The organism is Rhodoferax ferrireducens, assembly GCF_049302455.1.
Taxonomy (GTDB): Bacteria; Pseudomonadota; Gammaproteobacteria; order Burkholderiales; family Burkholderiaceae_C; genus Rhodoferax; species Rhodoferax ferrireducens_B.
The window spans coordinates 1-45,398 of sequence record NZ_JBAQMD010000100.1 but is presented as its reverse complement, the minus strand read 5'-3'; the positions used below and the strand labels follow the sequence as shown (position 1 = coordinate 45,398).

At 60.4% G+C, this 45,398-nt stretch carries 49 protein-coding genes and 1 pseudogene; 23 read left to right on the top strand and 27 right to left on the bottom strand.

From position 1 onward, the window contains the following. The 12 genes and pseudogenes from WA157_RS17015 to WA157_RS16960 form a co-directional block, all read left to right on the top strand. Positions 1 to 395 (top strand): annotated as a pseudogene (locus tag WA157_RS17015) (energy transducer TonB); the annotation flags it as partial. 319 nt (positions 396 to 714) lie between these two features. Next, positions 715 to 1,644 (top strand): branched-chain amino acid ABC transporter permease, encoded by a 930-nt coding sequence (locus tag WA157_RS17010; protein WP_422622087.1) that lies wholly within the window; start codon positions 715 to 717, stop codon positions 1,642 to 1,644. A gap of 15 nt (positions 1,645 to 1,659) precedes the next feature. Further along, a complete protein-coding gene (locus WA157_RS17005) occupies positions 1,660 to 2,751 on the top strand; it encodes an ABC transporter permease subunit (protein WP_422622086.1) in 1,092 nt (363 codons plus the stop codon). Then, complete coding sequence (locus WA157_RS17000; protein ID WP_422622085.1) at positions 2,748 to 3,518, top strand: ABC transporter ATP-binding protein; 771 nt, start codon at positions 2,748 to 2,750, stop codon at positions 3,516 to 3,518. Before WA157_RS17005 ends, WA157_RS17000 begins: the two co-directional genes overlap by 4 nt. A gap of 45 nt (positions 3,519 to 3,563) precedes the next feature. Beyond that, a complete protein-coding gene (locus WA157_RS16995; RefSeq protein WP_422622084.1) occupies positions 3,564 to 4,280 on the top strand; it encodes an ABC transporter ATP-binding protein in 717 nt (238 codons plus the stop codon). 244 nt (positions 4,281 to 4,524) lie between these two features. Then, positions 4,525 to 5,148 carry a Crp/Fnr family transcriptional regulator gene (locus tag WA157_RS16990; protein WP_422622083.1) on the top strand — a complete coding sequence of 208 codons (624 nt, stop codon included), beginning with the start codon at positions 4,525 to 4,527 and terminating at the stop codon, positions 5,146 to 5,148. A gap of 35 nt (positions 5,149 to 5,183) precedes the next feature. Continuing rightward, a complete protein-coding gene (locus WA157_RS16985; protein ID WP_422622082.1) occupies positions 5,184 to 6,227 on the top strand; it encodes an SPOR domain-containing protein in 1,044 nt (347 codons plus the stop codon). 161 nt (positions 6,228 to 6,388) lie between these two features. Further along, a complete protein-coding gene (locus WA157_RS16980) occupies positions 6,389 to 7,918 on the top strand; it encodes an ABC transporter ATP-binding protein (protein WP_422622081.1) in 1,530 nt (509 codons plus the stop codon). Continuing rightward, positions 7,911 to 8,966: an ABC transporter permease gene (locus tag WA157_RS16975; protein ID WP_422622080.1), complete on the top strand. Its 1,056-nt coding sequence runs from the start codon at positions 7,911 to 7,913 to the stop codon at positions 8,964 to 8,966. The genes WA157_RS16980 and WA157_RS16975 overlap by 8 nt, the downstream gene beginning before the upstream one ends. Further along, on the top strand, positions 8,966 to 9,886 hold the full coding sequence (locus WA157_RS16970) for an ABC transporter permease (RefSeq protein WP_422622091.1): 921 nt from the start codon (positions 8,966 to 8,968) through the stop codon (positions 9,884 to 9,886). Before WA157_RS16975 ends, WA157_RS16970 begins: the two co-directional genes overlap by 1 nt. A gap of 61 nt (positions 9,887 to 9,947) precedes the next feature. Beyond that, on the top strand, positions 9,948 to 11,111 hold the full coding sequence (locus tag WA157_RS16965; RefSeq protein ID WP_422622079.1) for a BMP family ABC transporter substrate-binding protein: 1,164 nt from the start codon (positions 9,948 to 9,950) through the stop codon (positions 11,109 to 11,111). Positions 11,112 to 11,359: 248 nt separating this feature from the next. Continuing rightward, the gene (locus WA157_RS16960) at positions 11,360 to 11,668 is read left to right on the top strand and encodes a high-potential iron-sulfur protein (protein ID WP_422622078.1); all 309 of its coding nucleotides are present in this window, start codon (positions 11,360 to 11,362) and stop codon (positions 11,666 to 11,668) included. A gap of 55 nt (positions 11,669 to 11,723) precedes the next feature. Here the strand turns inward: WA157_RS16960 and aroC are convergent, their stop codons facing one another. After that, positions 11,724 to 12,818: a chorismate synthase gene (gene aroC / locus WA157_RS16955; protein WP_422622077.1), complete on the bottom strand. Its 1,095-nt coding sequence runs from the start codon at positions 12,816 to 12,818 to the stop codon at positions 11,724 to 11,726. 91 nt (positions 12,819 to 12,909) lie between these two features. Between aroC and WA157_RS16950 the strand changes: the two genes are divergently transcribed. Both WA157_RS16950 and WA157_RS16945 read left to right on the top strand, forming a co-directional pair. After that, positions 12,910 to 14,211, top strand: coding sequence for an O-acetylhomoserine aminocarboxypropyltransferase (locus WA157_RS16950; RefSeq protein WP_422622076.1), 1,302 nt, complete (start codon positions 12,910 to 12,912; stop codon positions 14,209 to 14,211). Next, positions 14,211 to 15,017: an alpha/beta fold hydrolase gene (locus WA157_RS16945; RefSeq protein ID WP_422622090.1), complete on the top strand. Its 807-nt coding sequence runs from the start codon at positions 14,211 to 14,213 to the stop codon at positions 15,015 to 15,017. Before WA157_RS16950 ends, WA157_RS16945 begins: the two co-directional genes overlap by 1 nt. A gap of 135 nt (positions 15,018 to 15,152) precedes the next feature. On the opposite strand, the gene adk is transcribed toward WA157_RS16945, so the two are convergent. The 6 genes from adk to WA157_RS16915 form a co-directional block, all read right to left on the bottom strand. After that, the gene (gene adk / locus WA157_RS16940; protein ID WP_011465430.1) at positions 15,153 to 15,809 is read right to left on the bottom strand and encodes an adenylate kinase; all 657 of its coding nucleotides are present in this window, start codon (positions 15,807 to 15,809) and stop codon (positions 15,153 to 15,155) included. A 117-nt stretch (positions 15,810 to 15,926) separates the two neighbouring features. Continuing rightward, positions 15,927 to 16,700, bottom strand: a complete 774-nt coding sequence (gene kdsB, locus WA157_RS16935; protein ID WP_422622075.1) for a 3-deoxy-manno-octulosonate cytidylyltransferase — start codon at positions 16,698 to 16,700, stop codon at positions 15,927 to 15,929. Then, positions 16,697 to 16,879, bottom strand: coding sequence for a Trm112 family protein (locus WA157_RS16930; protein ID WP_422622074.1), 183 nt, complete (start codon positions 16,877 to 16,879; stop codon positions 16,697 to 16,699). Before WA157_RS16930 ends, kdsB begins: the two co-directional genes overlap by 4 nt. Beyond that, a complete protein-coding gene (gene lpxK / locus WA157_RS16925; RefSeq protein ID WP_422622073.1) occupies positions 16,860 to 17,927 on the bottom strand; it encodes a tetraacyldisaccharide 4'-kinase in 1,068 nt (355 codons plus the stop codon). The genes WA157_RS16930 and lpxK overlap by 20 nt, the downstream gene beginning before the upstream one ends. A 454-nt stretch (positions 17,928 to 18,381) precedes the next feature. After that, on the bottom strand, positions 18,382 to 18,810 hold the full coding sequence (locus tag WA157_RS16920) for an ExbD/TolR family protein (RefSeq protein ID WP_422622072.1): 429 nt from the start codon (positions 18,808 to 18,810) through the stop codon (positions 18,382 to 18,384). Next, positions 18,807 to 19,439, bottom strand: coding sequence for a MotA/TolQ/ExbB proton channel family protein (locus WA157_RS16915; protein ID WP_422622071.1), 633 nt, complete (start codon positions 19,437 to 19,439; stop codon positions 18,807 to 18,809). The genes WA157_RS16920 and WA157_RS16915 overlap by 4 nt, the downstream gene beginning before the upstream one ends. Positions 19,440 to 19,784: 345 nt before the next feature. Between WA157_RS16915 and xseA the strand changes: the two genes are divergently transcribed. From xseA to greB, 3 genes are read left to right on the top strand one after another with little or no spacing between them, the layout of a single operon-like run. After that, positions 19,785 to 21,131: an exodeoxyribonuclease VII large subunit gene (gene xseA / locus WA157_RS16910; RefSeq protein ID WP_422622089.1), complete on the top strand. Its 1,347-nt coding sequence runs from the start codon at positions 19,785 to 19,787 to the stop codon at positions 21,129 to 21,131. A gap of 50 nt (positions 21,132 to 21,181) precedes the next feature. Further along, positions 21,182 to 21,763 (top strand): superoxide dismutase, encoded by a 582-nt coding sequence (locus tag WA157_RS16905; RefSeq protein WP_422622070.1) that lies wholly within the window; start codon positions 21,182 to 21,184, stop codon positions 21,761 to 21,763. 47 nt (positions 21,764 to 21,810) lie between these two features. Continuing rightward, positions 21,811 to 22,374: a transcription elongation factor GreB gene (greB, locus tag WA157_RS16900; RefSeq protein WP_422622069.1), complete on the top strand. Its 564-nt coding sequence runs from the start codon at positions 21,811 to 21,813 to the stop codon at positions 22,372 to 22,374. 14 nt (positions 22,375 to 22,388) lie between these two features. Here the strand turns inward: greB and WA157_RS16895 are convergent, their stop codons facing one another. The 3 genes from WA157_RS16895 to gmk all read right to left on the bottom strand — a co-directional run bounded on the left by WA157_RS16895 (position 22,389) and on the right by gmk (position 25,611). After that, positions 22,389 to 24,608 (bottom strand): RelA/SpoT family protein, encoded by a 2,220-nt coding sequence (locus WA157_RS16895; protein ID WP_422622088.1) that lies wholly within the window; start codon positions 24,606 to 24,608, stop codon positions 22,389 to 22,391. Between the two features lie 148 nt (positions 24,609 to 24,756). Further along, on the bottom strand, positions 24,757 to 24,960 hold the full coding sequence (gene rpoZ, locus WA157_RS16890; protein ID WP_011465420.1) for a DNA-directed RNA polymerase subunit omega: 204 nt from the start codon (positions 24,958 to 24,960) through the stop codon (positions 24,757 to 24,759). A gap of 30 nt (positions 24,961 to 24,990) precedes the next feature. Next, the gene (gmk, locus tag WA157_RS16885; protein WP_011465419.1) at positions 24,991 to 25,611 is read right to left on the bottom strand and encodes a guanylate kinase; all 621 of its coding nucleotides are present in this window, start codon (positions 25,609 to 25,611) and stop codon (positions 24,991 to 24,993) included. Between the two features lie 495 nt (positions 25,612 to 26,106). On the opposite strand from gmk, the gene WA157_RS16880 reads away from it, so the two are divergent. Next, on the top strand, positions 26,107 to 26,556 hold the full coding sequence (locus WA157_RS16880) for a carboxymuconolactone decarboxylase family protein (RefSeq protein ID WP_422622068.1): 450 nt from the start codon (positions 26,107 to 26,109) through the stop codon (positions 26,554 to 26,556). 66 nt (positions 26,557 to 26,622) lie between these two features. After that, positions 26,623 to 27,186, top strand: a complete 564-nt coding sequence (locus tag WA157_RS16875; protein WP_422622067.1) for an RNA polymerase sigma factor — start codon at positions 26,623 to 26,625, stop codon at positions 27,184 to 27,186. 34 nt (positions 27,187 to 27,220) lie between these two features. Here the strand turns inward: WA157_RS16875 and WA157_RS16870 are convergent, their stop codons facing one another. From WA157_RS16870 to WA157_RS16845, 6 genes are all read right to left on the bottom strand, one after another. Next, the gene (locus WA157_RS16870; protein WP_422622066.1) at positions 27,221 to 27,652 is read right to left on the bottom strand and encodes a GNAT family N-acetyltransferase; all 432 of its coding nucleotides are present in this window, start codon (positions 27,650 to 27,652) and stop codon (positions 27,221 to 27,223) included. Between the two features lie 19 nt (positions 27,653 to 27,671). Next, positions 27,672 to 27,926 (bottom strand): YciI family protein, encoded by a 255-nt coding sequence (locus WA157_RS16865; protein ID WP_422622065.1) that lies wholly within the window; start codon positions 27,924 to 27,926, stop codon positions 27,672 to 27,674. Positions 27,927 to 27,995: 69 nt separating this feature from the next. Further along, a complete protein-coding gene (locus tag WA157_RS16860) occupies positions 27,996 to 28,118 on the bottom strand; it encodes a hypothetical protein (RefSeq protein ID WP_422622064.1) in 123 nt (40 codons plus the stop codon). A 137-nt stretch (positions 28,119 to 28,255) separates the two neighbouring features. Then, entirely contained in the window at positions 28,256 to 28,837 is a 582-nt protein-coding gene (locus WA157_RS16855) for a TIGR00730 family Rossman fold protein (RefSeq protein WP_422622063.1), read from the bottom strand. Positions 28,838 to 28,908: 71 nt separating this feature from the next. After that, the gene (locus WA157_RS16850; RefSeq protein ID WP_422622062.1) at positions 28,909 to 29,655 is read right to left on the bottom strand and encodes an SDR family oxidoreductase; all 747 of its coding nucleotides are present in this window, start codon (positions 29,653 to 29,655) and stop codon (positions 28,909 to 28,911) included. A 191-nt stretch (positions 29,656 to 29,846) separates the two neighbouring features. Next, the gene (locus WA157_RS16845; protein WP_422622061.1) at positions 29,847 to 30,440 is read right to left on the bottom strand and encodes a TetR/AcrR family transcriptional regulator; all 594 of its coding nucleotides are present in this window, start codon (positions 30,438 to 30,440) and stop codon (positions 29,847 to 29,849) included. Positions 30,441 to 30,565: 125 nt separating this feature from the next. Between WA157_RS16845 and fabF the strand changes: the two genes are divergently transcribed. Further along, complete coding sequence (fabF, locus tag WA157_RS16840; protein WP_422622060.1) at positions 30,566 to 31,864, top strand: beta-ketoacyl-ACP synthase II; 1,299 nt, start codon at positions 30,566 to 30,568, stop codon at positions 31,862 to 31,864. Positions 31,865 to 31,950: 86 nt separating this feature from the next. Here fabF and WA157_RS16835 read toward each other — a convergent pair whose 3' ends face one another. The 9 genes from WA157_RS16835 to WA157_RS16795 form a co-directional block, all read right to left on the bottom strand. Beyond that, positions 31,951 to 32,292: an L-rhamnose mutarotase gene (locus WA157_RS16835; RefSeq protein WP_422622059.1), complete on the bottom strand. Its 342-nt coding sequence runs from the start codon at positions 32,290 to 32,292 to the stop codon at positions 31,951 to 31,953. An 88-nt stretch (positions 32,293 to 32,380) separates the two neighbouring features. After that, positions 32,381 to 33,157 carry an SDR family oxidoreductase gene (locus WA157_RS16830; RefSeq protein WP_422622058.1) on the bottom strand — a complete coding sequence of 259 codons (777 nt, stop codon included), beginning with the start codon at positions 33,155 to 33,157 and terminating at the stop codon, positions 32,381 to 32,383. Between the two features lie 19 nt (positions 33,158 to 33,176). Further along, positions 33,177 to 34,067, bottom strand: a complete 891-nt coding sequence (locus WA157_RS16825; protein WP_422622057.1) for an amidohydrolase family protein — start codon at positions 34,065 to 34,067, stop codon at positions 33,177 to 33,179. After that, complete coding sequence (locus WA157_RS16820; protein ID WP_422622056.1) at positions 34,064 to 35,347, bottom strand: L-fuconate dehydratase; 1,284 nt, start codon at positions 35,345 to 35,347, stop codon at positions 34,064 to 34,066. The genes WA157_RS16825 and WA157_RS16820 overlap by 4 nt, the downstream gene beginning before the upstream one ends. Position 35,348: 1 nt before the next feature. After that, positions 35,349 to 36,203: a fumarylacetoacetate hydrolase family protein gene (locus WA157_RS16815; RefSeq protein WP_422622055.1), complete on the bottom strand. Its 855-nt coding sequence runs from the start codon at positions 36,201 to 36,203 to the stop codon at positions 35,349 to 35,351. An 82-nt stretch (positions 36,204 to 36,285) separates the two neighbouring features. Further along, positions 36,286 to 37,230, bottom strand: coding sequence for an ABC transporter substrate-binding protein (locus tag WA157_RS16810; protein ID WP_422622054.1), 945 nt, complete (start codon positions 37,228 to 37,230; stop codon positions 36,286 to 36,288). Between the two features lie 98 nt (positions 37,231 to 37,328). Next, positions 37,329 to 38,330, bottom strand: a complete 1,002-nt coding sequence (locus tag WA157_RS16805; RefSeq protein WP_422622053.1) for an ABC transporter permease — start codon at positions 38,328 to 38,330, stop codon at positions 37,329 to 37,331. Between the two features lie 24 nt (positions 38,331 to 38,354). Further along, positions 38,355 to 39,869 carry a sugar ABC transporter ATP-binding protein gene (locus WA157_RS16800; protein ID WP_422622052.1) on the bottom strand — a complete coding sequence of 505 codons (1,515 nt, stop codon included), beginning with the start codon at positions 39,867 to 39,869 and terminating at the stop codon, positions 38,355 to 38,357. 37 nt (positions 39,870 to 39,906) lie between these two features. After that, positions 39,907 to 40,668, bottom strand: coding sequence for an SDR family oxidoreductase (locus tag WA157_RS16795; protein WP_422622051.1), 762 nt, complete (start codon positions 40,666 to 40,668; stop codon positions 39,907 to 39,909). Between the two features lie 156 nt (positions 40,669 to 40,824). Between WA157_RS16795 and WA157_RS16790 the strand changes: the two genes are divergently transcribed. From WA157_RS16790 to WA157_RS16780, 3 genes are all read left to right on the top strand, one after another. Then, positions 40,825 to 41,661: an IclR family transcriptional regulator gene (locus tag WA157_RS16790; protein WP_422622050.1), complete on the top strand. Its 837-nt coding sequence runs from the start codon at positions 40,825 to 40,827 to the stop codon at positions 41,659 to 41,661. A 723-nt stretch (positions 41,662 to 42,384) separates the two neighbouring features. Further along, positions 42,385 to 43,380, top strand: coding sequence for a cytochrome-c peroxidase (locus tag WA157_RS16785; protein WP_422622049.1), 996 nt, complete (start codon positions 42,385 to 42,387; stop codon positions 43,378 to 43,380). Positions 43,381 to 43,466: 86 nt separating this feature from the next. Next, positions 43,467 to 44,003: a cytochrome b gene (locus tag WA157_RS16780; protein WP_422622048.1), complete on the top strand. Its 537-nt coding sequence runs from the start codon at positions 43,467 to 43,469 to the stop codon at positions 44,001 to 44,003. Positions 44,004 to 44,190: 187 nt separating this feature from the next. On the opposite strand, the gene WA157_RS16775 is transcribed toward WA157_RS16780, so the two are convergent. Beyond that, positions 44,191 to 44,550, bottom strand: a complete 360-nt coding sequence (locus tag WA157_RS16775) for a RidA family protein (protein WP_422622047.1) — start codon at positions 44,548 to 44,550, stop codon at positions 44,191 to 44,193. Then, the coding region (locus tag WA157_RS16770) for a (2Fe-2S)-binding protein (protein WP_422622046.1) at positions 44,547 to 45,398 on the bottom strand (852 nt) is incomplete at its 5' end. The genes WA157_RS16770 and WA157_RS16775, both read right to left, overlap by 4 nt.

Below are 45,398 nucleotides of genomic sequence, written 5' to 3'. Positions count from 1 at the left end.
CCTCTATGCCGCCATCGGATATAGCGCCCGAGGTATCAAGTACGGCGCCCGTCGTGGCGTCGGTCGCGCCTGCGCCCACAGCACCGGCGGTGGTCGCAGCGCTGCCGCCGGCGCCATCCCCATTGGGGCCACCCGGCCCGAAGCGCACCAGCATAGGCCTGGTTTGTCCGACGCAGGTGCCGCCAGAGATGCCGCGCAAGGCACTGCAAGAGGGCATTGAGGGCGTGGTCAAAGCGCAAATTCATGTCAAGGACGGCACCATTTTGGACGTCACGATTTTGTCCGGCCCGCGTGTGTTTCATGCCGCTGTCAAAGCCGCCATGTTGCAGTACAGATGTATCACCGATGAGGGCGAGGTCACTGCCACGCAGGAGTTCACCTTCAGGTTGGAGTAGGGGTCTGCTCGGCATCATGGCTATTGGCGCTTTGTGACTCCCTGCACGGATGGCTTCGCGCGCAATGCCTTTATTAGTCGTTCTTATCGATTCACTCTTAGGCTGATCCTTCAGGAAATCAAGGGTAAACCCATACCAATGACCTCCTTAGCAGGGGTTTTTCGGTGACTACAATTGCGTCCACCAAACTGCCAGCGTCTCAATGTTGGCAGGTTTATTGCTTGAAGACTTAGCAAAGCTTACAAGGCGGTAGCGCTTGTCAACCAAGTGGCTGACGAAAGTGGCTAATTCACGCGACGGTCAAAAATCGGAGAAGTTTATGGATACCTTGATACAGCAGATCATCAATGGTCTGGTGTTGGGCAGCATGTATGCCTTGGTGGCGCTGGGCTACACCATGGTCTACGGCATCATTGGCCTGATCAACTTTGCGCACGGCGAGGTGCTGATGGTTGGCGCCCTCACCAGCTGGACCATTATTGGCTGGATGCAGGAGGCCATGCCCGGCACGCCGGGATGGCTGATTCTGTTGATATCCCTGATCATCGCCTGTGTGGTGGCGGCGACGCTCAATTTTGTGATTGAAAAGGTGGCGTATCGGCCACTTCGGGACAGTCCCCGGCTGGCGCCCTTGATCACGGCCATTGGCATGTCGCTGCTGCTGCAGACCTTGGCCATGATCATCTGGAAGCCCAATTACAAACCTTACCCGACCTTGTTGCCGCGCACACCGTTTGAGATCGGCGGCGCGGTGATTACACCGACCCAAGTCCTGATTCTGGGCATGACGGTGGTGTCGCTGGCCGTGCTCATGTGGTTGGTCAACTACACCAAATTGGGCCGTGCCATGCGGGCCACGGCCGAGAACCCCCGCGTGGCGGCCCTGATGGGCGTCAAGCCCGATGTGGTGATTTCCGCCACCTTTGTGATTGGCGCGGTGCTGGCGGCCATTGCCGGCGTGATGTGGGCCGCCAACTACGGCACCGTGCAGCACACCATGGGCTTTTTGCCAGGCCTGAAAGCCTTTACCGCAGCGGTGTTCGGCGGTATTGGTAATTTGGGCGGCGCTGTGCTGGGTGGCATCTTGCTGGGTTTGATCGAATCCCTGGGCGCCGGCTACATCGGCACGCTGACCGGTGGTGTGCTGGGCAGCCACTATTCCGATATTTTTGCCTTCATTGTGCTGATCTTTGTGCTGACCTTGCGACCCTCGGGCTTGCTCGGTGAGCGCGTGGCAGATCGAGCCTGATCCCCGAGGAACATCATGAAACAACAACAGAAAATCGTTGTCTTCCTGTTGGCAGCCGTCGGCCTGCTGATATTGCCGCTGATTCTGCAGAGCTTTGGCAATGCTTGGGTGCGCATTGCCGACATGGCGTTGCTCTATGTGTTGCTGGCCCTGGGGCTCAATATTGTGGTGGGCTACGCCGGCCTGCTGGATTTGGGTTACGTCGCCTTTTTCGCCATTGGCGCCTACATGTACGGCCTGCTGGCGTCGCCCCACCTGACTGAGACTTTTGCCTGGATTGGCGCGATGTTTCCAGAAGGCTTGCATGCACCGTTATGGATCGTGATCCCGGCGGCCGCCGCTCTGGCGGGATTTTTCGGAATCTTGCTGGGCGCTCCGACTCTGCGCCTGCGCGGCGACTACCTGGCGATTGTGACTTTGGGTTTCGGTGAAATCATTCGGGTGTTCCTGAACAACCTGGACCACCCGGTCAACATCACCAATGGGCCCAAGGGCATGAGCCAGATTGATTCCCTGAGTTTCTTTGGGCTGAACCTGGGCAGAACGCTCGACATCGGCGGCTACGAGGTGAACTCTGTGTCCCTTTACTACTACCTGTTCCTGGTGCTGGTGTTGTTCAGCATACTGATCTCGCATCGGCTGCAGCTCTCGCGCGTGGGGCGGGCCTGGATGGCCATTCGTGAAGATGAAATAGCCGCCAAGGCCATGGGCATCAATACCCGCAACTTGAAATTGCTGGCTTTTGGCATGGGGGCTACTTTTGGTGGTGTGTCAGGCACCATGTTTGCTTCTTTCCAGGGCTTTATTTCGCCTGAGTCCTTCAGCCTGATGGAGTCGATCATGATTGTGGCCATGGTGGTGCTGGGCGGCATCGGGCATTTGCCAGGTGTCATTCTGGGTGCCGTGCTGCTCTCGGCCTTGCCCGAGGTGTTGCGCTACGTCGCCGGGCCCTTGCAGGCCATGACCGGTGGCCGGCTGGATTCATCGATTTTGCGTCAACTCCTGATTGCCCTGGCCATGATCAGCGTCATGCTGGTGCGTCCGCGCGGTTTGTGGCCGGCGCCAGATCACGGTAAGTCCTTGCAGCAGAAGGGAGAAGGCGCATGACAGATACTGTACTCAACGTCGCCAACGTTTCCAAACGATTTGGCGGCCTGCAGGCTCTGAGCGATGTCGGCATTCAAATCAAACGCGGCCAGGTTTATGGCCTGATCGGCCCCAACGGCGCCGGCAAAACCACATTCTTCAATGTGCTCACGGGCCTGTATGCGCCTGACAGCGGCAGCTTTGAGCTCGCTGGCAAGACTTACCAGCCCAATGCCGTCCATCTGGTGGCCAAGGCGGGTATTGCACGCACCTTCCAGAATATTCGCCTGTTCGCCGAGATGACCGCGCTGGAGAACGTCATGGTCGGACGTCACGTCCGCACGCATTCGGGCTTGCTGGGGGCCATTTTCCGCACACCGGGTTTCAAGAGAGAAGAAGCCGCGATTGCCGGACGCGCACGGGAGTTGCTGGACTATGTCGGCATTGGAAAATTGGCCGACTACAAGGCCCGCACGCTGAGTTACGGCGACCAGCGCCGCCTGGAGATTGCCCGCGCGCTGGCGACCGACCCGCAACTGATTGCGCTGGACGAGCCTGCCGCCGGCATGAACGCAACCGAAAAGGTCTTGCTGCGTGAGTTGATCGACAAGATCCGCAATGACAACCGCACCATTTTGCTGATTGAGCATGATGTGAAGCTGGTGATGGGTTTGTGCGACCGTGTCACGGTGCTGGACTACGGCAAACAGATTGCCGAAGGCACGCCGGCCGATGTGCAGCGAAACGAAAAAGTAATTGAGGCCTATCTGGGCACCAGTGGGCATTAGTCAGTTGGGGACAGCGCTAAAAGTCTGTCCCGCAAGGAAATAACGATGGCAAAAACTCTTCTCAAAGTAACTGGTCTCAAAGTGGCTTACGGCGGCATCCAGGCCGTCAAAGGCATTGACTTTGAAGTGCACGAGGGCGAACTTGTGTCACTGATCGGCTCCAACGGCGCTGGCAAAACCACGACCATGAAAGCCATTACCGGCAGTTTGCCGATCAACGATGGCGATATCGAATACCTGGGCAAAAGCATTCGCGGCCAAGGCCCCTGGGACTTGGTGAAACAGGGCCTGGCCATGGTGCCGGAAGGGCGTGGCGTCTTCACCCGCATGACGATTATTGAAAACCTGCAGATGGGCGCCTACATCCGTGACGACAAGCCCGAGATACAGGCTGACGTTGACAAGGTGTTCACCATCTTCCCGCGCCTCAAAGAGCGCCGTGATCAACTGGCGGGCACGTTGTCTGGCGGCGAGCAGCAAATGCTGGCCATGGGCCGCGCCTTGATGAGCCGCCCCAAAGTGCTGCTGATGGACGAGCCTTCCATGGGTCTGGCACCGATCATGGTGGACAAGATTTTTGAAGTGGTGCGTGACGTCTATGCACAAGGCGTGACGGTGTTGCTGGTGGAGCAGAACGCCAGCCGTGCTTTGACCATTGCCGATCGGGGCTACGTCATGGAGTCGGGCCTGATCACCATGTCGGGCGATGCCAAAACCATGCTTCACGACCCGAAAGTACGAGCTGCTTATTTGGGCGAGTAAACCAAAGCGGTCTGGCACAGCGCATTTATTTATAAGAAATCAGGCTGTAGCCCCCGTCCAATAAGTCTTTATCGCTATTATTTAAATAGCATCCTGCTCGTTAAACGGGATCTACCCCACGCGAGGCAGTGCCGGCCCACGGGTTCAGATTCCTCGCCTTGACTTGCGCAGCCGCCATTGTTTCCGTGGGGTTGTTTGATTTCGCTCAAGTTCATGAGGTGTTGCGCGCGGCACAGTGTGGTCCATGCTGTCTATTCATACTATTGCCCGGGCCGTTAAGCGAGAAGTTGCTGCTCGGGGTGCGCTTTTGCTCAGGCGCGCCAATCTCTCGCCGTGGGTCACCTATGTGGAGTCGGGGCGTGTGGCCCTGGGCGTCATGGACGGTGACGTCATGGAGCATCAGTTGGGCGTGGTTGAAGGCCCTTGCTGGCTGGAGGCGACGTCTGCCGTGTTGAACCTGCCGCATGCCGTGGATGCGGTTGCAGAAACTGAAGTTATTTTGCGCCGTGTGCCAGTGGCTGAATTTCTTCGTTCGCTGTCTACGATGTCGATGTCAGCTCAGACGGTTTTGCGCGACGTCGCCAAGGCGCACCGCCAGCAAACCGAATTGGCGATCAGCCGCCTGGCCAAAGATGCCGAGGCGCGCTGTGCCGAGTGGCTATTGCAGCATGCCCAGACGGGCGACCGAGGCGTGTTGGCAGTGCTGTTGCAGCAGCGCAAGCGATCGGTTGCAGCACAGTTAGGCATTGCGCCTGAGACATTTTCCCGTGTGTTGCGCCACATGCGTGAGCGCAGCCTGATCAGCGGTTCGGGCCGCACCTTGAATCTGGTGGACCCGGGGGGGCTTCGGTTGCTGGCTGGCGTCTGAATCCGACCGGCGTTGCAGTCATGCCAGAATAATGCATGACCAGCGCCACCACGTTTGCTTCCCCTGACATCACCGTGCTGGACCGGTCGCCGGAGAATGCCACCGCCGCCCTGTACTGCGCCGCCATTGGACCGATCAACTCTGGCTATTACGTCCCTGTCTTTGCGCGCTTTGAGGCGGTCGGGCGCGCGGGCCCAAGCTGGAACTGGGCGGCCAGCCTGTATACCCTGAATTGGATGATTTTCAGGCACCTGTGGGCCGCGGCAGGCGCCTATGTCACGCTCGTGCTGGGTCTGTTTTTGCTGGTGTTCGGCATGGGCCGCCTGCTGGGGCACGGCTCTGAGGCGGTCGACCTGGTTTTGATGGTGGTGTGCTGCGGGCTCAGCTACGTGCTGCCAGGCGTCTTCGGGAATGCCATTTTTCATGCCAAGAGCCGCCAGAAAATGGCCGCTGCGTTGTCCGCCACCCCGACGCTGGCAGATGCCTGCAAGCGATTGAACCAGCAGGCCAGTTCCCGTCAACGCTTTCTCCGGCTGGCATCGGCTAATTTGGCGCTGGCGGCCATTGCCGCACTGGCCTATGTCGCGTGGCCAACTGCGACCATGAGACCGGTCAGCCCGGCGGCAATCCCCGTCATAAGCAATCTCGCGCCGCCTGTGCCAGCGCCAGTTGTTGCCATCCAATCTATCAATATAGACGCAGTTCCAACGGCAATGCCAACGCCGACTCCGGCTGCATCCCTTGTCCCTGGCGAGCCAGCATCGGTGCCGGCAGGGGGCAAACTGATCGTGCCACTGGCCAAAATCGTCACGGCAGCGGCCAGTGTCACACCCGAGAACCCGACTACTTTGCCAGTGACAGGGCAACGCTACTTCATCAATGTCGGTCTGTTTGCGAAAGACCGCAATGCGCGCAACGCTTACGCGAAATTGCGCGCAGCGGGTCTGCCCGCCTTCAAGCAGACGCTTAAAGGCCGCACCCGCGTGCGCGTTGGACCCTTTGCCACCCAGGTCGGGGCCGATGCAGCGGCCGAACAAATCCATGCACTGCAATTGGCCGCTGTGGTGTTTCAACACTAGCGGGTCAGAACGCTCACCCAGGAAGATGGCTGCTGCGGCGCGTCAGTGGCTTTTTGACGCGCATGGCAGGTTGAGTCGGAATCCGTTGTCAGTGCCTGTGAAGTTCTCGTGGCACGAGGCTAAGGCAAAATGGGGGCTGGAATATTAAGATCACCAGCAGAATGACCCCTCCTCGACTTCATCTTGCAGGTATCACTAAAAGCTATCCCGGTGTCGTCGCCAACAGCGATGTCTCTCTGACCGTCATGCCGGGCGAGACCCATGCGGTGCTGGGTGAAAACGGCGCCGGCAAATCAACCCTGATGAAAATCATCTATGGCGCGGTCAAGGCCGATGCCGGCACGATGATGTTCAATGGCCGCTCAGTGCACATCCGGAATCCGCAAGAGGCGCGCGCCCTGGGCATCAGCATGGTGTTTCAGCATTTCAGCTTGTTTGACACCATCACCGTGGCTGAGAACGTCTGGCTCGGTTTGGGCAAGCACTTGAGCTTGGCGGAGGTCACACACAGCATCACCACCAAGGCGGCTGAATACGGGCTCGACATCGACCCCGCGCGACCGGTGCACACCTTGAGTGTTGGCGAGATGCAGCGGGTTGAAATCATCCGCGCCCTGCTGACCAACCCGCAGTTGTTGATACTCGATGAGCCCACCTCGGTGCTCACGCCGCAAGCCGTGGAGAAGCTGTTTGTGGTGCTGAAAAAGCTCGCCAGTGAGGGCTGCAGCATTTTGTACATCAGTCACAAATTGCACGAAATCCGCGAGTTGTGCAATGTCTGTACTGTGCTGCTGGGCGGCAAAGTCACCGGGGTGTGTGACCCGGCACAGGAGACCAACGCCACTTTGTCGCGCCTGATGATCGGTGCCGAGTTGCCCCAACTCGTCCGGCATGAGCCCAAGCTGGGGGCGCCGCTGCTACGGGTGCAAGACCTGACGCTGGCTCGCGCCGACCAGTTTGGCGTGGACCTGGACGGCATCACGCTGGAGGTGCGCGCGGGCGAGGTGGTGGGTATTGCCGGCGTGTCCGGCAACGGCCAAAAGGAATTGCTCTACGCCTTGTCGGGTGAAGATGTGCGTGCCAGGCCGGGGTCGATGCTGATGGGCGACGTGGATGTGTCGCGCCTGCACCCGGGTGGACGGCGCAAGTTGGGCCTGCATTTTGTGCCTGAAGAGCGACTGGGTCGCGGTGCCGTGCCCGAGTTGGGGCTGGCGCACAACCTGTTGCTCACGCGCCATGAGTCCATTGCCTTCCCGCACCTTGGCGGGGGCTGGATCAGGGTTGCACAACTTGAAGCGCAGGCATCAAGCATCATCAAACGGTTCAACGTCAAGGCCAGTGGCCCACGCGCGGTGGCGCGGTCCTTGTCAGGTGGCAATCTGCAGAAATTCATCGTCGGGCGCGAAATTGATGCGAATCCCAAGCTGTTTGTCGTGTCCCAACCCACTTGGGGCGTCGATGTGGGGGCAGCGGCGCAAATTCGGGCCGAAATACTGGAACTGCGTGATGCCGGCTGCGCCGTGCTGGTGCTGAGCGAAGAGTTGGAGGAACTGTTTGAACTCAGTGACCGCCTGCATGTGATGGCCCTGGGCCGGCTGTCTCCCTCGCTGCCGATTGGGCAGGCCACGGTGGAAAAAGTAGGCGAGTGGATGAGCGGACTCTGGGATATTGGGGAGGCGGCATATGCTTAGGCTCGAAGCCAGACCACAACCTTCCGCGCCGTGGAGTTATGCCTCGCCCGTGCTGGCATTGCTGGTGACCGTCATGATCGGTGTCCTGCTGTTCACGGCTCTCGGCAAGGACCCGGTGAGTGCGCTCAGCGTATTTTTTTGGGAGCCCATCAGAAGTGCTTATGCGCTGGGTGAATTGGCCGTCAAGGCCACACCTTTGTTGCTGATTGCGCTCGGCCTGGCGGTGTGTTTCCGCTCCAATGTCTGGAATATCGGCGCCGAAGGGCAGTATGTGCTGGGCGCCATCGCGGCCAGCGGCGTGGCTTTGCTGGCCAACAAGAGCATGGGCGGCTGGATTGTGCTGCCCATCCTGGTGGCAGGTGTATTGGGGGGTATGTTCTGGGCCGGCATCACCGCCTGGTTGCGTGACCGCTTCAACGCCAACGAGATTCTGGTGAGTCTGATGCTGGTGTATGTGGCAGTGCAGGTGCTGAGCTACCTGGTGTCGGGGCCATGGAAAGACCCGCAGGGCTATAACTTTCCGCAGAGCAAGACCTTCGATCTGGTCACCCGCATCCCGCGCTTGTTTGAGGGCTCGCGCGTCAGCATTGGTGTGTTTCTGGCGCTGCTGGGCGTGGGCGGAACCTGGATATTCTTATTTCGCACCCGCGCTGGTTTTGCGCAGCAGGTTGGGGGGCTGGCCCCGGCCGCGGCCCGTTATGCCGGATTTTCTTCGCGCCGGGCGCTGTGGGTGGCGTTGCTGGTGTCGGGCGGCACGGCCGGCTTGGCCGGTGCGCTGGAGGTAGCGGGTCCCATTGGTCAACTGACGCCTTATGTGCCGGCCGGTTACGGCTTTGCCGCCATCATCGTCGCTTTTGTGGGGCGTCTGCATCCGGTGGGTATGGTGTTCTCGGCCATTTTGATGAGTATGTTTTACATCGGCGGTGAGCTTGCGCAGTCGCGTCTGGGCTTGCCCAAGTCGCTCACGGGCGTGTTTCAGGGTTTGTTGCTGTTCACCTTGCTGGCGTGCGACACGCTGGTGAATTACCGCTTGAAGTGGGGCAAATGATGGAGTCTTATGCACTGCTGATGGCGGCCACGCTGAACGCGGGCACCGTGCTGGCGCTGGCGTCGCTGGGCTTGTTGATCAATGAAAAAGCGGGCATTGTCAATCTGGGCGCGGAGGGCATGATGCTGTGCGCTGCCATTGCCGGTTTTGCGGCGGTCGTCTATTCAGGCAATGACTGGCTGGGATTTGCCGCCGGCATGGGCGCGGGTGCCGTGCTGGCCCTGGTGTTTGGTGGTCTGGTGATCTGGCTCAATGCCAACCAATATGCCACCGGTCTGGCGGTGAGCTTGTTTGGCGCTGGCTTTTCTGCATTTGTGGGTATCGGCTACGTGCAGGAGAAAATCCCGCCGCGCCCCAGCTTTGCCATTCCTTACCTGTCGGATATTCCCTGGTTTGGCCCGGCTTTGTTTCGGCACCATCCCTTGGTGTACCTGACGGCTCTTTTTGCGCTCGGCCTGATCTGGTTTTTGTACCGCACTCGCCCCGGTCTGATTTTGCGCAGTGTTGGGGAAAACCCGGAATCCGCGCACGCACTGGGCTACCCGGTGCGCCGTATCCGTCTCGTGGCGGTGGTGGCCGGGGGCGCATTGTGCGGACTGGCTGGCGCCTACGTTTCGATTGTGTACACCCCGCTGTGGGTGGAAGGCATGGTGGCAGGCAAAGGCTGGATTGCCTTGGCCTTGACCACATTTGCCACCTGGCGCCCCGCACGCGTGCTGCTGGGAGCGTATCTGTTTGGCGGCGTGACCATGTTGCAGTTTCACTTGCAGGGAATCGGGGTGGAGGTTCCCAGCCAGTTTCTGACCATGCTGCCTTATCTGTCAACCATTCTGGTGCTGGCGCTGATCTCGCGCAATCCGCAGTGGATTCGCATCAACATGCCGACTTCGATTGGCAAGCCGTTCTACCCGGATTCCTGATTTTCCCGGTTCATAATCGCATTTTTTACCCGTCACCCACTTCGCCAAAGAAAGAATTGACATGACCGACCTGCAAAAACGCTCACTGTTGAAAATTGCCGCACTCACTGCCATCGCTTCGGCTGCGCTGGTGGGCTGCGGCAAAAAGGAAGAGCCCGCACCCGTTCCGGCGCCGGCACCGGTTGCCTCGGCACCCGCGCCAGCGCCCAAGCCCGAGCCCTTGAAAATTGCCTTTGCCTACGTCGGCCCGGTGGGTGACGGTGGCTGGACCTTTGCGCATGACAACGGCCGCAAGGCGCTGGAAGCCGAGTTCGGCGACAAGATCAAGACCTCGTTTGTGGAGAACGTGCCCGAGTCGGCGGACGCCGAACGCGTGCTGCGCGACATGGCGGGGCAGGGCAACAAGCTGATTTTTGGCACCACCTTTGGCTACATGGAGCCCATGCTCAAAGTGGCGGCGGACAACAAGGGCATCAACTTTGAGCATGCCACCGGCTATAAACAGGCCGACAACATGCGCACTTACGACAGCCGCACCTATGAAGGCGCCTACATGGCCGGTGTGATTGCCGGCAAGATGACCAAGAGCAACACCCTGGGCGTCGTGGCCTCCATCCCAATTCCGGAAGTGATCCGCAACATCAACAGCTTCACACTCGGTGCGCAGAGCAGCAACCCCAAGGTCAAGACCAAAGTGGTGTGGGTGAATGGCTGGTTTGACCCGCCGAAAGAAACCGAAGCCGCCACCAGCCTGATCAATGGCGGCGCCGACGTGCTGTTTCAGAACACCGATTCGCCGGCTGTGCTCAAGACCGCCGAGGCCAAAGGCAAGCGCGCCTTTGGTTGGGATTCCGACATGACCGCGTACGGCCCCAAAGCGCACCTGGCATCGAGCGTCATCAATTGGGGCCCTTATTACATCAAGGCCACGCGTGAAGCTCTGGAAGGCAAGTGGATCGGTGGTGGTCATTCCTGGTGGGGCGTGAAAGAGGGCGCAATTGACATCGTGTCGATCGCTGAAGATGTGCCCGCTGAGACCAAAGCCAAAGTGGAAGAGGTCAAGAAGGGCCTCGCTGACGGCAGTTTCAGCATCTGGAAAGGTCCCATTACCGATAACACCGGCAAGGTGCAGGTTGCCAAGGATACGGTGGCGGACGACAAGTTTCTCGGTGGCCTGAACTTCTTCGTCAAGGGCGTTGAAGGCAAGGTGCCTGGCAGCAAGTAATCTGCTGCGCAGTGTCACAGAAGCCGCCTGCGGGCGGTTTCTGCGTTTTGGTGCCGGTTCGAATGGATGGCTCTGGGCGCACACCGTTTTGAAAGTGAGTTTGACGGGCAGGCCCCGGTCGACTGATTCAAAAGGGTATTGGTGAAAACGCGGGTTGATCGAAAGCGGCGAGTCGATAGAATCACGCGGTCTAAGAAGTTGTCAAGGGGCAACGTCTGGCAAATATTCAATAACTTAGGAAATATCTCATGAGCAACCGTCGCGAATTCATTGTTCAACTCAGTTTGGGTAGCAGCGCCCTGATCGGCGCCAGCGCCATCGCCGCTGATCTTCCCATGGTTGCTGCAACCGATGCCCAAGCCAAGGCGCTGGGCTATGTGGCGGACGCTACCAAGGCGGACAAGGCTAAATTCCCCAAATTTGCTGCCGGGCAAACGTGCGGCAATTGTGCGCTGTACCAAGGTAAGGCGGGCGCTGCATCGGGTCCTTGCCCGCTGTTCGCCGGTAAGCAAGTGGCCGCCAAGGGCTGGTGCAGCGCTTACGTCAAGAAGGCATAACCCACCGGTCGGCGATGCCAACATCGCCCGAGCGCATGGTCAGGCACCGTGCGCGCTAAATGGACGCCTTGATCGGTTTCAGATTGACGGTTACGTCACCGCATTGCGCCCGCTGGCGCAATGCATGGTCCATGACCACCAGCGCCAACATGGCCTCGGCAATTGGGGTGGCTCGAATGCCGACGCAGGGGTCGTGACGGCCTTTGGTGATAACTTCAGTGGGCTGGCCCGCCATGTCAATCGATTCGCGCGGGGTCAGGATCGAACTGGTGGGTTTGATGGCAATCGATACCTCCAGGTCTTGTCCGCTGGTGATGCCGCCCAATACTCCCCCAGCATTATTCGATTTGAAGCCTTGGGGTGAGAGCGAGTCACCGTGCGTGCTGCCGCGTTGTGCCACGCTGGCAAAACCGGCACCAATTTCCACTCCTTTGACGGCATTGATGCCCATCATGGCGTAGGCAATGTCAGCGTCCATTTTGTCAAACAAGGGCTCACCCAGACCCACCGGCACATTCGACGCCGAGACGCGGATGCGGGCGCCGCAGGAATCACCGGTCTTGCGTAGCGCTTCCATGTAGCTTGCCACCACGGACACGTCGGCCATCGGTGCAAAAAATGGATTGTCGGGCACAAAATCCCACGACTCAAAAGTAATCGGTAGTTCGCCGATCTGCGTCATGCAGCCCCGAAACACCGTGCCATAGTGCTCCGCCAGCCATTTCTTGGCCACCGCACCGGCGGCCACCATAGGTGCTGTCAATCGCGCCGAAGAGCGTCCGCCCCCGCGCGGGTCGCGGATACCGTATTTTTGATAATAGGTGTAGTCGGCATGGCCCGGGCGAAAGGTCTGGACAATGTTGCCGTAGTCTTTGCTGCGCTGGTCGGTGTTTTTGATCAGCAAGCAGATCGGTGTGCCGGTGGTTTTGCCCTCATACACACCGGACAAAATTTCGACTGCATCAGGCTCATTGCGCTGCGTCACAAATTTGGAAGTACCGGGGCGGCGCCGATCCAGGTCGGGCTGGATGTCAGTGACGCTCAAGGTCATGCCTGGCGGGCAACCGTCAATCACGCAGCCAATGGCCGGGCCGTGGGATTCACCAAAGTTGGTGACTGCGAATAGTTTTCCAAAAGTGTTGCCGCTCATGGCGGGAGATTATCCCAGACCGTCACCCCTTGTGCGATCGAACTTGACAGGATAATGCGAGCTTACCTTCGCAAGCTTCACAAGGAAAACCATGCCTGGCTATTCAGACCCCGGTTTTGACACGCTGGCACTGCACGCCGGCGCCGCCCCGGACCCCGCCACCGGTGCGCGCGCCGTGCCGATTCATCTCACCACATCATTCGTCTTTGAGTCCAGCGACCACGCCGCCGCCTTGTTCAACCTGGAACGTGCCGGCCACGTCTACTCGCGCATCAGCAACCCGACCAACGCGGTGCTGGAGCAGCGCGTTGCCGCGCTCGAGGGCGGCATCGGTGCCATCACAACCGCCAGTGGTCAGGCTGCGCTGCACCTCAGTATTGCCACGCTCATGGGCGCGGGCTCGCACATTGTGGCCTCCACGGCGCTGTACGGTGGCTCCCAAAACCTGCTGCACTACACGCTACGCCGCTTTGGCATTGAGACGACTTTTGTGAAGCCGGGTGACATCGACGGCTGGCGTGCCGCCGTGCGGCCGAACACCAAACTTTTTTTTGGCGAAACCGTGGGCAACCCTGGGCTGGAGGTGCTGGACATCGCGACCATCTCGGCAATCGCCCACGAGGCGGGCGTGCCGCTGCTGGTGGACTCGACCCTCACCTCGCCCTGGCTCATCAAGCCGTTCGACCATGGCGCCGATCTGGTCTACCACTCGGCCACCAAGTTCCTGAGCGGCCACGGCACGGTGATCGGCGGCATTGTGGTGGATGGCGGCACATTTGACTGGGACAAATCCGGCAAATTCCCGGAGCTGACCGAGCCCTATGCGGGCTTTCACAACATGGTGTTCAGCGAAGAATCGACCGTGGGCGCCTTCCTGTTGCGCGCCCGGCGCGAGGGCCTGCGCGACTTTGGCGCCTGTCTGAGCCCGCATTCTGCGTGGCTGATTCTGCAGGGAATTGAGACCCTGTCGCTGCGCATGGAGCGTCACATGAGCAACACGCGCAAAGTGGTGGAATTCCTGGCCAGCCAGCCGTTTGTTGCGCGTGTCGGGCACCCGCTGCTGGCCTCCCACCCGAGCCACGCACTGGCGCAACGGCTGTTGCCGCGCGGGGCCGGCTCGGTGTTCAGCTTTGACCTCAATGGCAGCCGCGAGCAGGGCAAGAAGTTCGTCGAAAGCCTCAAGGTCTTCAGCCACCTGGCCAACGTGGGCGACTGCCGCAGTCTGGTAATTCACCCCGCCAGCACGACGCACTTTCGCCTGAGCGACGAGGCGCTTGCCGCAGGCGGCATCACGCAGGGCACGATCCGCCTGTCGATAGGCCTGGAAGACCCGGATGACCTGATTGACGACCTCAAGCGGGCGTTGAAAACGGCAGAAAAGGCAGGTGCATGATGGAACTCACAGTCAACGGCCACAGCACCTATTGCTACACCGGTGGGAAGACTTTCGATGCCACCAAGCCCACCGTTATCTTCATCCACGGCGTATTGAATGACCACAGCGTGTGGATTTTGCAGACCCGCTACCTGGCCCATCACGGCTGGAACGTGCTCGCAGTGGACCTGCCGGGCCACTGCCGAAGCGCAGGCGACCCACCGGCCACGGTGGAAGACGCCGCCGACTTTGTCATCGCCCTGATGGATGCGGCGGACCTGGACAAGGCCGCGCTGGTGGGTCACAGCTTTGGCTCCCTGGTCGCGCTGGAAGCCGCCGCTCGCGCACCGGAACGCGTTAGCCAACTGGTGCTGGTGGGCACAGCGTTCCCCATGAAGGTGTCGCCCGCCCTGCTGGAATCCTCGTTGAAGGAGCCTACGCGCGCCCTGGAGATGGTCAACATCTTTTCACGCTCAACCCTGGCGCCGCCGCCATCGGCCCTGGGGCCTGGCACCTGGGTGTATGGCGCGTCCATGGCGCTGGGGCGCCGGGTGCTGGCCAGCAACCCGCGCGTCAACCTGTTTCATACCGGTTTCAAGGCCTGCGACAGCTACAGTCATGGGGAGGCGGCGATGGCGCAGGTGCAGTGCCCGGTGCTTTTTGTGTTGGGCCGCGTCGATCAGATGACGCCACCCAAAGCGGCGCAGGGTCTGATCAAAAAGGCGTTGAACGCCCAAGTGGTTTACCTGCCCGGCGGCCACCACCAGATGAATGAGACGCCCGAGCCGATGCTGGCGGCGTTGAACGGGTTTTTGAAATCGTGAGGCGTCTGGGGGTGTCAATGACTGCAACGCGCAAGGGTGATGTTCAGGGGCGCGCCTGTTTTTCCCTCGCGCGGGCTTGGCCTAAAAAATGACACCCCAAAGGGCGCCAAGCCCTATTTCACCGAAGCTAAGGCTTTAACCAGCGAGCGCCGCAAAGGCCCGCGCTGTGATCTCATCCACACCGCCGGTGCCGCTGATCGCGCGGTATTTGGGTGCGGCAGCCGGTTCGGCCTTGGCCCAGTTGCTGTAGTAATCCACCAGCGGACGGGTTTGCGCGCTGTACACCTCCAGCCGCTTCTTCACGGTCTCTTCCTTGTCGTCATCGCGCTGAATCAAGGGCTCGCCGGTGACGTCGTCCACGCCTGCCACTTTAGGCGGGTTGAACTTGACGTGGTAGGTGCGACCGGAAGCCGCGTGCGAGCGCCGGCCACTCATGCGCTCGATGATGGCGTCAAACGGCACGTCGATTTCCAGCACATAGTCAAGTTTGACACCGGCGGCTTTCATGGCGTCGGCCTGCGGAATGGTGCGCGGAAAGCCGTCAAACAGGAATCCCGCCGCGCAGTCGCTCTGGGCAATGCGTTCTTTCACCAGGTTGATGATCAGGTCGTCGCTGACCAGACCGCCCGCATCCATCACCTTTTTGGCTTCAATGCCCAGCGGCGTGCCGGCCTTGACCGCAGCGCGCAGCATGTCGCCGGTTGAAATTTGCGGGATGCCGTATTTCTGGCAGATGAACGTGGCTTGCGTGCCTTTGCCGGCGCCGGGTGCGCCCAACAGGATGAGTCTCATGGTTTTCCTTTGATTTGCTGAAAATCAGTTAGCGATCCGGCTGGCTTTCAAGTCAACCGGGGTGCCTCGTTTGCGCACAAGAATAGCACGCGTCAAGGTCGCCCTGGCTGACGCCGATCAAGCACCAAACAGGCGGCGCACACGCTCCAGGTCCTCGGGCGTGTCCACGCCCGGGCCGGGTGCGTGGGGCGCGATGTGGACGGCAATCCGGTAGCCGTGCCACAGGGCGCGCAGTTGCTCCAGCGATTCCGTGATTTCGATCGGGGCCTGCGCCAGGGTCGGGAAGCGGCGCAAAAAGCCGACCCGGTAGGCATAGAGGCCAATGTGGCGCAAGGGGGGAGGGCTGGGCAGCGCAGCGCTGTCGTTGGCGGTCAGGGGCTGGTCGCGCCAACAGGGAATCGGGGCGCGGCTGAAATACAGCGCCAGCCCTTGGGCGTCGAGCACCACCTTGACGACGTTGCGGCTGTTGAATTCTGCTTCACTATTTATAGCGTGTACCGCCGTGCTCATGCTGGCTGCAGGCTGATTAAGAAGAAGGCCGGCGACGGCGGCGACCAGTGACGGGTCAATCAGTGGTTCGTCGCCCTGCACGTTGACCACGATTTCGTCGTCGCCCAGCCGGAGCAAATCACAGGCCTCGGCCAGCCGGTCGCTGCCAGAGGGGTGGTCGGTGCGGGTCAGCACGGCCTCGATGCCGTGGGCCTGGCAGGCTTCGACGATCAGCGGGCTGTCGCCTGCCACCACGACACGCACACGTCCGGCGAGGCTGGCACCGGACAGCACCCGCTGCGCCACCCGCACCACCATCGGCGCCCCGCCAATGTCAGCCAGGGGCTTGTTCGGCAGGCGGGTCGACGCCAGCCGCGCCGGAATCAGGACGGTGAAAGTCAAAGACCGAGTTCCTCGTCGCTCAGCGTGCGGGCTTCGCTTTCCAGCAGGATCGGAATGCCGTCGCGCACCGGGTAGGCCAGTCGCGCGCTGCGGGAAGTCAGCTCCTGCTTCTCGCGGTTGTATTCGAGTGGCCCTTTGGTGACCGGGCAAACCAATAATTCAAGTAGTCGTGTGTCCATGGGCTGATGATAGCGTTGGCGAGGGATCTGTCTGAAGCAGGCGGTCGAGGCGGGCGTCGAGTTGCGCCAGAAAGGCGGGCTCTGGCGTGACGAGCAGCGGCACGGCCAGGGCATCAGGTTCTAACGGCCACAATTTAACCGCATCTTTTTCGGTGCAAATCAGGGTGTAGCCCTCGTAGTCATTACGTAGCCAGCTATCAAAATCGTAGTGATCCGGCAGCGCCAGGGTGCGTGCCAGGGTTAAGCCCTGGGCGCGCAGCATGGCAAAAAAATCCTCGGGTTTGGCAATGGCGGCCAGCGCCAGCAGGGGCTTGTTGCACAGGCAGGCCGGGCCGGCCAGATCGCCGAGTGCCTGCTGGCTGCCGTCCGCCTTTATGGCGTAGCGGCTCAGCGTGCGCTGCGCGCAGAAGCCGGCAAAGGCGGGCGGTGTGCCGGTGTGCAGCACCAGGTCCACCGCGCGCGGCCAGGGTTCGCGCAAGGGACCGGCGGGCAGCAAAAAGCCGTTGCCGACGCCGCGCTCGTCAAACACACAAATCTCCAGGTCGCGCTGCAGGCCCAGGTGTTGCAAGCCGTCGTCGCAGACGATGATCTGCGTTTGCGGGTAGCGTGCCAGCAGCGCACGGGCGGCGTCAACCCGGCGGCTGGCGACAAACACAGGCGCGGCCGTGCTGCGCTGGATCAGGGCCGGCTCGTCGCCGACGTCGGCAATCGCGCTGTCAGAACACACCTCGCGGCAGTCGTGGGTCTGGCGGCCATAGCCGCGCGAGATCACCCCCACCTGCAGGCTGCGCGCCTGCAAGTGCCGCACCAGCATCATGACCACCGGGGTCTTGCCCGCGCCGCCCGCCACCACATTGCCGACCACGATCACCGGGACCGGCACCCGCTCTGATTTGAAGATGCCTGCCTGGTACAGACTGCGGCGTAACTTGACCAGCACGCCATACAGCAGCGAGATGGGCCATAACAGCCAGGCCAGCCAGCCGCGGTGTGTCCAGGCACGGGTCAGGTGTTGTTCCCAAGTCGCTGCCTTCGCTTGTTGATTCATGATCTACCGGCCCGGGTATTGGCATTGCTTTTGATTTTTAGGCGTTGTATCCCCCCCCTTCCCCCAACCCCTTCCACCCCCGCCGGGGCGGAAGGGGAGCGAACAGCCACATTTGGCCGCGTCTTTGAAGGTGGGAAATAAACGCGCAATGGCGCGTTGGCCACTAAGCAACTGATTGGCTTCTCGGTGGGTTGGCGCCACTTGGAGACCAGCGTGCAATCAACAACAAATTTCCCACCTTTAGACACGCGGCCACATGAGGCTCCCCTGTTCCGCCCGGCGGGGCGGGAAAGGGGCGGGGGGGTATGGGTGGGGGTAAGAACGTTCAAAACTCCATCCCAGTCAAGACAACCGAAAAATATCTCTTTCACGGTCATTGCGCCCCAGGAATCAGGTTCCGCGTAAGCGCCGCAAGTCCAGGGCGACAACGGTTTTCCTGCAAGCACCTTATCTCTCAGTTGCCCTTGGCATGCGCCGTCGACTGGGTGGCGAAAGTGATTTGGCTCAGGCCCGCGCGTCGGGCCGCTTCCATGACCGTGATCACGTCCTGGTGCCGGGCACTGGCATCGGCATGGATGATCACCACCGAGTCCTTGCCCGCTTTGGCACCTTCGCTCAGGGCGGCGGCGAGGATGTCCACGCTGCGGCCCGTCACGGGCGTCTTGTTGACGGTATACGCTCCTTCGCTGCTGACGCTGACCAGCACTTCCCTGGGGTAATCGCGCTGGGCTTCGGTGTCAGCCACCGGCAGCTTGAGTTGCAGTTCGGTGAACCTGCTGTAGGTGGTGGAGAGCATCAAGAAAATCAGCACCACCAGCAACACGTCAATGAACGGGATCAGGTTGATCTCGGGTTCTTCCTTTTGACGCGGACGAAAATTCATGGCTTGCGCAGCGTGTTGAGGTGGCGCGCCAGCCGCTCCGACGCCAGTTCCAGCGTCAGCAGGTACTCGTCAACGCGGGCCCGGAAGTAGCGCCAGAAAATCAGCGACGGAATGGCCACGATCAGGCCAAACGCGGTGTTGTAGAGCGCAATCGAAATGCCATGCGCCAGTTGCGCCGGGTTGCCCCCGGTTGCGCCGCCGGGCGTCGATTGCGAGCCAAAAATCTCGATCATGCCCACGACCGTGCCAAACAAGCCCATCAGCGGCGCCGCGGAGGCAATGGTGGCGAGCGCGTTCAGGTATCTTTCCAGCCGGTGCGCGACCAGGCGACCGGTGCTCTCCATGGTGGAGCGCAGCTCGTCCTCGCTACAACGCGGGTGGCTGTTGAGCGCGCGCAAGCCGCTGGCCAGCACTTCACCCAAGGCCGAGTTCTGCGCCAGCTGATTCACGACATCGGGCGTCGGCACCACCGTGCGCGTGATGGTCAGTACCTCGTCGAGCAATTGGGGCGGTGCGATTTTGGCCGTCTTGAGACTGACAAAACGCTCAATGACGAGCGCCAGGGCCAGGATAGAGCAGGCAACCAGCGGCCAGATCGGCCAGCCTGCGGCTTGTATGATTGAAAACAAATGGGGTCTCCGCGCAGATGAAATGCCGCGCAATTATGGCGCACGTCCCAAGTCTTGGACTTCATCCGTCTGGGAGACTTATTCCACCGGGTGGGTGTCTGCCCCGGTCACCCACAAAATCTGTGGATAACTTTGTGCAAAACTGGCTGCTGAAGTGCCACTGAGCCGCATGGGCTGGGGCTTGTGACAGATCGATGACAAATTAGGCAGTGAAAAATACAATGAAATCAATAAATTGCACCACGGTATGCGGCGATCAACGGGGCTTTCAAAATGGCAACGAACCATGCCTGCCCTTGTGGAGCATTCCCCTGTCACAGCCCGATGCCAGCCGTCGTTTTCTTCATGTTTGAAACCGACAACCCCGCTATGACGCCTCGTATCTGGCAAATTGGTGCGCTGTGCCGCGCCATCGCTGCTGCGCTCGATACCCGTTTCAACCCGGTCGTCGTGCGCGGCGAACTGTCGGGTTTTTCGCGCGCGTCGAGCGGGCATTGTTATTTTTCTCTCAAGGATGAAAGTGCGCAGATTCGCTGCGCCATGTTTCGCCGCGCTGCCAGCTCGCTCGACTTTTCGCCGCGCGACGGCGAACTGGTCGAGGTGCGCGGTCGCCTGGGGGTCTATGAGCCGCGTGGCGATCTGCAATTGATTGTGGAGAGCATGAGCCGGGCCGGGCAGGGCGCGCTGTTTGAGCAGTTTCTCCAACTCAAAGCCAAGCTCGAGGCTCAGGGGCTGTTCGCTACTGAGCGCAAACGCCAGCTACCCGTTTTGCCGCGTGGCATTGGCGTGGTGACCTCGCTCGGTGCGGCTGCTTTGCACGATGTGGTGACGACCCTGCAGCGGCGCGTGCCGCACATCCCGGTGGTCATTGCGCCAGCCACGGTGCAAGGCAGCAACGCACCCCGCGAGTTGATTCAGGCGCTATCGAATTTATATCGGCTTACGCAGGAAGGACGGGGGCTAGAGCCTGATTTTACTAAAAAGACAAAGAAGAAGGGCGAGTCCGCCGCACCCTGCATCGATGTCATTTTGCTGGTGCGCGGGGGCGGTTCGATGGAGGATTTATGGGCCTTCAACGACGAGCAACTGGCGCACACATTGGCGCAAAGCCCGGTGCCCATTGTTTGCGGCGTCGGCCATGAAACCGACTTCACCATCGCTGATTTTGTCGCCGACCTGCGCGCGCCAACGCCCACCGCCGCGGCCGAGTTGGTGGCGCAGCCGCGTCAGGTCTGGCTGGGTGCGCTTGATGCGGCGGCGCGCCGCCTGCAGGACGTGGTGTTGCGCCGCCTGGATCAACAAAGCCAGCGTCTGGACCTGACAACGTCGCGCCTTGGACGACCGTCGGCGCTGGTCGGGCGTCAAGGCCTGCGCCTGGGCGCTAGCGCGCAACGGCTGCAACTGGCATCAACCCATTTTGTGCAGCAAAGACAGCAAGCCTTGCTGCGGCTGCAGGTGGCTTTGCCCACGGCGGCGCAGCGCGGCCTGCAGCGCCAGGACGAGCGTCTGCAGCGCGCGGCACTGCGGCTGGGCCTGCTCGACCCGCATCTGGTCCTTGAGCGCGGCTACGCCTGGTTGAGCACGCCGGACGGTGTCGGCATCAGCAGCGTGCAGCAGACCTGGCCCGGTCAGGCCGTGCGGGCCACCCTTGCCGATGGCGCGGTTGATTTGACGGTGACCCCCTCGATTTGAGCAAAGTTTCTACAATTGCCGATCTCCAACAACCAACTCATGAGGACATCATGGAACACAAACTGCCCGCCCTGCCGTACGCGATTGACGCGCTGGCCCCCGCCTACTCCCAGGAAACGATGGAGTACCACTACGGCAAGCACCACAACGCCTATGTCGTGAATCTCAACAATCTGCAAAAAGGCACTGATTTTGAGAATATGTCACTTGAAGACATCGTCAAAAAAGCCAGTGGTGGCATTTACAACAATGCCGCGCAAATCTGGAACCACACCTTTTTCTGGAACGGCATGAAGCCTCAGGGTGGCGGTGAGCCCACCGGTGCGCTGGCAGCCGCCATCAACGCCAAATGGGGCAGCTACGCGGCGTTCAAAGAAGCGTTCGTCAAGTCGGCCGTGGGCAACTTTGGCTCCGGCTGGACGTGGCTGGTGAAAAAGGCCGATGGTTCGGTCGATATCGTCAACATGGGTCCCGCGGGCACGCCGCTGACCAGCGCCGACAAGGCGCTGCTGACGGTTGATGTGTGGGAACACGCCTATTACATTGATTACCGCAACCTGCGCCAGAAATACGTTGAAGTCTTCTTTGACAAGCTGGTGAACTGGGGTTTTGCGCAAGCCAATTTCGCCTGAAGTCGGCTTGACCTGAATCACCGGCTGGGCCCGCCGGTGGTGGTGCCATGAACAAAGCTTTCACCAAGGAAACCGATGACGCCGACGAGGACGACGCGCCATCGCCATCGCCTTCACTGCCCGCAGGTGGCAAAAATTACATCACACCGCAAGGGTACGCCCGCTTACGCGACGAATTGCTTGATTTGATCGATAACCAGCGGCCTCAGGTGGTGGAGGCGGTTTATTGGGCCGCCAGCAACGGCGACCGTTCTGAAAACGGCGACTACATCTATGGCAAAAAACGCTTGCGCGAGATTGACCGGCGTATCCGTTTTTTGACCCAGCGGCTTGAAATCGCGCAAGTCACCGACCCGGCGCTGCACCACGGCAGTGAGCAGATTTTCTTTGGTGCCCATGTGACGTACGTTGAGGCCACAGGCACGGCGCGCAGTGTCACCATTTTGGGCATCGATGAGGCCGACAGCGCCCAAGGCCAGGTCAGTTGGGTGTCGCCGATCGCCCGCACCCTGCTGCAAGCCCGCGTTGGCGATGAGTTGCAGCTGCTGACGCCACTCGGCCGGGTGGAGATTGAGGTGATTGGCGTCGACTATCCGGCGCCCGCTGCCTGAGTCGCTGCAACGATCTATTGGGTGACTTTGGACCGTTGCGCTTTGAGCACGGCATGCGTTCTTCTGAGATTGCCCAAGGCAGTTTCAAGCTGTTTGCTGTCACGCACGGCAATCACAAAACGCAAGTCTGTGGCGTCCTGCGCGGCTTCATCTTCCATGTCAATGTGCGTGATGTCGACCTCGGCAGCGGCGAGGGCGGCAGCGACCCGGGCCAACACGCCGCGGCCATTGACAACAGTCACCCGCACCTCGGTTTCAAAGGGGCGTACCGGGTCGTCCGACCACTGCACGTCAATAAAGCGCTCACTGTCATTGAGTTTGAGCTTCTGGGCTACGGCGCAGTCCGCTGCATGCACCAGCAAACCCTCGCCGCGCCCCAGGTAACCCACAATGGCGTCGCCCGGCACCGGTCCGCAGCACGGCGCGAAACGGATGGAGGCGTTTTCGCTGCCATCGAGCACGACGCCGCCTTGTGCCACCGCTTCGTTCGTGGTGTAACGCTCGCGCGTGAGCAACAAGGCGTCCGGCTTTTCGCCTCGGTCGGTCAGCAAGGTCAGCAAACGCTTGGCAACGATGCTGGCAATGCGTTTGCCCAAGCCAAGGTCCAGGAACAGTTCGGACATGCTCTTGTTGCCGGTAAAGCGCAGTAACTTCTCCCACAGCAATCGATTGCTGCCGGTGTCGTCCGGCAATTTTTCAATGCCTTCGGCGCGCAGCGCCTGCGCCAACATCTTTTCGCCCAGGTCCTCAGACTCGGTCTGGGCCAGCGTCTTGAGGTGCTGGCGAATTTTTGAGCGGGCGCGCGCAGTGCGGACAAACCCGAGCCAGGCCGGATTGGGGGCGGCGCCCGGCGCGGTGACAATTTCAATGACGTCGCCATTCTTGATCTCGGTGCGCAAGGGTACTTGTTCGCCATTGATCCGTGCCGCCAGCGTGCGGTCGCCGACATTGCTGTGAATCGCGTAGGCAAAGTCCACCACCGTGGCCCCTTTGGGCAGTGCCATGATCTGGCTTTTGGGCGTAAAAACATAGACCGCATCCGGGAACAGGTCAACCTTGACGTGATCCCAAAACTCGGCGGCATCGCGTGTTTCATCTTCGATGTCAAGCAGCGACTGCAGCCACTTGGAGCCCAGCCAGTCGCCGGTGCCGCTGCCTTGCGGGGTGTTGACTTTGTACAACCAGTGCGCGGCAACCCCCGACTCGGCGACCAGGTGCATGGCCTCGGTGCGTATCTGAAACTCCACATTCACCCCGGACGGGCCGACCAAGGTGGTGTGCAGCGACTGGTAGCCATTGAGCTTGCCAATGGCAATGTGGTCCTTGAACTTGCCGGGTACCGGTTTGTAGAGCTGGTGCAAGGTGCCCAGCGCGGTGTAGCAGTCAATCACGCTGGGCACCAGAATCCGAAAGCCATAGATGTCCGTGACCTGGGCAAATGTGAGGTGCTTCTCCTCCATCTTCTTGTAGATCGAATACAAGGTTTTCTCGCGACCGGCAATGCGCACATCCATGCCACTGTTGGTGAAGGCGGTGTCGACTTCTTCTTGTACTCTTTGGATCAGATCGCGTCGGCGACCGCGCGACTTGGCCACCGCCTTGGACAAAATGGCGTAACGCCAGGGTCGCAAATAGCGAAACGCCAGGTTCTGGAGTTCACGGTAGGTCTGGTTCAGACCCAGGCGATGCGCAATCGGGGCGTAGATGTCGAGCGTCTCGGTGGCAATGCGGGCCCATTTGTCGCGCGGAGCGTCCGACAGCGTGCGCATGTTGTGGGTTCGATCCGCCAACTTGATCAGGATGACGCGCACGTCGCGCGCCATGGCCAGCAGCATTTTGCGAAACGACTCGGCCTGGTTTTCTTCGCGGGTACTGAAATGCAGCTTGTCGAGCTTGGTCAGGCCGTCCACCAGCTCAGCCACGGGCGAGCCAAAGCGCTCGATCAGCTCAATTTTGGTGACGCAGCAATCCTCCAGCGCATCATGCAGCAGCGCCGCCATCAGTGCCTGGGCATCGAGCTTCCAGTCGGCGCATTGGGCGGCGACGGCAATCGGGTGGGTGATGTAGGGTTCACCGCTGTTGCGCAGTTGTCCCAAATGGGCTTGGTCGGCATAGCGGTAGGCCAGGCGCACCTGCGCCAGATCCGATGCTGACAGGTAGTCGAGTTTGGCCGTCAGGCCGGCAAAACTGGCCGCGGCTGCGTTGACTGCCGCCGGGCTGGGCAAGTCGGCCACGGGCCGCGGCCCCGCCGCGGCTGGTTTCTTGCTGGAGTTGGGTTTGACAACGGTACTCACCCCGTGAATATAGCGTGCCGACGGCGTTTTGCCGCGCGCCAATAAAAAAGCACCGCAAACGGTGCTTCTTTGGCATTGGAGAAAACCCTCAGAGCGGCACTTTTTTCAGCATCTCCAGGCCAATTTTGCCTGCGGCGATCTCGCGCAGGGCGGTGACGGCGGGCTTGTTCTTGCAATCCACCTTGGGCGCATGGCCTTGGCTCAGCATGCGTGCACGGTAGGTCGCTGCCAGCACCAGCTGAAAACGATTGGGGATCTGCTCAAGGCAGTCTTCGACAGTAATACGGGCCATGAAATTCTCCGAAAGACCAAGGGGTGTGCACTAGAAAATATGCAGTGCTTTGAACGTTTCAGCCCGAGCGCGACGCTGCGCCGAGAACTTGAGTCGCTGGGAATGAACAATCGCTTTCAGGTCAAAAAGCGCACGATCAAACAATTCGTTGATTATAACGAAGTCAAACTTATGCACTTGTGCCACTTCAATCGCTGCGTTTTTGAGCCGCAGTTCAATGACATCGGCTGAATCTTCACCACGGCGTTCCAGCCGTGCGCGCAACTCGTCCCAACTCGGCGGCAGTATGAAGATGCTGATGGCATTGGCAAACAGCTTCTTGATCTGTAGCGCGCCTTGGTAATCGATTTCAAGCACCACATCGGCCCCTTGGGCCATGCGCTCTTCAATCGCTCTTTTGGAGGTGCCATAGCGGTGCTGGTGCACCGAGGCCCATTCCACAAACGCATCGGCTTTCACCATGGCGTCGAATTCCTGCTCGGAGACGAAAAAGTACTCGCGGCCGTGCTTTTCCTGCCCGCGAGGCGCGCGCGTGGTATGCGAGACTGAGAGTTGAACGTGCGAGTCGAGCTCCAGCAACGCCTTCACCAGACTCGATTTACCAGCCCCACTGGGGGCTGCAACGACAAACAAATTTCCGGGGTAATCCATAAAGTCAGCTTGGCAAGAAAGTTACGAGTCGCGATCTTAGCAGTCGGACTTTGGACTTGACGGTGCGCACGGGTGAGGTCGCTACCGCCAGGGCAAGGGCCTCTGCTCACAAGTCAGTGGCAAAGGCGGCAGAGGCTGGATTTCCCGCTTCGGACGCGCTGGCCACCCGGGGGCTGGCGGCGATCTTTCATATAAAAATGCAAGGCCTGCGCTTCAATACGGTGTTCCATCCTTGTGGGCGGACCGCCATGCGCGACGCAAACGGCTCGGGATAAGTTGAAGGTTTTGTGCGGGGTGTTGCGTCCAGGGCAGCGATGGCGATGGGGAATTCAGTGTTTGGCATGGTGACTCTGGAGGGTATTGCTTCGTTTATAAGCTTGACGGATTCGATGCGCGACGGCGCAGGTGTATCTCTTGCGCCCGCTTACCCGTCTAAGGGGGTGGATGAGAAAAAATCGTCCGAAACTTATCAACCGAAACCTATTGGAGAACATCATGCGTGATTTGAGCCCCCGAGACCTTGAACTGGTGGCGCTTGGCGCTGCGATGGGCAGCAATTGCCCGCCCTGCATGGAGCACCACATTCCGCAATCGCGAAAAGTGGGTCTGAGCGACGCTGAAATTCACGCCGCCATCCTGCATGCGGACAAGATTCGCCAAGTCCCGGCCCGCAAGACGCTCCAGACCGCGCTCGCCATGCTGCCCGCGGTTGCGCTTGAAGCCGGGAGCGCAGAGTCCATGCCAGGATGCGGATGCGTACAGGATGACAATGCACCGAGCGCCGCTGCGTCCAGCATGGCGCAGCCCGCAGGCGGCATGGCCGCGATGATGTCGAAAATGATGGCCAGCTGTGGCACGCTCGCCCCATCGGCTTGTCTTGCTCATCCTTCGGGCGAAAAGGAAGCAGGCAAGCCTGCGGCGAATGCTACAGGCGCATGCTGCTGACAGCGTGTTTGAAGATGCGCCGCCACAGCGTGATGGGGCGGCGCTGCATCGCTTGGGGAACATGACATGAATGGTGAAGTTGTACAACCCGCATTTCGCTCTATTGCTGACGATCTGGCGCAGTCGCTACGGCGCTACCTTGAACGGTATGTCGGAGACCCTGCCGTGGCGCAAGACCTGTCGCAGGAAACCCTGATGCGCATCAACCAGGGGCTGCCATCTTTTGCCGGTCGTTCGTCGATCAAGACATGGGCTTTTTCCATCGCCAACCGGGTCGCTGCCGATTACCTGCGCCATCCTGATCGAAGGCTGCACATCGTTGAGCTGGACGAAGTCGCCGAACCCATTGACCCGGATCGTGCGCTGGACGAAAAAATGATGTTGGGCGAGATGAACGAATGTATTCGCGCCGTGATCGACAGCCTGCCGGACAGTTACCGTGCCGCGCTCATCCTGCACGATCTCGAGGGACTGTCTGCCGAGCAAACGGCCGAGATTTGCGCTTGTTCCCTGGCGACGGCGAAGATCAGGATTCACCGCGCACGGCTTCGCCTGAAGGAGGCGCTGACGAAACGGTGCGAGTTCTATCGAGACCAGGACAATGTGTTTCGGTGTGATCGCAAGGCGTAGCGCCTCTTGATGAAGGCGGACAGGCCCAGCCGGTTCAATCTTCGCTGACCAGTCCGGTTGCCAGGGCCTGCGCCGGGTTGGCGAAGATGGCCATCGCGGTCGTCATTCGCTTGAAGCCCAACTTTCGGTAGAACGGCTCCTTGCCGGGAACCGCATACAGGATGATCTTCTTGTGATCTTTGGAGAGATCCACCAGCGTGGCCACAATCGCTTTGCCCACACCCGTGCCTTGATGGCTCGGGTGCACGGCGACGTCGCAGAGGTAGGCGCAGTCCATGCCATCGGCCAGTACCCGACCGGCGCCGATCAGCCGCCCCTCATCGTAGACAAAACACTTGAACATGCTGGCCGTAAACACGGTCTTCAAGCCTGATGAATTCTTGTTGCCAAGCGGGGCGACTCGGTAGAGGTCTGCGAGTTCTTCCCAGTCGATGCCGTCCTGCGCGTAGCGCCATTCGAGTGTCATGCGCTTCTCCGGATCGATTTCACTTGGCGTTCCATTCGTAGACGGTGACGATCGACGACTTGCTGGTATGCACGGGGTCACTGAAGGCCAACGCCTTGGCTTCATCCAGATTGGCCGCCTTGATAAGGTAAGCGCCCCCTGACTTGTCGGTAAACGGGCCCGCCAGTTCGAGCTGCCCCTGCTGCCTCAAACGCTCCAGAAATGCATAGTGTGCGTCGATGACGGACGGTTGAAATTGCGGTGTGCGAAATGTCATCACTAAATATCGAAACATCAAATTTCCTTTCAATGCCGGAGAGGCCGTTCAATCATGAGATTGTTAGCGGAGGTCATCACGAACAGCTCATGAAAAGGTTTGCATCACGTCTTCATGGTCGATCCCCACATTGCCCATCACGCAGCGCCGAATCAGCTCGGCATCAAGTTGGCGCTGCACGACAACTTCAGGAGAGGTGTGGTTGGGCATGATGGACAGGAGGGAGTGGTAATGGTGTGACGATGTGTTGTACTACTATTTTAATAGCTTCAAGTGACCAGTATACGGGGGCTAGAGGCCGAAAGCTGATAAATAAACGGCGCGGATGTCGGCGGCGACGATGGTTCTCACGTTTCGGCTTTTCCCACCCACTTTTGCACAGTGGGTGCTTGGTAACTGGCGAACCGGTCCAGCAGCGCTTCGGGTGTCTGCTCGACGATCAGGATGGCGCGGTGCGGTGGTTTGACGAACTGCTCCGCGACCGCATGATCCAAAAACGTCGTCAGTGCATCGAAGTAGCCCGCCGCGTTCAGCAAGCCGCAGGGTTTGGCATGAATCCCAAGTTGGGCCCAGGTCCAGATTTCGAAGATTTCTTCCAGCGTGCCGATGCCGCCAGGCATGGCAATGAAGCCGTCAGACAGTTCAGCCATCAGGGTTTTGCGCTTATGCATGGACTGCGTGACGTGGAGTTCGGTCAGGCTCTTGTGCGCAACTTCCTTTCGCACCAGTGCCTCCGGGATGACCCCCACGGCCCTGCCGCCGAGCTGCAGCACGGTGTCGGCAATCAGCCCCATGATGCCCACGCTGGCACCGCCGTAGACCAGCCCCAGGTTGCGGTCAACCAGCGACTGGGCAAGCGCACGCGCGGCGCTGGAATAGGCCTCTTGTCGCCCAGGGTTGGAGCCGCAATAAACGCAAATATTTTTCATGGTGTTGTTCGATCATGGGTGGGGGCTTGCATTTTGGCAAATGGCCTTGGCTGTGAAGAAGCGCCAAAAGTCTACCGCCCACCGGCCACATCGATAGAGGCGCCGGTGGTATAGGAGGCATCTTCAGACAGCAGCCACAGAACGGCCTTGGCAACCTCGTCGGGATAGCCGCCGCGCTTCATCGGCACGTTCTCTTTCACCCGATCCACCCGCTGGGGGTCGCCGCCACTGGCGTGAATGTCGGTGTAGATGATTCCGGGGGACACGGCGTTGACACGGATGCCCTCCGCCGCAACCTCTTTGGCCAAGCCAATGGTCAGGGTGTCAATGGCCGCCTTGGATGCGGCGTAGTCGACATATTCGCCTGGCGCGCCAAGGTGCGATGCGCGTGATGACATGTTGACGATGGCGCCGCCCTTGCCAACGTGCCGGGTCGACATGCGCCGCACCGCTTCGCGTGAACAGATGAAGCTGCCGACCACGTTGGTGGCAAAAATGCGCTGGATGCGGGCGCTGTCCATTTCATCAACGCGCGCTTGCCGCTCCAGAATCCCGGCGTTGTTGACCAGTGCGGTCAGCGGGCCGAAAGAGGCATCGACGTGTCTAAAAAGCCGGATCACATCTTCCTCGACCGCAACGTCGGCCTGAACGGCCATGGCGATGCCGTTTTTTTGGGTGATGGCCGCCACAACCGCCTCGGCCGCAGCCCGATGGTGGAGGTAGCTGATGCAAACCGCGTAGCCCGCCTCGGCGGCAAGGTGGGCAATGGCAGCCCCAATGCCTCGGGAGCCGCCGGTAATGAGGATGATTTTTTTCATGGATCTTGTGGTAAATCGTCAGGCTTGGCGAGACTGCGCCTGTGCGAAGGCTGGAAATCGTGCTGGTTAACGTTGAGCGATGAACGGCTTGGGTAGCAAAGCATAACGGTTAGCTAACTGCTATATTTTTAATAGCTGATTACGAAGGATGGACGGGGGCTACGGGCAAAAATGATGCATAACGCGTTTGATCAGTCAGCCTCTGGCCAAGCGCGCATCGCCACTTTTACGGCACGACGCAGTTCCTCCCTGGTTGCGCCGCCAGCGGCTTGTACGGCTGCGCCCTGTCCCACCATGGTCAGATAGCGTGCCAAATCGGCGACATCAACGCTGGGGGCAAGCTCGCCTTCGGCCTGAGCGCGAGCCAGTCGGTTCTGCAGCATGGTTTGCAGCGACGCTTGGCGCGCCCGCAGTTCGTCTCTGATTGAGGCGCTGGCAACACTGCCCACCAGTCCACCGTGAACAGTCAGGCAGCCATGCGGCAAGCCAGGTTGCGTTTGAATGTCCACCAGCGCCAGGAGCATGCGCTCCACACCGGTGCGCGCATCAGGCCCATCCAAGTGTTTTCGAGTGAGTTCCCCCTGGCGTTGCCAGTAGCGCTCGAGTGCGCTACGGAATAACTCCTCCTTGCTGCCGAAAGCGGCATACAGGCTGGGCTTGTTGAGGCCTGTGGCAGCCATCAAGGTGGCCATGGACGTGCCCTCATACCCGTGTTGCCAGAACACATTGACGACCTTGTCCAGCATCTCGTCAGCATTGAATCCTCTTGGACGTCCCATAGCCATTTCGTTTACTCCTTTTGCGCAAGCCCATTTTCATACCTTTCGGTAGGTAAATGTCTTGACAGCGTGGTTCAGCGCAAATACGCCATATACTTACCAATCGGTACATAAGTAAAGGGGCTACTTTGATGAACAAACAACGCGTGGTCGTGACCGGCATGGGCTTGGTGACACCGCTGGGATGCGGTGTCGAAACGGTGTGGCAACGCCTGTCAGGTGGTGCCAGCGGGCTGCGGCGCTTGTCCGATGAATTCTGTCGCGGACTGGACGCGCAGGTGGGTGCCACGGTTCCGTCAGTGCAAGAAGATGCCGAGGCAGGGCTGGACATCGACCGTGTCGTGTCGGGCAAGGACCAGAAGAAAATGGATCGCTTCATCGTCCTCGCACTCGCCGCTGCCGATCAGGCATTGCAGCAAGCCGCTTGGCAACCACAGTCACCGCACGCTCAGGAGCGAACAGCCACCATCATTGCTTCTGGTATTGGTGGATTCCCGGCCATTGCCGAGGCGGTACGCACGACCGACCTGCGTGGCCCGCGTCGACTGTCGCCCTTCACAGTGCCGTCTTTTTTGATCAACTTGGCTGCCGGTCATGTATCCCTGCGGTATGGATTCAAGGGACCGATTGGCGCACCCGTGACGGCCTGCGCGGCCAGTGTGCAAGCGTTGGGCGATGGTGCGCGCCTGATTCGCAGTGGCGAGGCGGACGTGGTGGTTTGTGGCGGCACCGAGGCGGCCATCAACCTGGTCACGCAAGCCGGCTTCGCCGCCGCCCGAGCGCTCTCCACGGGTTATAACGATTGCCCGACACAGGCTTCTCGGCCCTTTGACCGCAATCGCGACGGTTTCATCGTGGGCGAGGGGGCGGGCGTGTTGGTAATCGAATCCTTGGAGCACGCGTTGGCACGCGGGGCTGTGCCTTTGGCTGAACTGGTCGGCTACGGCACCAGCGCCGACGCCTACCACATCACCTCCGGCCCGGAGGATGGCAACGGGGCCGCCAGGGCGATGCAGATCGCGCTACGGCAGGCCGGCATCAGTCCGAATCAAGTGCAACATGTGAACGCACACGCCACCTCAACGCAGGTCGGTGATGCAGCCGAGTTGGCAGCGTTCCGCACCGTGTTTGGCGTGCCGCAAGAAGGTGCTGGCTCTCCGGCCAAAGGCCCGGCCATCAGCTCAACCAAATCGGCGACCGGGCACTTGCTGGGAGCGGCCGGCGCCGTTGAGGCCATCTTCACGGTGATGGCCTTGCGACACCAGCTGGCCCCACCCACTTTGAACTTGCACGACCCCGATCCGCTCAGCAAGGGGATGGACTTGGTACAACTTTGCTCGCGCCCGGTTGAAATGGAATATGCCCTGTCGAACGGATTCGGATTTGGAGGCGTGAACGCCGGCGTCGTGTTCAGGCGCTGGGTGGACTGAGGTGTGTCGACAATGCGTCTTGGTGTGTACGATGCCTGGCCAACAGTGCTTTGCTGTAGCGGCGGCGTGCCGCTGCGGCGCGGGCATCAGGCCTGACTTGCCAGGTCAAAAATCCGCTGCATGGCGACCCACTTTTCCCCCGCCGGGGTCCAGGGCGTGGGCACCTGGTAGGTCCACATCAGGGTTTCCCAGCGCACGATGGCCGGGTTGCTGGCCGATGCCAGCGCCATGGCCTGGGCATCGTACACGGCGGGGTCGACCTCCATCACCATGAACAGCCGGGTGCCCAGGCGGTAGATTTCCATACCAGTCACACCGTGGCTCAAGAGGTGGTCACGCACCTCGGGCCAGATTTTTTCATGCGCTTTTTCGTAGTCAAAGATGCGCTGGGCATCGTCCACCAAGTCCAGAGCCAGGGCATAGCGCATGTGTTTTTCCGGAGTTTTCAATTGCAGAATTTGGGAGATTTTCAGATTGATTATTTTTACGATGCGTGTCGTCCAAATAGAACAAACACTATGACAGCGCCCTGTCCAGGTGGGTATAGCCACCGTCGACAAAAATCCATTGCCCGGTGGTGTGGGACGAGGCATCAGATAACAGGAAGACACACATGCGCGCTATTTCTTCCGAGGTTGTCATGCGGTGGCCCAAGGGGATTTTTTGGGTGATGCTGGCCAGTTTTTCTTGCGCGTTGTCAAAGCTGTTGATCCAGCGCGCATACAAAGGCGTCATCACCTCCGCCGGAATCACCGCATTCACCCGCACGCCATCACCCAGCAGCGCCGCCGCCCACTCACGGGTCAGCGACAGCTGCGCCCCCTTGGAGGCGCAATAGCCGCTGGTGTTGCCCTGACCGGTGACAGCGGTCTTGGACGACACGTTGACGATGGCGCCCTTGCTGGCCTTGAGGTGCGGCACGCAGTAGTGCGCCATTACGTAGTAGTGAATCAGGTTGCGCTCCAGTGAGCCCACAAAGGCATCACGCCCGGCGTCCAGGCCAATGTTGTCGTTGATACCGGCGTTGTTCACCAGACCATCCACGCGGCCCAAGTCGCGTACCACCTGCTCAACCGCAGCACGGCAGGCCGCATCATCGGACAGCTCGACCTGAATGAACAGGTGCCTGGCGGCAAGCGCCTGCAATTGCTGGGCAAACTCCGCCGGCATCGGGCTTTTGCCCAGGATGACGGGAATCGCCCCCTCTTGCGCCAGCGTCAGCGAGATGGCGGCACCAATGCCGCTGGCACCTCCGGTGACGATGACCACCTTGTCCTTTAAATGCAAATCCATGGGTTTCCTCGGTTGGTGTTTAGTCTGTCACTGTTGGCAATTTGAGGCCGTAACAACGCAAGGCGTTGCCACTCCAAAAGGCTTCCTGCTCAGCGGGCGTCAGCGCTGTTTGCGCCCAGGTCTGGGCCAGTCCATGCACCGCATCGTACGGTGAAGAAAGTTGGCACACCGGCCAGTCCGAGCCATACATCAGGCGCTCGGGGCCGAAAGCGTCCAGCGCCTGATCAAAACAAGCCCAGATGTTTTGGGCATCGGCCAGGGACAGGCCCTGACCGTGACTCCAATGCGTCTCTGTCACCAGCCCCGAGAGTTTGCACATCACATGGGGCAGGGCGGCCAGTTTGCTTAAGCTGTCGACCCACGGGCGGGCCTGTTCGCGCTTGGGGCCCCAGTCACGCAAGGCCGGTTTTCCCACATGGTCCAGCACCAGCCAATACGCGTCGTGCCGGGTGCAAAAATCAATGACACTGGGCAACTGGTGTTCAAACACCAGCACGTCGTAGACCAGTTGGCGCTGTTGCAGCAGTTGCATGCCGTGGTTGACCGCCGCGGCATTGACCCAGGCCGCCACGTCCGCCTCGTCTTGCAGGATATGGCGCAGGCCCTTGAATGCAGCGTGCTCACACCATGGCTCCAAACGGTGTTCCAGGTCCGCTGCGCCCAGGTCGGCCCAGCCCACCACACCCACTACTTCGGGGTGCGTATCGGCCAGATGCAGCAAAAAGTCGGTTTCCTCAGGCAGGGTGCGCGCCTGCACCGCCACCACGCCGTCCACCCCCGCTGCGCGCCTGGCCGCCTCACAATCCGCGGGCAGACAGTCGCGCTGCAACTGCGGCATGCTGTGGCTGATCCACGGAAAGTCCTGCGCGTGGTAATGCCAGTAGTGCTGGTGGGTGTCGATCTTTATCACGCCTTGGCTTTGAATTCGTATTGTTTCAAGGACTCAGGCTTCATCTCGATGGAAAAGCCCGCCGCCTGGGGTGGCATGTAGGCTGCATCACGAATGACACAGGGGTTCAAAAAGTGCTCATGCAGGTGGTCCACAAACTCGATCACACGGCCTTCACGGGTGCCGGCAATGCACAGGTAGTCGATCATGGACAGGTGTTGCACATACTCGCACAAACCGACCCCACCGGCGTGCGGGCAGACCGGCAAGTTGTACTTGGCCGCCATCAGCATCACGGCCAGTATTTCATTCACGCCGCCCAGGCGGCAGGAGTCAATTTGCACCACGTCTATTGCGCCGCGCATGATGAGCTGCTTGAAGATGATGCGGTTCTGGCACATCTCGCCGGTTGCCACTTTGACCGGGTACACACCCTCGCGGATCACGCGGTGGCCTTCAATGTCGTCCGGGCTGGTCGGCTCCTCGATGAACCAGGGCTTGGCAAAGGCCAGTTCGCGCACCCATTGCACCGCTTGATTCACCTCCCACACCTGGTTGGCGTCGATCATCAATTGGCGATCTGGCCCGAGCACCTCGCGGGCGATACGCAGGCGGCGAATGTCGTCGGCCTTGTCGCGGCCCACCTTGAGCTTGATGTGGTTGAAGCCCGCATCGATAGCCTCCTGGCACAGACGGCGCAGTTTGTCGTCGTCGTAGCCCAGCCAGCCGGCGGAAGTGGTGTAGCAGGGGTAACCCTCTCGCTCCAGCGTGGCCCAGCGCTCTCTTTTGCCAACCGCCCGCTCTTGCAGCAGGGCCAAGGCCTCTTCGGGCGTGATGCAGTCGGTGATGTAGCGAAAGTCGATGAGCTTGACGATCTCTTCGGGGCTCATGCGTGACACCAGCTTCCATACCGGTACACCTTCCTGTTTGGCCCACAAGTCCCATACGGCATTGACCACCGCGCCTGTGGCCAGGTGGATGGCACCCTTGTCCGGGCCAATCCAGCGCAACTGGCTGTCCGAGGTGATATAGCGCCAGAAACGCCCCATGTCCTCGGCCACCCAAGACATGTCCAAACCCACCACCAGATGGCGCATGGCCTCGATGGCGGTGCAGCAAATCTCGTTGCCGCGCCCGATGGTGAAGGTCAGACCATGGCCCTCCAGGCCGGGCTGGTCGGTTTCCAGAATCACATAGGCTGCGGAATAGTCCGGGTCCGGGTTCATGGCATCCGAGCCGTCCAGATGCTGGGACGTGGGGAAGCGCACGTCCAAGACGCGCATGTTGATGATTTTGCTCATGTCAGGCTTGTATGGTCGTTTGTGTTTGGTGCCCCAAGCCTTCAATGCCCAGGTGCATGGTTTGTCCGGCGCGCAGATAAACCGGCGGCTTTTGTCCCAGGCCGACACCGGGTGGTGTGCCGGTGGAAATGATGTCGCCGGGCTGCAGGCTCATGAAGCGGCTCAGGTAGCTGATCAGGAAAGCCACACCGTAGACCATGGTGGAGGTGCTGCCGTTCTGATAGCGTTTTCCGTCCACTTCCAGCCATAGTTTCAGGGCTTGCGGGTCGGGCACTTCATCGGCGGTGACCAGCCAGGGGCCAGTGGGACCAAAGGTGTCGCAGCCCTTGCCCTTGTCCCAGGTGCCGCTGCGATCGAGCTGGAATTCGCGCTCCGACACGTCGTTGATCACGCAGTAGCCCGCCACGTGTGACAGGGCATCGGCTTCTTCGATGTAGCGGCCTCCTTGGCCAATGACCACGCCCAGTTCTACTTCCCAGTCGGTTTTGACCGAGTTGCGGGGAATTTCCACCGTATCGTCAGGCCCGACGATGGCGCTGGTCCATTTGTTGAACACCACCGGTTCTGGGGGCACCTGCATGCCGCTCTCGGCCGCATGATCCGAGTAATTCAGGCCAATGCAAATGAATTTGCCCACCTTGCCCACACAGGCACCCAGGCGCAAGTCTTTTTGCGGTGTGCCGGCCACCAGGGGCAGGCTCTCCATGTTCACGCCACGCAATCGCGCCAGACTCTCGGGCAGCAGCGCAGCACCGGCCACATCGGCAATCACACCGGAGAGGTCGCGCACGCGGCCCTGGCTATCCAACACACCGGGCTTTTCCTGACCTGGCAATCCGTAGCGTAAAAGTTTCACAGTCTTATCCTCAAGCTAAAAAAACAAAACGGGGCAAGCCCGCGCTGACATCCGGTCAGCCGCGTGTCTTGCCCCAACAGCATCAATCGTAAAGAACCGCCGCGATCTTGGCATCCTTCATGTTGGTCTTGTCGTAGTAGTAAAAGCCGGTGTCGATGATCTTGGGCAGTTTCTCGCCCTTGAGTGCTTTCACCGCAGCTTCCACCGTCTTGTAGCCAATGCCGACCGGGTTTTGCGTGATCGCGCCGGCAATGGTGCCGTCGTTGATCATGTCTTTTTGGGCCTTGCCGGAGTCAAAACCAATGATGATCACGCCGGTTTTCTTGGCCTCTTTCAGACCCTTGCCCGCGCCAATGGCAGAACCCTCGTTGGTGCCGAAGATGCCCTTGAGCTTGGGGTGTGCTTGCATCAGGGTCTTGGCAATTTCAGCCGACTTGAGGTGGTCGCCAGCGCCGTACTGAATGTCCACCACCTTGATCTTGGGGTACTTGGCCTTGATCTGATTCACAAAACCATCGCGCCGGCCGGTGCCGGTGGTGCTGGTCTGGTCGTGACCAATGACGGCCACTTCACCTTCGCCACCGATTTTTTCAGCCATTTTGTCGGCGGCCAATGCGGCGGCTGCCTTGCTGTCGGTCTGTGCGGTGGTCAGCACAATGTCGCTGTCCACGCCGGAGTCAAACGCAATCACAGGAATCCCGGCGGCCTGGGCTTTTTTCAAGAGAGGAATGGCGGCCTTGCTGTCGAGCGCGGCCAGGCCGATGGCATTGGGCTTCTTGGCCATGGCGGCCGACAGCATGTCGATTTGCTTGTCCACTTGCTGCTCGGTCTCGGGGCCTTCAAACGTGACCTTGACCTTGAAGTCTTTGCCGGCCTGGTCAGCGCCTTGTTTCACCGCTTGCCAGAACTGGTGCTGGAAGCCTTTGGAGATCAGTGGAATGTAGATTTCCTGGGCTGATGCGATGCTGGCAAAACCTGCCAGGGCCAGACTGGCGGTCAAAGCCAGCAGTCTTCTTTTTGCGTTCATGGTTTGTCTCCTGAAAAAAATGACGATGTGAATACGAGTGCGAAATCAAGGAATCACGGGGGGTGAAGGTCAGTGGTTTGGGTGTCAGGCAGGTCTCCTTACTTCTTGTCGCGCCGCAGGTTGTCGGTGTAGACCGCCAGGATGATGATCAGCCCGGTCAGCACCATTTGCCACTCCTGGGCGACCGAAATGATGCGCAGGCCGTTGATCAGCACACTCATGATGAACGCGCCAATGATGGTGCCCATGATGGTGCCGACACCGCCGCTCAGCGACGTGCCGCCAATCACCACCGCCGCAATGGCATCGAGCTCGTAGCCCTGGCCCAAAGCGGGTTGCGCGGAATTCAGGCGTGAAGCAATCAGCAAGCCGGCAATGCCGCAAATGCTGCCCGCAAAGGCGTAGATGACGATCTTCCAGCGGTTCACATTGACACCCGACAAGCGCACCGCTTCTTCATTGCTGCCCAGGGCGAAGGTGTAGCGGCCCAGGGCGGTTTTGTTCAGCACCACGGCGCACACCACCGCCACCAGAAACATGATGAGCACACCATTGGGGATCGGCAGACCCGGAATCAAATCGCCAATCAGCGAACCCAGGGCAATCTGGTCAAAGCCTTCCACGTCGCTGAAGTAAATCGGACGGGTGCCGGTGATGATCAGCGACACACCCTTGAGCAGCATCATCATGCCCAGCGTGGCAATGAACGGCGGCACCCGCAGCTTGGTGATGGCCAGACCAGAGATGCAGCCCGACAGCGCGCCCATGGCCAGGGCGCACACAATGCCCAGCGGCATGGGTAGCCCCAGGTTGACCATGAACACACCCGCCATCACAGCGCAAAACGTCATCAGCACGCCCACCGACAAATCGATCCCGGAGGTGATGATGATGAAGGTGCTGGCAATGGCCAGCACACCAATCACGGTGGTGGACTGCAGGATGCCGATGATGTTGTCCTGCGTCATGAAGGCATCGGGCTTGAGCACCGTGAACACCGCAGTCAGCGCAATCAGGCTGGCAAAGGCCAGCAGTTTTTGTTTGGCTTGTCCGCCGGACAAACGGGCCAGCCAGGAGGGGGAGGAAGTGAATTGGGTCATGGGGTCGCCTTGGGGTCTCAGGGTTCAGTGCACGGTGGCCGCGTCAAGCTCGCGGCGGGTGGCCAGCGCCATCAGGGTTTCCTGGGTGGCGGTGTCGCCCGGCACCTCGCCGGTGATGCGCCCTTCACACATCACCAGCACGCGGTGGCTGAGCAGCAGCACTTCGGGCAGCTCGGAAGAAATCACGATGATGGCCTTGCCTTGCGCGGCCAGGTCGTTGAGCAATTTGTAAATTTCGCTTTTGGCGCCCACGTCGATGCCGCGTGTGGGTTCGTCAAAAATCAGCACCTCGCAGTCTTGCACCAGCCACTTGGCAAGCACCACCTTTTGCTGGTTGCCGCCGGACAGCAGGCGCGCTGTTTGCGTGAGCGACGGCGTTTTGATGCGCAGCTTTTCAACCATCTGCTGCGAGATGCGGTGAATCTCTGGTTGGTTCAAAAAGAAGCCCCACTTCAGCCAGCGCTTCAGGCTGGGCAGTGTGATGTTGGATTCCACGTCCATGCCGGTAGCCAAGCCAAAGTGTTTGCGGTCTTCGGACAAATAGCCAATGCCCGCTTGCACCGCGTCCTGCGGTGAAGCCAGGTGAATGAGCTCACCGCGCACCCGCACCTCGCCCGAGTCAATCGGGTCGGCACCAAACACGGCGCGCGCCACCTCGGTGCGGCCAGCCCCCATGAGCCCGGCAAAGCCCAAAATTTCGCCCCGGCGAACGCTGAAACTCACGTCCCGAATCACCCGGCCCCGGTTGAGGCCACGCACCTCCAGCAGCACCTCGTTGGCGGAGGTATCAGGAATGTGTTTTTCGACCTGCTCCAGGTTGCGCCCAACCATCATGGCAATCACCTGCTGCATGGGGGTGCTGGCGGGCACGGTGCCGATGGTGCTGCCATCACGCATGACGGTGATGCGGTCGGCAATGCGCTGGATTTCGTCCATCTTGTGCGAGATGTAGACAATGCCCACGCCCTCGCTCTTGAGCTGGCGGATGATGCGAAACAACTCATCAATCTCGGCATTGTTCAGCGCGGCCGTGGGCTCGTCCATGATCAGCACGCGCGACTTGAACGACAGCGCCTTGGCAATCTCCACCATCTGCTGGCGCGCCACAGTGAGCTCGCCAATGGCGGTGGTAGGGGCCAGTGCCAGGTTCAGGCGGTCAAAAAGGGCTTGCGTGTCCTGGTTCAGCTTTTCCTCATCCAGAAACAAGCCACCCAGGCGGCGCGGCTCGCGCCCCAGAAAAATGTTTTGCGCCGCCGTCAGGTGGTTCATCAGGTGCAACTCCTGATGCACGATGCCAATGGCGAGCGACTGCGCGTGCGCCGGGTTCTCAATCTCCACCGGTTGGCCGTCGAGCAGCATCTCGCCACTGTCTTTGCCGTACACCCCGGCCAGAATCTTCATCAGGGTGGACTTGCCCGCGCCGTTCTCGCCCATCAGGGCGTGCACCTCGCCAGCGCGCAAGTCAAAGTGCACCTGGTCCAGCGCCTTGACGCCGGGGAACGATTTGCTCAGGTTCTTGACAGAGACCAAAGATGTCACGCTGCGGCCTTTCGTGGATTGCTTGCGAAGGATAGCGTTAAATCGTCACGCCGCCGTCCACCAGCAGGGTCTGCCCGGTGACAAAGCGTGACTCATCACTGGCCAGATACACCACCATCGGGGCGATGTCGGCCACCGTGGCCAGGCGGCCCATGGGCTGGCGGGCGATGAAGTCAATCTCTGCCTGCACCGGGTCAGCCGCGCCGGCGATGCGCCCGCGCAAAGACGGTGTGTCCACCGTGCCGGGGCACAGCGCGTTGGCGCGCAAACCGGCTTTCACATAGTCCGCCGCCAGCGATTTGGTCAGCCCAATCACCGCCGCCTTGGTCGCGCCATAGGCACAGCGGTTGGCAAAGCCCTTGATGCTTGAGGCCATCGAGGCCATGTTGATGATGGACACGCTGACACCCGGCGTTTGCGTCTTGTGCAGCATGGCGGGCATGAAGGCGCGGGTCATGCGGAACATGCTTTTCACGTTCAAGTCAAAGCTCAAGTCCCAGTCGGCCTCGGTGCATTCGAGCATGCTGCCATTGGCCACCATGCCCGCGCAGTTGAACAAGGCATCCAGCGCCGGGGTGCGCTCTGCCAGTGCTGTCACGGCAGCGTCGTTGCGCACATCCAGCAGCGCGACCTGAATGCCGGCATGCGCTGCGGCCAGACTGTCCAGAAACTGCTGGTTGATGTCGGTGGCGATCACCCGCGCACCCTCGGCGGCGCAGGCCAAGGCGCTGGCGCGGCCAATGCCCTGTGCCGCCGCGGTAATAAGCACTGTTTTGCCTTCTAAACGACCTTGACGCATGCTTCAGACTCCGGTTTAATAATTCAAATATGAATAAACAATTCATGTATGAAGCAAAATGATAAATATGTTTCTTGGATTTAGCCCTGGTACTTTCCCTAATAGCCGCCCGGAATCACACACGCTCTGCTATAAAAACCGCCAAACGAGACACCTATGCAACCCACAACACACAGACCCCGCGGCCGACGCCCAAAAACTGAAGAAGGCCCAGACACTTTGGCTGCCGACGAGCGCTACCGCGCCCCCGCACTGGACAAGGGCCTGGACATTCTGGAACTGCTGGCCACGCAGCCGCAGGGGCTGACGCGGGCCGAGATCGTCAAGGAAATGGACCGCAGCGCCAATGAGATTTACCGCATGCTGGAGCGTCTGGTAGTGCGGCAGTACGTGATGCGCAACGCCTCTGGCGACCGCTACGCGCTGAGCCTCAAGCTGTTTGCCTTGGCCCATATGCACCCGCCCTTGAGCCGCCTGATCAATCAGGCGCTGCCGGTCATGGATGAGTTTGCCCGCAAGGCCGAGCAGTCCTGCCATATGGGGGTGTACGACCGGGGCAATGTGCTCATCAGCGCCCAAATCAACAGCCCGCGCGGCTGGAGCTTTTCGGTGCAGCGCGGCGCGCGCGTCGGGCTGCTCGACACCGCCTCCGGCCATATCCTGCTGGCGTTTTGTGACCAGGGCAGTTACCAGCGCATGCGTGCGGAGCACACACCGGTGGACGGTGAGGTGCCGATCAGCGAGGAGGCTCTTGCCGCTGCGCTGACCGAGGTCCGTGCCCGTGGCTACCTGGAGCGCGACAGCGCGCAGTCTTTTGGTGTGGTGGACATCTCGTACCCGATCCTGGGGCCGGACAACAGCGCGCTGGCCACGCTGACCTGCCCCTACATCCGGCGCATCGACCGCCACATCGGCCCGGAACTGGAACGGGTGCGCGGCTATTTGCACCAGGCCGCGCAAGCCTTGTCGCTTGCTCAGGGGATGGTGCGCTGAGTTTTTGATTGCACCAACTGCTCAGGTCGCAGCTACCTTGATCCGCAGCCTGAGTAACGTTGCCGACCGAGGCGGCTGTTTGGCTGTCCACTCCCGCCGCATGAGACCTATGGCTCCAATGCTTAAGCTCTGTTCGAGGCTGATGGCAATGGTTTGGCGGCAGCAGCACCCTGGTTGAGCTTGTTGCGGTGTTGCTTGTCCTTGTGCACTTGGTGGTCCGTGATTCTCTTGCCAGGCATGCCGTTCACTTTCGACATGTGTCGAAGGTCTAACGGTAGCCCCGCCTCCCGGACCCGCCCGGTGCAGGACTCTATCCGGCCAACATAGCTGTCGTCAACTGGCCAAGGTAGCGGGTGATGCTATCCAGGCGGGCCAGGCCGTTTGAATGCCCCTCTTCTGTGTCTTGATGTAAAAAAAGCATCCGCATACCTCATCTGTACGCATCAGGCGGGATCGTGATGGTGGCCGACATCGCTCGCACGCTTGCCGCCTGTACCGGCAAGCTGACGCTGGTGACCAGGCCGGCGGATTTGCTGCGCCAGGCAGCGGCATCGGTTGAAGCCGACTTGGTCGGGCAATCTCCCGAATCTGCGCCTATTCTGCGCCTATTCCAAACTACCTTTAGTTACAACTGTCGGCAACTCTTAAGAAAGCTCTAAGAATTTGATCTTATCGTTCATCAACGTTGCCTATTAATCAAAACCGAGCCATTGGAGGTCCGACATGAGAATCCGTATCCTTGCCGTTAGCGTCGCGCTAACTGGCGTCAACATCGCCTGGGGAGCGATGAATGAACCCATCAAACCCATATCAGCCGCCAAGGTCACCAACCCGGCCCAGGTCGAGCTCGGCAAAAAGCTCTTCTTCGATCCGCGCCTGTCGAAATCCGGCTTCATCTCCTGCAACTCCTGCCACAACCTGTCGATGGGCGGCACCGACAACCTGAAGACGTCCATCGGCCACAAGTGGAACGAAGGCCCGATCAATGCCCCCACCGTGCTCAATGCCAGCATGAACATCGCCCAGTTCTGGGACGGTCGCGCCAAGGATTTGCAGGCACAAGCCGGCGGCCCGATCGACAACCCGGGCGAAATGGGCTCTACCCACGGTCTCGCCGTCGAGGTGCTGCAGTCGATTCCCGCTTATGTCGCCGAATTCAAAAAGTCCTTCGGCACCGACAAAATCGGCATCGAGCAAGTCACCAAGGCGATTGCCGCATTCGAAGAGACCTTGGTCACGCCGAACTCGCGCTTCGACAAGTGGTTGGCGGGCGACCAAAAGGCGCTGTCGGCGAATGAGCAAGCCGGCTACAAGCTCTTCAAAGACAGTGGTTGCGTTGCCTGCCATAACGGTCCGGCCGCAGGCGGCAGTTCCTACCAGAAGATGGGCGTCGTCGCGCCTTACCAGACATCGAACCCCGCCGAAGGCCGCTTTGCGGTTTCCGGCAAGGATGCCGATCGCCTCAACTTCAAGGTGCCGACGCTGCGCAATGTGGAAATGACCTATCCCTACTTCCATGACGGCGCCGCCAACACGCTGACCGAAGCCGTCGACACCATGGGCCGCCTCCAGCTGGGCAAGAAGTTCACGGGCGACGAGAACGCCAAGATCGTCGCCTTCCTGAAGACGCTCACCGGCGAGCAGCCGAACTTCAAGCTGCCGATGCTGCCGCCATCTTCCGACAAGACGCCCAAGCCGCAACCGTTCGCGCAAAAGTAAGCCCCTCGCCAGCGAATGGCGAGGTGCAGAGGGGAGCAGTGATGAAGGCTCCTTATCCCATTTTTTTATTATTTTGAAGGAATACGATGAGTTTGAGGAAAAACACGAAACGATACGGATCGCTGTCCATCGGGCTGCACTGGGTCATGCTGCTGCTGCTCGCGGCGGTGTATGCCTGCATGGAACTGCGCGGTTATTTTCCGAATGTCAGCGTTCCGCGCGCCTGGCATTTCATGTTGGGCTTGACCTTTTTTGCACTGGTCGTGGTGCGCCTGGTGGTCCGTATGACGACTTCGCCCCCTCCGATCAAGCCCAATCCACCCAAGTTGCAGACGCTGTCAGCCAAGCTTGTGCAGATTGGGCTCTATACGCTCATGATTGGCATGCCGCTGGCAGGATGGTTGCTTCTCAGCGCGTCCGGAAAGCCGATCCCGTTCTTCGGCCTGCACCTGCCGGCGCTCATCAGCAAGAGCAAAGATATGGCGGAGTTCATCCAGATCATCCATGAGACCGGTGGCACCGCGGGTTACTTCCTGATCGGTTTGCATACCGTCGCCGCTTTGTATCACCACTATGTGGTTCGGGACAACACCTTGCTGCGCATGCTTCCGGCCGGCGCTTGAGTCAACGCCATCGCTGGCGATATCTGGCTTTGCGCTCCAGCCGATGTCCCGGCTGGGGCCAGAATCCCGAACAATTTATATAAAACTGGTCTCTAGCCCCCGTGTATCCTGCCTGATATGCTCCTGAATATGTAGCAGTTTCAGAGCGGGAGCGTTGATCTTTCACCGTGATCCCCGTCCATGCGGTTCATGCCGATGCCGCCACCACCGTGATTTCGATCAGCAGATCCGGGGAGGCCAGGTTGGCCTGCACGGTGGTGCGCGCTGGCGCGGCGCCACTGGGCATCCAGGCCTCCCAGGTGGCGTTCATGGCCGCAAAGTCTTCCATGTGCTTCAGGTAGATGGTGGCCGACAGCAGGCGGCTGCGGTCGCTGCCGGCTTCGGCCAGCAAGGTGTCGATGCGCCGGAGCACTTCGCGGGTCTGGTCCTCAATGGGGGTGGGCGCGCTGCCGCTGGCGGTCTGTCCGCACAAAAAAACCAGGCCGCCGTATTGCACGATTTTGCTCATGCGGGCGTTGCTGTGGTAGCGCTGGATGTCCTGGGTCATGTTGTGGGGTCCTTGTTTTCTTCAGTGAAAAGTGACGCCAGCGAGGCCAGCGGCACCGGTTTGAGGGGTGAGCGAATGTGATACGCGCCCACTTCGGCGACCGGCTTGCCCAGCTCGCTGGCCAGAATCTGCGTCACCGTCAGGCCGCACAGGCGGCCCTGGCATGGCCCCATGCCGCAGCGGCTGAAGAACTTGGTCTGGTTCGGTCCCTGACAGCCCAGGCGCGCCATCTCGCGGATGCGCCCGGCCGTGACCTCCTCGCAGCGGCACACCACGGTGTCGTCGGCGGGCGTGTTGATCCACTCGGGCGGGCGGTACAGCGCATCAAGAAACGGCCGGATGCGAAGTTGTTGCCGCAAGGCCTTTCGCGCTGCTCCAGCGCGCTCGTCGCATTCGGTGGCAGACAGGCGTTGCAGTGCGTGCGCCGCGCCCAGGGCGGCCAGGGTGCCGCTGGCTTCTGCCGCCAGGGCACCACCAATGGAGGCACCATCGCCTGCGATGCGCAAGCCCGCCAGCGAGGTCTGGCCCCAGTCGTCGACGCGCGGCTGCCAGGTGAGTTGCGCCGCGTCCCAGTCATGTTCCACGCGCAACAGGCGGGTCAACTGCGTGTTCGGCACCACACCGTGGTGCAGCAGCACGACGGACGCGTCCAGCCGGTGCTCGCGCCCACCGGCGGTAAAGCGCAAGGCCTCGGCCCGCTGCTGCCCTTCGACGGCGAGCTGGGTCGCCCCGGAGAACCAGGGTATGCCCGCGGCCCGCAGGCGTCGCATCAGGCGCAAGCCTTTGATGAGTGTGGCAGGCGTGCCCAGTGCCGCCGGCAGGTGCCCCAGCGCGGCCCAGCGGTTGGC

Coding starts and splice junctions, on each gene's coding strand:
- WA157_RS17010 (WP_422622087.1), top strand. CDS start 715: ATGGATACCTTGATACAGCAGATCATCAATGGTCTGGTGTTGGGCAGC.
- WA157_RS17005 (WP_422622086.1), top strand. CDS start 1,660: ATGAAACAACAACAGAAAATCGTTGTCTTCCTGTTGGCAGCCGTCGGC.
- WA157_RS17000 (WP_422622085.1), top strand. CDS start 2,748: ATGACAGATACTGTACTCAACGTCGCCAACGTTTCCAAACGATTTGGC.
- WA157_RS16995 (WP_422622084.1), top strand. CDS start 3,564: ATGGCAAAAACTCTTCTCAAAGTAACTGGTCTCAAAGTGGCTTACGGC.
- WA157_RS16990 (WP_422622083.1), top strand. CDS start 4,525: ATGCTGTCTATTCATACTATTGCCCGGGCCGTTAAGCGAGAAGTTGCT.
- WA157_RS16985 (WP_422622082.1), top strand. CDS start 5,184: ATGACCAGCGCCACCACGTTTGCTTCCCCTGACATCACCGTGCTGGAC.
- WA157_RS16980 (WP_422622081.1), top strand. CDS start 6,389: ATGACCCCTCCTCGACTTCATCTTGCAGGTATCACTAAAAGCTATCCC.
- WA157_RS16975 (WP_422622080.1), top strand. CDS start 7,911: ATGCTTAGGCTCGAAGCCAGACCACAACCTTCCGCGCCGTGGAGTTAT.
- WA157_RS16970 (WP_422622091.1), top strand. CDS start 8,966: ATGGAGTCTTATGCACTGCTGATGGCGGCCACGCTGAACGCGGGCACC.
- WA157_RS16965 (WP_422622079.1), top strand. CDS start 9,948: ATGACCGACCTGCAAAAACGCTCACTGTTGAAAATTGCCGCACTCACT.
- WA157_RS16960 (WP_422622078.1), top strand. CDS start 11,360: ATGAGCAACCGTCGCGAATTCATTGTTCAACTCAGTTTGGGTAGCAGC.
- aroC (WP_422622077.1), bottom strand. CDS start 12,818: ATGAGCGGCAACACTTTTGGAAAACTATTCGCAGTCACCAACTTTGGT.
- WA157_RS16950 (WP_422622076.1), top strand. CDS start 12,910: ATGCCTGGCTATTCAGACCCCGGTTTTGACACGCTGGCACTGCACGCC.
- WA157_RS16945 (WP_422622090.1), top strand. CDS start 14,211: ATGGAACTCACAGTCAACGGCCACAGCACCTATTGCTACACCGGTGGG.
- adk (WP_011465430.1), bottom strand. CDS start 15,809: ATGAGACTCATCCTGTTGGGCGCACCCGGCGCCGGCAAAGGCACGCAA.
- WA157_RS16930 (WP_422622074.1), bottom strand. CDS start 16,879: ATGGACACACGACTACTTGAATTATTGGTTTGCCCGGTCACCAAAGGG.
- lpxK (WP_422622073.1), bottom strand. CDS start 17,927: ATGAATCAACAAGCGAAGGCAGCGACTTGGGAACAACACCTGACCCGT.
- WA157_RS16920 (WP_422622072.1), bottom strand. CDS start 18,810: ATGAATTTTCGTCCGCGTCAAAAGGAAGAACCCGAGATCAACCTGATC.
- xseA (WP_422622089.1), top strand. CDS start 19,785: ATGTTTGAAACCGACAACCCCGCTATGACGCCTCGTATCTGGCAAATT.
- WA157_RS16905 (WP_422622070.1), top strand. CDS start 21,182: ATGGAACACAAACTGCCCGCCCTGCCGTACGCGATTGACGCGCTGGCC.
- greB (WP_422622069.1), top strand. CDS start 21,811: ATGAACAAAGCTTTCACCAAGGAAACCGATGACGCCGACGAGGACGAC.
- rpoZ (WP_011465420.1), bottom strand. CDS start 24,960: ATGGCCCGTATTACTGTCGAAGACTGCCTTGAGCAGATCCCCAATCGT.
- gmk (WP_011465419.1), bottom strand. CDS start 25,611: ATGGATTACCCCGGAAATTTGTTTGTCGTTGCAGCCCCCAGTGGGGCT.
- WA157_RS16880 (WP_422622068.1), top strand. CDS start 26,107: ATGCGTGATTTGAGCCCCCGAGACCTTGAACTGGTGGCGCTTGGCGCT.
- WA157_RS16875 (WP_422622067.1), top strand. CDS start 26,623: ATGAATGGTGAAGTTGTACAACCCGCATTTCGCTCTATTGCTGACGAT.
- WA157_RS16870 (WP_422622066.1), bottom strand. CDS start 27,652: ATGACACTCGAATGGCGCTACGCGCAGGACGGCATCGACTGGGAAGAA.
- WA157_RS16865 (WP_422622065.1), bottom strand. CDS start 27,926: ATGTTTCGATATTTAGTGATGACATTTCGCACACCGCAATTTCAACCG.
- WA157_RS16860 (WP_422622064.1), bottom strand. CDS start 28,118: ATGCCCAACCACACCTCTCCTGAAGTTGTCGTGCAGCGCCAACTTGAT.
- WA157_RS16855 (WP_422622063.1), bottom strand. CDS start 28,837: ATGAAAAATATTTGCGTTTATTGCGGCTCCAACCCTGGGCGACAAGAG.
- WA157_RS16850 (WP_422622062.1), bottom strand. CDS start 29,655: ATGAAAAAAATCATCCTCATTACCGGCGGCTCCCGAGGCATTGGGGCT.
- WA157_RS16845 (WP_422622061.1), bottom strand. CDS start 30,440: ATGGCTATGGGACGTCCAAGAGGATTCAATGCTGACGAGATGCTGGAC.
- fabF (WP_422622060.1), top strand. CDS start 30,566: ATGAACAAACAACGCGTGGTCGTGACCGGCATGGGCTTGGTGACACCG.
- WA157_RS16835 (WP_422622059.1), bottom strand. CDS start 32,292: ATGCGCTATGCCCTGGCTCTGGACTTGGTGGACGATGCCCAGCGCATC.
- WA157_RS16830 (WP_422622058.1), bottom strand. CDS start 33,157: ATGGATTTGCATTTAAAGGACAAGGTGGTCATCGTCACCGGAGGTGCC.
- WA157_RS16820 (WP_422622056.1), bottom strand. CDS start 35,347: ATGAGCAAAATCATCAACATGCGCGTCTTGGACGTGCGCTTCCCCACG.
- WA157_RS16810 (WP_422622054.1), bottom strand. CDS start 37,230: ATGAACGCAAAAAGAAGACTGCTGGCTTTGACCGCCAGTCTGGCCCTG.
- WA157_RS16805 (WP_422622053.1), bottom strand. CDS start 38,330: ATGACCCAATTCACTTCCTCCCCCTCCTGGCTGGCCCGTTTGTCCGGC.
- WA157_RS16795 (WP_422622051.1), bottom strand. CDS start 40,668: ATGCGTCAAGGTCGTTTAGAAGGCAAAACAGTGCTTATTACCGCGGCG.
- WA157_RS16790 (WP_422622050.1), top strand. CDS start 40,825: ATGCAACCCACAACACACAGACCCCGCGGCCGACGCCCAAAAACTGAA.
- WA157_RS16785 (WP_422622049.1), top strand. CDS start 42,385: ATGAGAATCCGTATCCTTGCCGTTAGCGTCGCGCTAACTGGCGTCAAC.
- WA157_RS16780 (WP_422622048.1), top strand. CDS start 43,467: ATGAGTTTGAGGAAAAACACGAAACGATACGGATCGCTGTCCATCGGG.
- WA157_RS16775 (WP_422622047.1), bottom strand. CDS start 44,550: ATGACCCAGGACATCCAGCGCTACCACAGCAACGCCCGCATGAGCAAA.